At 70.4% G+C, this 48,298-nt stretch carries 45 protein-coding genes, 1 tRNA gene and 3 pseudogenes; 23 read left to right on the top strand and 26 right to left on the bottom strand.

The genetic code is table 11. The features are described 5' to 3' along the window. Positions 1-100: 100 nt before the first annotated feature. Positions 101-382 carry a helix-turn-helix domain-containing protein gene (locus tag ACN6LD_RS18930; RefSeq protein ID WP_319188853.1) on the bottom strand — a complete coding sequence of 94 codons (282 nt, stop codon included), beginning with the start codon at positions 380-382 and terminating at the stop codon, positions 101-103. A gap of 464 nt (positions 383-846) precedes the next feature. Between ACN6LD_RS18930 and ACN6LD_RS18925 the strand changes: the two genes are divergently transcribed. The 4 genes from ACN6LD_RS18925 to ACN6LD_RS18910 all read left to right on the top strand — a co-directional run bounded on the left by ACN6LD_RS18925 (position 847) and on the right by ACN6LD_RS18910 (position 5,398). Continuing rightward, the gene (locus tag ACN6LD_RS18925) at positions 847-1,080 is read left to right on the top strand and encodes a helix-turn-helix transcriptional regulator (RefSeq protein WP_319188855.1); all 234 of its coding nucleotides are present in this window, start codon (positions 847-849) and stop codon (positions 1,078-1,080) included. A 673-nt stretch (positions 1,081-1,753) separates the two neighbouring features. Next, positions 1,754-2,920 (top strand): DUF3631 domain-containing protein, encoded by a 1,167-nt coding sequence (locus tag ACN6LD_RS18920; protein ID WP_415924846.1) that lies wholly within the window; start codon positions 1,754-1,756, stop codon positions 2,918-2,920. Between the two features lie 389 nt (positions 2,921-3,309). Further along, positions 3,310-3,717, top strand: coding sequence for a plasmid mobilization protein (locus ACN6LD_RS18915; protein ID WP_319188857.1), 408 nt, complete (start codon positions 3,310-3,312; stop codon positions 3,715-3,717). Positions 3,718-3,721: 4 nt separating this feature from the next. Next, positions 3,722-5,398 carry a relaxase/mobilization nuclease domain-containing protein gene (locus ACN6LD_RS18910; protein WP_319188859.1) on the top strand — a complete coding sequence of 559 codons (1,677 nt, stop codon included), beginning with the start codon at positions 3,722-3,724 and terminating at the stop codon, positions 5,396-5,398. Here ACN6LD_RS18910 and ACN6LD_RS18905 read toward each other — a convergent pair whose 3' ends face one another. The 6 genes and pseudogenes from ACN6LD_RS18905 to ACN6LD_RS18880 all read right to left on the bottom strand — a co-directional run bounded on the left by ACN6LD_RS18905 (position 5,399) and on the right by ACN6LD_RS18880 (position 9,110). Beyond that, positions 5,399-5,725, bottom strand: a complete 327-nt coding sequence (locus tag ACN6LD_RS18905) for a DUF6087 family protein (protein ID WP_319188860.1) — start codon at positions 5,723-5,725, stop codon at positions 5,399-5,401. It lies immediately after the preceding gene. A gap of 31 nt (positions 5,726-5,756) precedes the next feature. Beyond that, positions 5,757-6,944: an ATP-grasp peptide maturase system methyltransferase gene (tgmC, locus tag ACN6LD_RS18900; RefSeq protein ID WP_319188861.1), complete on the bottom strand. Its 1,188-nt coding sequence runs from the start codon at positions 6,942-6,944 to the stop codon at positions 5,757-5,759. Continuing rightward, positions 6,934-7,915: pseudogene (tgmB, locus tag ACN6LD_RS18895) on the bottom strand (ATP-grasp ribosomal peptide maturase). The gene tgmC and the pseudogene tgmB overlap by 11 nt, the downstream one beginning before the upstream one ends. Continuing rightward, positions 7,912-8,214 (bottom strand): putative ATP-grasp-modified RiPP, encoded by a 303-nt coding sequence (gene tgmA / locus ACN6LD_RS18890; RefSeq protein ID WP_319188864.1) that lies wholly within the window; start codon positions 8,212-8,214, stop codon positions 7,912-7,914. Before tgmA ends, tgmB begins: the two are co-directional and overlap by 4 nt. A 123-nt stretch (positions 8,215-8,337) precedes the next feature. Continuing rightward, positions 8,338-8,580 (bottom strand): hypothetical protein, encoded by a 243-nt coding sequence (locus ACN6LD_RS18885; protein ID WP_445043790.1) that lies wholly within the window; start codon positions 8,578-8,580, stop codon positions 8,338-8,340. Between the two features lie 113 nt (positions 8,581-8,693). Continuing rightward, positions 8,694-9,110, bottom strand: coding sequence for an ATP-binding protein (locus tag ACN6LD_RS18880; RefSeq protein ID WP_319188902.1), 417 nt, complete (start codon positions 9,108-9,110; stop codon positions 8,694-8,696). 253 nt (positions 9,111-9,363) lie between these two features. On the opposite strand from ACN6LD_RS18880, the gene ACN6LD_RS18875 reads away from it, so the two are divergent. Beyond that, a complete protein-coding gene (locus ACN6LD_RS18875) occupies positions 9,364-10,617 on the top strand; it encodes a helix-turn-helix domain-containing protein (protein WP_319188868.1) in 1,254 nt (417 codons plus the stop codon). Beyond that, the gene (locus tag ACN6LD_RS18870) at positions 10,602-11,132 is read left to right on the top strand and encodes a GNAT family N-acetyltransferase (RefSeq protein WP_319188870.1); all 531 of its coding nucleotides are present in this window, start codon (positions 10,602-10,604) and stop codon (positions 11,130-11,132) included. Before ACN6LD_RS18875 ends, ACN6LD_RS18870 begins: the two co-directional genes overlap by 16 nt. A 7-nt stretch (positions 11,133-11,139) precedes the next feature. On the opposite strand, the pseudogene ACN6LD_RS18865 reads toward ACN6LD_RS18870, so the two are convergent. After that, a pseudogene (locus tag ACN6LD_RS18865) lies at positions 11,140-11,346 on the bottom strand (hypothetical protein); the annotation flags it as partial. 115 nt (positions 11,347-11,461) lie between these two features. Here ACN6LD_RS18865 and ACN6LD_RS18860 point away from each other — a divergent pair. Then, on the top strand, positions 11,462-11,602 hold the full coding sequence (locus tag ACN6LD_RS18860) for a hypothetical protein (protein WP_319188872.1): 141 nt from the start codon (positions 11,462-11,464) through the stop codon (positions 11,600-11,602). A gap of 221 nt (positions 11,603-11,823) precedes the next feature. Here the strand turns inward: ACN6LD_RS18860 and ACN6LD_RS18855 are convergent, their stop codons facing one another. Beyond that, entirely contained in the window at positions 11,824-12,489 is a 666-nt protein-coding gene (locus ACN6LD_RS18855) for a DNA-binding response regulator (RefSeq protein WP_445043789.1), read from the bottom strand. 73 nt (positions 12,490-12,562) lie between these two features. On the opposite strand from ACN6LD_RS18855, the gene ACN6LD_RS18850 reads away from it, so the two are divergent. The 3 genes from ACN6LD_RS18850 (at position 12,563) to ACN6LD_RS18840 (ending at position 14,625) form a co-directional block, all read left to right on the top strand. Further along, positions 12,563-13,405: an aldo/keto reductase gene (locus ACN6LD_RS18850; RefSeq protein WP_319188875.1), complete on the top strand. Its 843-nt coding sequence runs from the start codon at positions 12,563-12,565 to the stop codon at positions 13,403-13,405. Positions 13,406-13,438: 33 nt separating this feature from the next. Continuing rightward, positions 13,439-14,065 carry an NAD(P)-dependent oxidoreductase gene (locus ACN6LD_RS18845; RefSeq protein ID WP_319188876.1) on the top strand — a complete coding sequence of 209 codons (627 nt, stop codon included), beginning with the start codon at positions 13,439-13,441 and terminating at the stop codon, positions 14,063-14,065. Between the two features lie 83 nt (positions 14,066-14,148). Beyond that, entirely contained in the window at positions 14,149-14,625 is a 477-nt protein-coding gene (locus ACN6LD_RS18840) for a tautomerase family protein (RefSeq protein WP_319188878.1), read from the top strand. Positions 14,626-14,652: 27 nt separating this feature from the next. Here the strand turns inward: ACN6LD_RS18840 and ACN6LD_RS18835 are convergent, their stop codons facing one another. Continuing rightward, positions 14,653-15,237, bottom strand: coding sequence for a TetR/AcrR family transcriptional regulator (locus tag ACN6LD_RS18835; RefSeq protein WP_319188880.1), 585 nt, complete (start codon positions 15,235-15,237; stop codon positions 14,653-14,655). 128 nt (positions 15,238-15,365) lie between these two features. Between ACN6LD_RS18835 and ACN6LD_RS18830 the strand changes: the two genes are divergently transcribed. The 3 genes from ACN6LD_RS18830 to ACN6LD_RS18820 are packed head-to-tail and all read left to right on the top strand — an operon-like array spanning position 15,366 to position 17,551. Then, positions 15,366-15,797 carry a tautomerase family protein gene (locus ACN6LD_RS18830; protein ID WP_319188882.1) on the top strand — a complete coding sequence of 144 codons (432 nt, stop codon included), beginning with the start codon at positions 15,366-15,368 and terminating at the stop codon, positions 15,795-15,797. After that, positions 15,790-16,800 carry a zinc-dependent alcohol dehydrogenase gene (locus ACN6LD_RS18825; protein ID WP_319188883.1) on the top strand — a complete coding sequence of 337 codons (1,011 nt, stop codon included), beginning with the start codon at positions 15,790-15,792 and terminating at the stop codon, positions 16,798-16,800. Before ACN6LD_RS18830 ends, ACN6LD_RS18825 begins: the two co-directional genes overlap by 8 nt. 46 nt (positions 16,801-16,846) lie before the next feature. Next, positions 16,847-17,551 carry a PaaI family thioesterase gene (locus tag ACN6LD_RS18820; protein ID WP_319188885.1) on the top strand — a complete coding sequence of 235 codons (705 nt, stop codon included), beginning with the start codon at positions 16,847-16,849 and terminating at the stop codon, positions 17,549-17,551. Positions 17,552-18,144: 593 nt separating this feature from the next. Here the strand turns inward: ACN6LD_RS18820 and ACN6LD_RS18815 are convergent. Then, positions 18,145-18,230 (bottom strand) — tRNA-OTHER (locus ACN6LD_RS18815). A 647-nt stretch (positions 18,231-18,877) separates the two neighbouring features. On the opposite strand from ACN6LD_RS18815, the gene ACN6LD_RS18810 reads away from it, so the two are divergent. Further along, entirely contained in the window at positions 18,878-19,300 is a 423-nt protein-coding gene (locus ACN6LD_RS18810; RefSeq protein ID WP_445043788.1) for a hypothetical protein, read from the top strand. Positions 19,301-19,476: 176 nt separating this feature from the next. Here the strand turns inward: ACN6LD_RS18810 and ACN6LD_RS18805 are convergent, their stop codons facing one another. From ACN6LD_RS18805 to ACN6LD_RS18795, 3 genes are all read right to left on the bottom strand, one after another. After that, positions 19,477-19,743, bottom strand: a complete 267-nt coding sequence (locus ACN6LD_RS18805) for a DUF6959 family protein (RefSeq protein ID WP_319188888.1) — start codon at positions 19,741-19,743, stop codon at positions 19,477-19,479. A 332-nt stretch (positions 19,744-20,075) separates the two neighbouring features. Then, positions 20,076-20,411 carry a transcriptional regulator gene (locus ACN6LD_RS18800; RefSeq protein WP_319188890.1) on the bottom strand — a complete coding sequence of 112 codons (336 nt, stop codon included), beginning with the start codon at positions 20,409-20,411 and terminating at the stop codon, positions 20,076-20,078. Then, positions 20,408-20,611: a hypothetical protein gene (locus ACN6LD_RS18795; RefSeq protein WP_319188891.1), complete on the bottom strand. Its 204-nt coding sequence runs from the start codon at positions 20,609-20,611 to the stop codon at positions 20,408-20,410. Before ACN6LD_RS18795 ends, ACN6LD_RS18800 begins: the two co-directional genes overlap by 4 nt. A 1,223-nt stretch (positions 20,612-21,834) precedes the next feature. On the opposite strand from ACN6LD_RS18795, the gene ACN6LD_RS18790 reads away from it, so the two are divergent. Further along, complete coding sequence (locus tag ACN6LD_RS18790; RefSeq protein WP_319188892.1) at positions 21,835-22,320, top strand: SHOCT domain-containing protein; 486 nt, start codon at positions 21,835-21,837, stop codon at positions 22,318-22,320. 108 nt (positions 22,321-22,428) lie between these two features. Further along, positions 22,429-23,844: a diacylglycerol/lipid kinase family protein gene (locus tag ACN6LD_RS18785; RefSeq protein ID WP_445043787.1), complete on the top strand. Its 1,416-nt coding sequence runs from the start codon at positions 22,429-22,431 to the stop codon at positions 23,842-23,844. Positions 23,845-24,026: 182 nt separating this feature from the next. On the opposite strand, the gene chvE is transcribed toward ACN6LD_RS18785, so the two are convergent. Together chvE and ACN6LD_RS18775 are read right to left on the bottom strand one after the other, a co-directional pair. Next, positions 24,027-25,118 carry a multiple monosaccharide ABC transporter substrate-binding protein gene (gene chvE, locus ACN6LD_RS18780; protein WP_319188894.1) on the bottom strand — a complete coding sequence of 364 codons (1,092 nt, stop codon included), beginning with the start codon at positions 25,116-25,118 and terminating at the stop codon, positions 24,027-24,029. A 956-nt stretch (positions 25,119-26,074) separates the two neighbouring features. Next, the gene (locus ACN6LD_RS18775) at positions 26,075-27,148 is read right to left on the bottom strand and encodes an acyltransferase family protein (RefSeq protein WP_445043786.1); all 1,074 of its coding nucleotides are present in this window, start codon (positions 27,146-27,148) and stop codon (positions 26,075-26,077) included. A gap of 602 nt (positions 27,149-27,750) precedes the next feature. On the opposite strand from ACN6LD_RS18775, the gene ACN6LD_RS18770 reads away from it, so the two are divergent. Continuing rightward, entirely contained in the window at positions 27,751-28,269 is a 519-nt protein-coding gene (locus tag ACN6LD_RS18770) for a DUF4396 domain-containing protein (protein ID WP_319188895.1), read from the top strand. Positions 28,270-28,276: 7 nt separating this feature from the next. Here the strand turns inward: ACN6LD_RS18770 and ACN6LD_RS18765 are convergent, their stop codons facing one another. Further along, the gene (locus ACN6LD_RS18765; protein WP_445043785.1) at positions 28,277-29,470 is read right to left on the bottom strand and encodes an MFS transporter; all 1,194 of its coding nucleotides are present in this window, start codon (positions 29,468-29,470) and stop codon (positions 28,277-28,279) included. Between the two features lie 81 nt (positions 29,471-29,551). Here ACN6LD_RS18765 and ACN6LD_RS18760 point away from each other — a divergent pair, with 81 nt between their 5' ends. Together ACN6LD_RS18760 and ACN6LD_RS18755 are read left to right on the top strand one after the other, a co-directional pair. Next, the gene (locus tag ACN6LD_RS18760) at positions 29,552-30,541 is read left to right on the top strand and encodes an ArsR/SmtB family transcription factor (RefSeq protein WP_319188897.1); all 990 of its coding nucleotides are present in this window, start codon (positions 29,552-29,554) and stop codon (positions 30,539-30,541) included. Between the two features lie 10 nt (positions 30,542-30,551). After that, a complete protein-coding gene (locus ACN6LD_RS18755) occupies positions 30,552-31,055 on the top strand; it encodes a glutathione peroxidase (protein ID WP_319188898.1) in 504 nt (167 codons plus the stop codon). Positions 31,056-31,258: 203 nt separating this feature from the next. Here the strand turns inward: ACN6LD_RS18755 and ACN6LD_RS18750 are convergent, their stop codons facing one another. From ACN6LD_RS18750 to ACN6LD_RS18740, 3 genes are all read right to left on the bottom strand, one after another. Then, the gene (locus ACN6LD_RS18750; RefSeq protein WP_319188899.1) at positions 31,259-31,450 is read right to left on the bottom strand and encodes a DUF397 domain-containing protein; all 192 of its coding nucleotides are present in this window, start codon (positions 31,448-31,450) and stop codon (positions 31,259-31,261) included. Between the two features lie 187 nt (positions 31,451-31,637). Beyond that, entirely contained in the window at positions 31,638-32,495 is an 858-nt protein-coding gene (locus ACN6LD_RS18745) for a helix-turn-helix domain-containing protein (protein WP_107443468.1), read from the bottom strand. A gap of 251 nt (positions 32,496-32,746) precedes the next feature. Continuing rightward, positions 32,747-33,502: a GOLPH3/VPS74 family protein gene (locus ACN6LD_RS18740; protein WP_057578912.1), complete on the bottom strand. Its 756-nt coding sequence runs from the start codon at positions 33,500-33,502 to the stop codon at positions 32,747-32,749. Between the two features lie 237 nt (positions 33,503-33,739). On the opposite strand from ACN6LD_RS18740, the gene ACN6LD_RS18735 reads away from it, so the two are divergent. Continuing rightward, positions 33,740-36,559: a D-alanyl-D-alanine carboxypeptidase gene (locus ACN6LD_RS18735; RefSeq protein ID WP_445043784.1), complete on the top strand. Its 2,820-nt coding sequence runs from the start codon at positions 33,740-33,742 to the stop codon at positions 36,557-36,559. A 171-nt stretch (positions 36,560-36,730) separates the two neighbouring features. Continuing rightward, on the top strand, positions 36,731-38,677 hold the full coding sequence (locus ACN6LD_RS18730; protein ID WP_319190989.1) for an MFS transporter: 1,947 nt from the start codon (positions 36,731-36,733) through the stop codon (positions 38,675-38,677). On the opposite strand, the gene ACN6LD_RS18725 is transcribed toward ACN6LD_RS18730, so the two are convergent. After that, complete coding sequence (locus tag ACN6LD_RS18725; RefSeq protein WP_319190987.1) at positions 38,678-39,529, bottom strand: hypothetical protein; 852 nt, start codon at positions 39,527-39,529, stop codon at positions 38,678-38,680. Positions 39,530-39,604: 75 nt separating this feature from the next. Between ACN6LD_RS18725 and ACN6LD_RS18720 the strand changes: the two genes are divergently transcribed. Both ACN6LD_RS18720 and ACN6LD_RS18715 read left to right on the top strand, forming a co-directional pair. Beyond that, on the top strand, positions 39,605-40,390 hold the full coding sequence (locus ACN6LD_RS18720) for an SDR family oxidoreductase (RefSeq protein ID WP_319190985.1): 786 nt from the start codon (positions 39,605-39,607) through the stop codon (positions 40,388-40,390). 126 nt (positions 40,391-40,516) lie between these two features. After that, entirely contained in the window at positions 40,517-42,115 is a 1,599-nt protein-coding gene (locus ACN6LD_RS18715) for a sodium:solute symporter family protein (RefSeq protein ID WP_319190983.1), read from the top strand. A gap of 40 nt (positions 42,116-42,155) precedes the next feature. On the opposite strand, the gene ACN6LD_RS18710 is transcribed toward ACN6LD_RS18715, so the two are convergent. The 5 genes and pseudogenes from ACN6LD_RS18710 to ACN6LD_RS18690 form a co-directional block, all read right to left on the bottom strand. Continuing rightward, positions 42,156-43,280: an ADP-ribosylglycohydrolase family protein gene (locus ACN6LD_RS18710; RefSeq protein WP_319190981.1), complete on the bottom strand. Its 1,125-nt coding sequence runs from the start codon at positions 43,278-43,280 to the stop codon at positions 42,156-42,158. 220 nt (positions 43,281-43,500) lie between these two features. Continuing rightward, positions 43,501-44,088 carry a hypothetical protein gene (locus ACN6LD_RS18705; protein ID WP_319190979.1) on the bottom strand — a complete coding sequence of 196 codons (588 nt, stop codon included), beginning with the start codon at positions 44,086-44,088 and terminating at the stop codon, positions 43,501-43,503. A gap of 76 nt (positions 44,089-44,164) precedes the next feature. Then, positions 44,165-46,780 carry a bifunctional FO biosynthesis protein CofGH gene (locus tag ACN6LD_RS18700; protein ID WP_445043783.1) on the bottom strand — a complete coding sequence of 872 codons (2,616 nt, stop codon included), beginning with the start codon at positions 46,778-46,780 and terminating at the stop codon, positions 44,165-44,167. A gap of 64 nt (positions 46,781-46,844) precedes the next feature. Beyond that, a complete protein-coding gene (locus ACN6LD_RS18695; protein WP_445043782.1) occupies positions 46,845-47,714 on the bottom strand; it encodes an LLM class F420-dependent oxidoreductase in 870 nt (289 codons plus the stop codon). A gap of 223 nt (positions 47,715-47,937) precedes the next feature. Next, positions 47,938-48,298: pseudogene (locus ACN6LD_RS18690) on the bottom strand (ALF repeat-containing protein); the annotation flags it as partial.

Raw genomic sequence — 48,298 nt, 5'->3', positions numbered from 1 at the left:
GTCGGTGAGATCGCCTCGCGCCATGACTGACGGCCTATCAAGAACAGACCTCGGCGCGCAGGCGATCTCCCGAACTCGTGATCCGAACGCCAGACAGGATCTAGCACCCCCTCCGGTCATCACCAGACGCCGACGGGAGCGGCAGGAGCAGGGCCGCGGGTGAAACGCCGAGCACTGTGGCGAGGGCGACGAGGTCGTCTACGTCGCAGCGGCGACGGGCGCGTTCGGTGCGGCTGAGGGTGGTGTTGGCCATCGGGCGGCCCAGTGCGGTGCAGCGGGCGGCGAGTTGGTGCTGGGTCAGTTCGCGCACGAGGCGTAGGTGCTCGATGGCGCGGGCGGTATGGAGGCCGGCGGGGCCTATTTCGACAGGTCGGTTGGGCATGACAGATAGCTTTAACTTGCAGCCGGCCGCCATGGCAAGAGTTAGTTCTTAAACTCTCCAAAAGGCGTCCGGGGGCGAAGTGGTGTTCGTCTCGTCGAATTCCGGCACATCGCGAGCCGTTTCAGCGGGGAGGTTGTGCTACCTTCCCTCCGCATCAAAAATGTGGGCGATTTGAGCGGCTATCGACTGCGGTGTCCAGAGGGCTGACGGTGTAACTGCTGACTACTGGACGCCGCCTCTGAGCTGCTGATGTATCGGATTCCGGCACCTCATCCGGTCGCTTCTCCACAGAAAATTCCTGCTTCCGCGAGAGCGATTTCGGCAACCGGTGATCCGCCCTTACTGTTTTGGTCTTCCCGGCCACGCCGAGAGAAGTAGCCGGGGGTTCAGAATCCACTCTGGACGCTTCCGCTGGTGGTGTGGCTGTGTTGCCCACGCCTGCCATCCAAAACCTTGATTCCGATATGGAGACCTCATTGCCGAACCACTCCCCGCGCCTTGTCGGCGCCGAGCGTGACCAGCTCGCCACTCCCACCGACGTGGCCGCCTACCTCGGGGTGCCGGTGAAGACGCTCTACCAGTGGAAGTACCGGGGCATCGGCCCCAGCGTCCACAAGGTCGGCCGTCACCTGCGCTACCGCTGGCGGGAGGTGGACGCGTGGCTGGACGCCCAGACGTCGTACGACCTCACGGCCTGACCCCGCGCCTGACGGGGACAACGAAGCGGCCCCCGGCGCGCCAACGCCGAGGGCCGAAGACTCCCCTGCCGAATACCCATCCCTGAATGAACGAGCTGGTGAGGGGCGGGACCTTGCCCGTCCTGCCCGTCACCGGAAAGGAACGCCTATGGCGGACTCTACGTCCCCCACCACCCCGAACACATCTCCCATGGGCTGGCCCACTCCCGCGGTCCCCGGCGAAGGCATCCCCTGGCACCGCGGGGACCAGGCGGACACACAGTCCCCCGCATCGGGGACCGTCGAGCCATCGGCTGATGCAGAAACACACGGTCCCCAGCCTCCTGCCGACGCGGCTGCTGTTGGGGACGGTCCCCGCGACGCACCTGGTTCTCGGCCCACGCAGGTCACGGTCCCCATATCCACATCCGGTGGGAAACCGCAGGCCAACGCCGTGGAAACGGGGGCCGGTCCCCAAGAGGGGCCCGTTACACCAGGGGACCGCAATGGGGACCGTGATCACGGTCCCCGCCGATCGCTGGGGACCGACAATCCCGTGACGGGGACCGCCCAGCGGGACGGGACCGGTCCCGTCGACACACGGGGACCGGATCACGGGACCAACTCCCAGCCTCCAAGGGGACCGGCAGACCGCACGGAGCATTCCGGTGAGGGTGCGGAATTGCTGGATGAGTTGCGGGCGGCGATCGGCAAGTACGTGGTGCTGCCCAGTGAGGAGGCACTGATCGCAGTCACGCTGTGGGTGGCGGCCACGCACATCCAGACCGCTCTGCAGCACGCGCCCCGCCTGGCGGTAATGAGCCCGACGAAGGGCTGCGGCAAGTCCCGCGTCCTGGACGTGCTGCACGAGACCGTGCACAAGCCGATGATGACGGTGAACACCTCCCCGGCGGTCATCTTCCGCGTCATCGGCAAGAACCCGCCCACCCTGCTGGTGGATGAGGCCGACACCATCTTCGGCCCCAAGGCCGGCGACAAGGAGGACCTGCGCGGCCTGCTGAACGCGGGCCATCAGCGCAACCGGCCCGCCTGGCGGATCTCCGGCCCCGAGCACAAGCCCACCCCGTATCCCACCTTCGCCATGGCGGCGCTCGCGGGCATCGGCGACCTGCCGGACACGATCACGGACCGGGCGGTCGTACTGCGGATGCAGAAGCGCAAGCCCGGCGAGAAGGTCGCCCCGTTCCGCTCGCGGTACTCGGCGCCCGAACTCAACGCGCTACGTGACCGGCTGGCCGCCTGGCTGGGACCACTGCGCGGCACTGCTGCCGGTATGGTGCCGGCGATGCCGGTGCAGGACCGGGCGGCGGACACCTGGGAACCGCTGGTCATCATCGCCGACCTGGCCGGCGGCCACTGGCCCGCAAGGTCCCGTGCGGCCTGTGTGGCGATGACCCGGCACGAGGCGGTCCAGGACGAGCAGAGCAGCCTGAAGACCCGGCTGCTACGCGACATCCACCGCGTCTTCGAGGCGCACGGCAACCCCGAGACCCTGTCCACCCAGGACCTGGTCGCCGCCCTGCTCCAGGACGCAGACGCCCCCTGGGCGGAGCATGGCACCAAGGGGCTGAACGCCTACCACCTGAGCAACCTGCTGCGGGACTTCGACATTCGCCCCGCCAACTACCGCTTCGACGAGGGCAGGCAGGCCAAGGCGTACGCCCGTAACCGGTTCCTCGACGCCTGGGCCCGCCACTGCCCCGGTCTCACCAAGGCGACACCCGAGCCCGCGCACGACGCCACGCCCGCGCGCCCGACCCAGGGCAAGCCGCCCACCACCCCGGCGGGTTCGCTGCCCATCGGCCCGCCCGGTGCCGCCGGACCCAAGCGGGCCCGCTGACCCGCCTCCCCCTGGGATCCGTATCAGTGCGTCGCGTCCGTCCCCGCGCAGGTCAGCGCGGGGACGGATGCCCGTGCCGGGACGCACTTCTCCGTACCTGCCCAACTGTCCGTACCTGTGCTGACCAGGCATGCAACGGACGCAACGGATGTGATACAGCGCCCGCCCATACCCAACCGCCGGAGAAACACCCCATGCACGAACAGCACCACGAACTCCCCACAGCTCAGCAGCAGACGCACACCACCTCAGCCTCAGACAGCGCAGCAAGTTGTCGGGTAAGGAGTCCTTACCCGGCCCTCGCCCCGGGGGAGGCGGAGGCATCCGGCGCAGGGGCGCCGAGGTCGTTCGGCCCGGGGGTGCCGAACGAGACAGGGGGCGAACCGTCGTTGAACGAGCGCCACCACCACGCGCCGCGTCGCCGTCTGCGTGACAAGCAGCTGCGCGAGCGCCGCGTCCATCCCCGTTACAACGACGACGAGTTCGCCCTCGTGCAGAAGGCCGCAGTCCTGAGCCGCATGAAGCCCGGCGGCTATGTCGCCGAGTGCGCGCTCGCCGCCGCCCGCGCCGAGGACCCCACCGCAGCCGTCGCCGACTACCGCGCCCTGGTGAGGACGCTGATGGCCGCCAACGGGCAACTCGGCAAGGTCGGCAGCAACCTCAACCAGCTCACCTGGCATCTCAACCAGGACGGCGCCTGGCCCCACCCCGACACCGTCCAACGGCTCCTGGACCGCATCGAGGCGTCCATCGCCAAGTTGGACGCCGCGGTCGCCCAGATCACAGAGGGGCGGTGAGTCCTTGATCCCGAAGATCATCCTCGGCAAGGGGCCAGGGGCGACGCGCCGCACGATCGGCTACCTCTTCGGCAAGGGCCGGGCCAACGAGCACATCGACCCGCACCTGGTGGCGTCCTGGAACGACTTCGCCCCCGACCCCGGCCGCAGCCCCCACCGCGACCCCAAGGAAATCGAGGCTCAGCTCGCCGCACAGCTCGACCAGCCCGTGCAGATGCTGGGCGACAAGGCACCCAAGCACACCGTGTGGCACTGCCCCGTCCGAGCCGCACCCGAAGACCCGATCCTCACCGACGCCCAGTGGGCCGACATCGCCCGCCGGATCGTCGCCGCCGCCGGCATCGCCCCCGAAGGCGACGAGGAAGCCTGCCGCTGGGTGGCCGTCCGTCACGCCGACGACCACATCCACATCGCCGCCACCCTCGTACGGCAGGACGGCCGCCGCCCCCAGCGCGACTACGACCAGCGCGCCGTCCAACGCGAAGCCCGCCAGATCGAAGTCGAATACGGGCTCAGGCGGTTGAAGGCGGGCGACGGCACCGCCGCCAAACGCCCCACCAGCAAGGAGCACTTCAAGGCCAAGCGCCTGGGCCAGGAGGCGGCCACCCGCGACGTCCTGCGCTTGCGGGTCCGACGTGCCGTCGCCGCCGCGGCCGACGAGGCCGAGTTCTTCGCCCTGCTGGAGGCCACTGGCGTAACCGTGCGCCTCAAGCGCGGCCCGTCCGGCGACGCGCTCGGCTGCAACTTCGCCCTGCCCGGCGACACCAACGACAAGGGCGAGCCCGTGTTCTACGCGGGCTCCACCCTCGCCGGCGACCTCTCCCTGCCGAAGATCCGCCAACGCCTCGCCACCACCAGCCCCGAACCGGCGGCTGTCCGGCCTGGCAACCCCTGGCACCAGGCCACCGCCGCCACCGAACGCATCCCCCACCACCTCATCGGCAGCGGCGACGAAGTGGCCCAGGGCCAGCTGGCCGCGCTCGGCGCAGCTTTCGACCTGCTCCCGCTCACGGCCCCGGCCGCAGCGCGCGCCGAACTCGAACGTGCCGCCATCGCCTTCGAGCGCGCCACCCGTTCCCGCATCGCCGCCGACCACGCCAGCGCCCGCGTCCTGCGCCGTAGTGTCCAGGCGATCTGGAAGAACCCGGCACGGCATGGCGACGGGGCCGGGCTGGCGATGCTGCTGGACGTCGCGCTCACCGCGGTCGCCTACGCGATGCACTGGCACCGCACCCGCCAGAACGCCCAGCAGCAGGCGGCAGCCGAGCAGACCCTCATCCACCTGCAGGCCGCGTACGTTCGGATCACCGGACCGGTCCTGGCCGGCCTCGCCAGCCGGGCACCCAGCCCGAAGACCCAACACCGCTACGCCCGCCACCTCCAACAGGTGGCCCCCGAGCACGCCGAACGCATCCTGGACGACCCCGCCTGGGACGCCCTTGCCACCGTGCTCGCCGAGGCGGAAGCAGCCGGACACAACCCGACCGCGATCCTCGACTGGGCCCTCAACCAGCGCACGCTAGACGACGCCCACAGCCCCGCACGCGCACTGACCTGGCGCATCCGCCGCCTCGGCGAAAGACACGCACCCGGCCCACGAGCCCAAGCAGCCAACGCGCACTACGTCGAGGGGCACCCCACCCCTCCGCGCCCGCCGCAGCCCCAGGCGCGGCGGCGTTGATCACCTCTCTGCCCGGCCGCCACCGTCCGGCCCGGGCGCCTGGGGTTTGCGGTGCTTGCCGGTGCCGGAACCGAGCGGCTTCGGAACCGGCCCTGAGGGTGAGGGCTCGTTGGCCTCCGGGTACAGGATGGCCTGAGCCTCGGCCAGGCTGGCGGCGAACCCGTACGGCTCCCACATGTGCCCGTTCCAGCGCTCGATGGCGCGGGGCGCATCCGGATTCAGATGCGATGCCCTGGGCCCGTCGCCGGGCATGACACGCACAGCTCGCAGTCGGCCGATCTTCGCGTCACGGCGTTCCGCCCAGCCCGTCAGCGGTTCGTCGTCCATCCTGGCGTTCCTCGGCTCGGTGGCGGCTGTCTCAGGAGGGTAGCGGCCACTGTGGGCCGTTCGGGTTCCCGAGCCAGACGGCCTGCTGGTCGCGGGAGACGGTCACGCCGAAGGCCGCGGTGTTCGGTGAGCCGTACTCCTCCCAGGTGGCCACCGCAGACTCAATCGCGTCCCACAGGCGGCGGGGGCCGCCCTGACGGACCTGCCAGCCGCGGTCCGTGGGAGCGAGGACGGCGAAGGAATCGGTAACGCTGTCCAGCAGAAAAGTGCCGACCGGGCCGCCGTCGACCGCCATCGAGAAGAAACGGGCCTCCGGCGCCGCGAGCTGCGCCATGAACGCCGGCCCGGAGCTGGTGAGAACCTCTGGCCCGCGTGCGGCTTTCCGTACCGTCCCGTCGTCGGGGCCCGGGACCATGCCGAGGCTCTCCGGAGCATCCTGCTGGCGGGCGATCATGAAGCTTGGGTCGTCCTCGCTGAACCAGCCGCTCGCGCTGTCACCGGTGACGATGAGCTTGACCAGGCCGAGGGAGCGCATCCAGCCGCGAAGGGTGGTGAGGATGACGCCGCCCGGCCGGACCTGCTCCAGCCAAGACGGCGGGACGCTGCGGAAGCCGCACGTGGCGATCAGCCGGTCGTATGGGGCTCCGTCGGGGTGGCCGGCGCGGCCGTCCCCCACCAGCAGATGGGGGGTGTGACCGGATCCGGTGAGGGCGTGGCCGGCTCGGCGGGCCACGCCTTCGTCCGTCTCGATCGAGGTCACGCTGCCGCTGCCGAGCCGGTGGCACATCAGTGCTGTCGAGTAACCGGTTCCGGTGCCGATCTCCAGCACATTCATGCCGTCCTGCACGTCCAGGTCTTCGAGCATCCGGACCACGAGGCTCGGCAACGTCGAGGACGAGGTCGGGGTCGCGTTGCTGATCGGTTTCGGATCGGCCCAGTCGATGTCCCGGCCGTCGAACTGGGTCATCCATGTCTCGTCGGTGTAGACGAGCCGGAGCCACTCCTCCTTGCCGACCGTCTCCTGAGTGACCGGCTCCCAGGTGGTGACGCCCGGGGCATGGCTCTCCCGGTAGAAGCGCGGGATGAACCTGTGGCGGGGCACGGCCTCCACGGCGGCCCGCCACTCAGGTGAGCGCAGCCAGCCGTCTTTCTCCAGTTGTCGGGCGAGCCGGCGCCGGAGATCGACCGCGGCCGTCTCGATATCGGTCTCACTGGCCACGGAGTCCTCCTTCCAGGAGATCGGCGAGTGCCGCAGTCATCGGTAAACCGGTCGGCGGCTCCATCCATGCCCACTGCCCACTGCCCAGAAGGATTGCACTCGATGAAGATCCACTCACCGCGGTCGGTCAGCGCGAAGTCGAACGCCCCGAAGACGAGTCCGAAGTGCTTCAGATAGGCACGCATCGACCGCTCCACCGCGGGTGGCGTGGCAAGCGGCGTGTATGTGTGAGTGCCGTAGTCGGTACGCCAGTCGAGGAGACCGGAGTCGATCCGCACGGCGAAGATCTGCTCGCCGATCACCGTCACCCGGATATCCGCAACCTTGTCCACCCGCTTCTGGAAGAGGTGCATGGTGCCGGACACGGAATCGTCGATCTCGTCGGCGGTCACCTCGGTCACGGGGACAGTCTGGGCCTTGCCGTCGACCAGGTAGAGCGGAACCGAGATCGGCTTGAAGATGACGGGACCTTGCGCCTTGATGAAGGCCCGCGCGTCGTCGGGAACGTTGGTGATCAACGTCGGCGGAAGCGTGAAGCCAGCCGCCGCCGCTGCCGCGAGCCCGGCCGGCTTGTACTCGGCGTCGCCGATGCGATTGGGGTGGTTGACGTAAAGGCAGCCGGGCAGCGAGGTCAGGATGCCTCCGAGCCCGTAGCGCGCCTGGGCGACGGCGAACCGTTCGTCCTGCTTGTCGAGGTGGGGGAAGGCAAACCCGGAGGGGCGGCGGTAGTACACGGAACGCACGGCGCCCAGGTCGGCACGTCGGCTCGGGGTATGCACGCTTCCGCGCCACCTGCCGGTGCCGCCGCCGATGGCGGCCGAGCACGACAGGGCGGCGGGGAAGTCACCGGAGTCGAACCGCACGACCGGGATGCCCCGGTCGTGCAGCTCGGCGATCACGAAGTCCGCGGTCGGGTCGTCGAGGTTGGTGACGACCAGGACCGGACGATCGTCGTTCGTCACCAGAGTCACTGGTCGGTGTCGTTCCCCGTGTCGCTGTCCGGGGAGTCGCTGTTGCGGTCGCCCTGGCCCGTGGTGCCGGTCGCGGGATTCGTGCCGGAGGATGTGCCGTGGCCCGGGGACATGGTGGGCGCCCCGGAAGTGTCGAAGTACCGGGCGGTCTGCGTCTCAGGATCCAGCGTCACCGTCGCGTAGACGGGGCCTTCGACGGGCGGGTACGGGGCGATGCGACGCAGAGCCCACGGGGCCGCGGTCAGATGCCCCTGCGGCAGCGGGCTGCCCGTGGGAAAGCGATCCATGTGATTGAACACGGTCTTTCCTTCCTGTCGGAGGTTCTTGTCCTTCGTGTGGCTTGCTCACCCGCACGGCATCGAGGAACACGATCCTGCTTGTGCGGGAGTCTCAGGGGCGCCGGGAAGAAGAGGCGCCGGGGCCTACGTCGAAACCGGACCGGGATTCCGCAACCCGTCCAGGACCCGTTGAAGGAGGCTGACGTCCGGTGCGCGGGCCTCGACTGCCAGTCGGCCGTCGTCGTACCAGCGGCTGAGCTGCTGCCGCAACGCGGTCTCGGCACACTGCACCTCGGCGCGGATCTCGCCGAGAGCCAGTCCCGACTCGACGCGAAGCCGCACAAGGTCGGTGGGAGTTATCCGGACCGGCTTTGGGACAACCACCATGTCGGCCTCGTCAGACGGACGAGCCGGGCTGAAGGCCAGCTGCACGCACGCGTCCGGGAACGGGTCGCCGACCAGTTCCTCCGAGGGCAGGAGTCGTAAGGAGATACGCGAGATCAGCATGCGGCCGGCGCCCGCAGCTCTGCCCAGACGAGCTTGCCCCAACGATGCAGGTCGTAGCCCCACCGCCAGCTCAGCGACTCCACCAGGAGCAGACCACGGCCGCCCTCGGAGTCCCCTTCAGGACAGCCCGGTTCAGGGGTGCCTCGGCACTTGTCGGCAACGCCGATCCGAATCACTTCGGCCGTCTCGCGCCGAATCACCACACGGACCAGGCGACAGGGCGTGTGGCTGGCGGCATTGCTGATCAGCTCCGAAACGATCAGAGTGCCCACCTCGGCCAACTCGCCTATGCCCCAGGTGTCTAGAGCCGCAGACACAAGCAGACGTGCGCGGCGCGCGGACTCCGGCTCGCACGGCATCGTCTCGGTGTAGCCCGGAACACCAGTCGCGGTTGGCTTGGCGGCGGTCATGGTCACGGGGTCATCCCTCCGAGGCTGGGACGCCCGCCCCGCGAAGGGTGCGCAGGAGCGGGCTTTCCTCCACGCCATCGAGAGGCAGGAAGGGGAATCTCGCCTGCTCAACGGCTGGTACCGAGTCAACGGCCCATGGCCGACGGCGAACAGGAAAAGTCGCGCCCCGCAGTACCTACGCGAACCGGAAGACTTTACGCTCCGGTGACCTCGGGTCTGGTTCGGCCGGTGACCACAGGGCTACGGTCGGTCCATGGGAGCGAACGCCATCCTCAAGAGCCGTATGGAGGAACTCGGGCTCACCCAGGAAGAATTGGCTGGTCGGATGAACGCTGCGCTGGCAGAGATCACCGGCAGGCCCGGTGACGTCTCCGACCGCACAATCCGCAACCTCCTCAATGGGACCTCCCGCCGCCCCATCGGACGCACGTGTGCAGCCCTGGAGCGGGTGTTCGGTTGTCCCGTCGAGGACTTAGGGTTCAGCGCACCACGCACCATGCAACACCCGCAGGAGGACCCCGTGCGGCGTCGCACTTTCCTCACCTCAGCGACCGGAAGCGCAGCTGCCGCCGTTCCCTTGGTGGCCCAACGCCGGACCGTCGGCATGTCGGACGTGGCCCGGGTCGCTGCCGGGATGAACGCCCTTGTCGAAGCCGACGACCGCCAGGGCGGACACACGGAACTGGAGAAGGCCGCCGCCCAGGGCCGCACCAAGGTGCTGGAACTACAGCAGCGCAACGCCGGCGAACGCGTCCGCCGAGCCCTGTACGCACTGGCCGCCGAGTACACCACCATCGCCGCCTGGTCCTGCATCGACGCCCGCAACCTCGACCAGGCCCAGAGCTACCTGAACGAATCAGCGACGTACGCCGGCCTCTCCCAGGACGGCCCCACCGAAATGCGGGTCTGGGTCAACCTCTCGATGCTCGCCTACCAGCGGCAGAACTGGCCCGAAGCCCTCGCAGCGGCCCAGGCCGCGCAAGCCTCCTCAGCGGCCCGCCGAGACCCGTTCTTCGACTCGCTGGGCCGAGTCCGCGTCGCCCTCGCATACGCGGCTCTCGGCGACGGCCGTGCGGGCCTGCGTTCGCTGGGATCAGCCCAGGACACTTTCACCAGGGTGGCCGACCGAGAGCGTCCGCGCTGGACCGCCTTCTACGGGCGGGCCGAACTTGACCACCTCGCCGCAATCGTCCAGTTCAACAGCGGACGCCACCCTCATGCCGAAGCCATGGCTCACCGCGCGCTGGCCAGGATCCCGACCGTCTTCCGGCGCAACAAGGCCCTCGCGACCGCCCAGCTCGCCCTCGCACAGCTCCACCAGGGAGAGGCCGAACAGGCCACGGCCTCAGCCACCGACGTCTTCACCATCATGGATGGCGACCCATTGCCCGGCCGTATGCGCACGCTCATGGGCGACTTCCACCGGGGCCTGTTCGTCATGGCTCCCTCCGCCTCCTACGCACGAGACTGGGCAGACCGCATGCGAACCGAATGGAGCCGAGCGTGACCGACCTGCGTCACTTCCAGCACGGAAACCTCCCCGAGGTCTTCCGGCAGATGCTCATCGACGTACACGCCGACGCCTACGCCGACCAGATGGACGACCCCTTCCACCAGCGCTTCGCCTGGTTCGTCGACCACTGGACCGGCATGGACGGCTTCTCCTGCGTGGTGGCGTACGACGAAGACGAACCGGTCGGCTTCGCCTACGGCGCCCCGCTCGCCCCCGGCCGCGAATGGTGGCGCTCGACCCCGTACGAGCCGAACAACGGTTACTCCTCCACCTACGCCGTGTCCGAGGTGATGGTGCGCCCGGGCTGGCGGAAGCAGGGAATCGCCGACCGCTTGCACGAGGCGCTACTCAAGGAACGCACGGAAGACCTCGCCGTGCTGCTGGTCGACGTCACACACCCCAAGGTCCAAGCGCTCTACGAGACATGGGGATACGACAGAGTCGGCGAGCAGCAACCGTTCGCCGACTCACCGGTGTACGCGGTCATGGTCAAAGACCTTCGGGACTGAGTCGCCGTCAGCCAGTGACGAGGCGGCTGTCGAACCCGGCCCGCACAAGTCGCTCGTAGGCGTCATACACATCCGCCGACACCTCCTGCTCGACGGCGAAACCGAGCTTCGGGTACTCGATCACCCGCTGGAGATCGCCCACCAGCATGTCCACGACGAGCTTCTCGTCGCCGATCGACTTGATGTATTCGTCCAGCGGCTCCGAAGCGCACACAGTTGGTCATCAATGTCGGCTTCTCCGATCTGCGCTCGGTCCTCGGACCGCCGACATGGCAGCGCCTCCTCGAGACCTGGGCGGCCAGGCACCTTTCACACACAACGACGGCATCGTGGACGAGAAGTACCTGATCCGAGCACCCGGTTCATCTGCACGGATCGGCCAGCGTCCGGTGGTCACCGAGGACATATGTCGCCAAGCCCTGGATGACGCCAAGGCTTTGCGCGAGACACTCATCAACGTGCTGCGTTAGACGCCCGTGAGGGCACATCCAGGGCACATGAGCCTGGGAAACGACGTCGCCCAGTGAGAACTAGAGAACGTGCCAGGTGGTGCTGACCCGCACGGACAACACCACGGGCGCGAACAAACGCCAGCGGTCACTGCTGTACAGCAGTTACAACGCCTGTAGGCGATGGTGGTCGATTACAGCTGCCCACGGCTGTGGCTGAGCATGTCGGTTGATGGCGGCGATCACCCGCGGATCAGGCCCAACTCGCCTGCGCGTACTCCGGCCTGGAAGCGGGAGCCCGCGTTGAGGGTGACGAGCAGTTCGGCGACTCGGCGGCGGTAGGTGCGCAGCGACATGCCGAGTTCTCTCGCGGCTGCCTCGTCGGTGACGCCGGAGGTCAGGGCGCGCAGGACCCTGCCGGTCTGGGCGTCGATCAGGGGCCGTTGCATGCTGAGGAAGGCAGCGAGGTCGGTCGCGCTCTCCCAAGCGGCTTCGAACAGTGCGTACGCCCCGTCGACCAGGGCCGGCGCGGCGCTCATGGTGTACGTGCGGTGTCCGTGAGCGGCCGGGGCGGACGTCATGGGGCTGGTGAAGATCATGGTTCGCCGGTCGATGAAGAAGGTTCCCCGGGACATCGGGGTGGCGGTGATCCGGATCTGCATGCCGTGGGCGGCCATCTCGTGCAGGGCCTCCCGGTCGCGCTCGTCGGCGAGCACGGCGGGGCTGTACAGCTTGCGGGCGTGGACCGCCCCGTCACGACGCATCGTCAGGCGGGCGGCCTCACGAGCGCCGGGCCAGGTGTCGAGGTCGGGGGCGACGTTGACCCATTCCGCGGCGTTGGACTCCGCCAGGGGCTTGAGCCTCGCCCAGAGGTCGACATCACCTTGAAGCGTCATGACCTGTGGCATACGTCCATTGTGCCGGTGGCAGCAACATGCCACGGGCTCGTCGGCCGATGCCGGGCCTTGCAGGCTGGAGCGCATGAGCAATGACTTCCGCCTCGGCGGCGACCTCCCCGTCAACCGGCTCGGCTTCGGCGCCATGCGCCTGCCGTCCAAGGACGGCATGGGCGGTCCCGCCCGCGACCCCGAGGCCGGCCGTGCCGTACTGCGGCGCGCTGTCGAACTCGGGGTCGACCACATCGACACCGCCGACTTCTACTTCAGCGCCGGCGGTGCGGTGCGCGCGAACACCCTGATCCGTGAGGCCCTGCACCCCTACCCGTCCGGCCTGGTCATCGCCACCAAGGTGGGCCCGGTCATCGGTCCCGACGGCCTCTCCCACGGCACCCCGGCCGACATGCGTGGCTTTGTCGAAGCCAACCTGGACGGCCTGGGCGTGGACCGCCTCGACCTTGTCTACCTACGCATCGGCGCCATGGAACCCCCGCACGGTGAGTCCCTCGCCGAGCGTTTCGAGGCGCTCGCGGCGCTGCGTGAGGAGGGCCTGATCCGGCACCTCGGCCTCAGCAACGTCGACACCGGTCATCTCGCGGAGGCTCGCGCCATCGCACCTGTCACTGCCGTGCAGAACCACGCCGCCCAGGACGACGAAGCGGACCTCCTGGCCGCGTGCCAGGAGTCCGGTATCGCCTTCGTGCCCTTCTTCCCGGTGGGTGGCGGTCGGGAACTCGACGACGAGCGTCTGGCCAAGGTGGCGGCCCGGCACCGCGCCACCGTCCCCCAGATCGGCCTGGCCCGGCTGCTGGCCTCATCGCCGGTGGCCCTGGCCATCCCGGGCACGGGATCCCTCTCCCACCTGGAGGAGAACATGGCTGCCGCCGCAATCGCCCTCACCGACGAAGACCTCGCCGACCTCTCCTGACATCTGACATCGCACACGGAAGAAGCCCCTGTCATGAAGCTGCTGATCCTCGGTGCGACCGGTCCCACCGGTCGTCATGTCGTCGACCTTGCCGTGCGATCCGGCGACTCCGTCACGGCCTTCGTCCGCAATCCGGCGGCCCTGGGCGACCTGGCCGAGCAGGTCACCACGGTCACCGGCGACGCCACCTCGCACCGCGACCTCGCCGCCGCGGCGGCCGGGCACGACGCGATCGTCTCCGCGCTCGGCAGGGGCAGTTCGGTGCGCGCCGACGGCCTCTTCACGCGTGCTTCTGAGGCCGTGATCGGCGCGGCCACAGAAGCGGGTGTCGCCCGCCTGGTGTGGCTGTCCTCGTTCGGTGTCGGCCACACCTTCGGCTGGTCGAGCGGCGCGCAGAAGCTGATCTACGGCACGCTGCTGCGGTCGATCTACGCCGACAAGGCGATCGCGGACGAGAGCATCCGCTCCAGCGGGCTGGACTGGACCGTGGTGTACCCGACCAGGCTGACCCACGGCCCCGCCAGGGGCATCTACCGGGCGGACGACCGGCTGCCGATGAAGGGCAACCCGACGATCAGCCGTGCGGACGTGGCCGCCTTCATGCACACAGCGGCACAGGGCGGCGAGTGGATTCACCGCACCGCCGTGATCTCCGACTGAGCGCCCGCCCCCGCCGACTATGACAGTCGTTATAGACACGTGTACTCTGCCAGCATCTATAACGACTGTCATAGGAGGATGTCGTGACGATCATCACCGTGAACGCCCCCAAGGGACGCCTGGACCTGGAGCAGCGCCGCGAGCTGGCCGAGACACTGACGGACGCGGTGCTGGTACCCGAGGTGGGACAGCCCGCTCCGGCCGCCCGCGTCGGGTTCCAGGTGCACTTCGTCGAGCGCGAGCGGGACATGATGGCGATCGGCGGACGGCTGCTGTCGGACGCCGGCCAGGAACTCGACGTGATGGTGGTCGACATCGCGGTCATGGACGCCGCCTGGCAGCCGGACGTACGAGCCCAGGTCATCGAGCGCGTCCTGGCCGCACTGGCGGCGGCCTGTGGACTGGAGAAGCCGTCACCGACGTGGTGGGTCAACTTCCGCGTGATCGACGAGGGCAGCTGGGGCTCGTCCGGGGGCGTGCTGTCCGTCCTCCCGCTCCTGGAGAGCGGGGTGTTCACGCAGGAAAGGGTCAAGGCCGTCCGCGCCGCGCTGGGCACCTGAATCCCGAGGCGTCGAGCTCGGGCCGGCTCACTCCTTGATCGTGGCGACGATCAGCGCCTGCAGTTGCTCCGCGGTGCGGTCGAGGGGCTCGATGCTGCGTTTGGCGCGGCACATGGCCACGGTCCCCTCCACGGCCGCGACGACGAGGGTGGCCAGCTGGGCCGCCTGCTCGCGCTCGGCGCCGTACTCCCGCAGCGAGGCGGACAGCAAGCCCTCCCATGCGGTGAAGACGTCGGCGGCGGCCACCACGGCGGGAGGCGTCTCGTCCGTGTGCGGCTCCTCGATGGAGACGGCGAGGACCGGGCAGCCCGCCCTGAAGTCACTGTCGACGACGATCTTGCGCCACAGGGCGAGGAACGCCCGCAGCCCGGCGACCGGTCCCGCCTCCAACTCCTTGCGCAGCCGGCGCGCGACCCACTCGCCGGTGTAGCGGACGGCCTCGGTGGCCAACTGCTGCTTGCCTTCAGGGAAGTAGTGGTACGTCGAGCCGAGCGGCGCCCTGGCGTGCTTGGCCATCTCACGGATACTCGTCGCGTTCAGACCGCGCCGACTGATCATGTCGGCCGCACCGGCCACGATCCGCTCACGCGCCACCGGACTGGACTTGGTCACGTACACGATCCCTTCTGACCCCACTGGATATAACGACCGTCATAGTCTAGCGTGACCGTCGGTTATAACGACTGTCATAGACCTGTGTGGTCGAGCGAAGAGTCGAACGGAACGAAGAGAGGTATGCCATGCCGATGATCCGGCTCACGGCCCCGGCAGGTGCCCTGACCGAACGAGGCCGCCAGAGCGTCCAGCGCAACCTCGCCGCCGTACTGCTGCGCTGGGAGGGCGCACCCGACACGGCGTTCTTCCGCGCCCAGGCGTGGAGCTACCTCACCGAGCTGCCGGAAGGAGCCCAGACCACCGCCGAGGACGACGCGCCGCGCTTCCTGGTAGAGGTCACCGTCCCGCAAGGAGCCCTGTCCGAGCGCCGCAAGGCGGGACTGGTCGAAGAGGCGACGAAGGCCGTCCTGGCCGCCGCGGGCCTCGGCCCGGACGACGCCCTGCGGGTGTGGGTCCTTGTGCACGAACAGCCCGAGGGCACCTGGGGCGCGGGCGGCTCCGTCATCCGCTACGCCGACCTGGTGGCACTGGCGAAGGGACAGCGCACCGATGCGTGAACTGACCTACGTCGCCAAGCGCACCGTCGAGTGGCGCGAGGCACCCGACCCGAAACTCCAGGCCGACGGAGAGGCGATCGTCGCCCCGGTGGCCGCCACCTCCTGCGACGTGGACTCCGCCATCCTGGCCGGACACGGCTTCATCGACCCGCCCTTCGCCCTCGGCCACGAGTGCGTCGCCCGGGTCGTCGAGACCGGCGACGCCGTCACCGCCGTAGCCCCCGGTGACCTGGTCGTCGTCCCCTGGTCCATCAACTGCGGCACCTGCGACCGCTGCCGGGCCGGGCTGACCGCGCACTGCACCGCTGTCCCCTACATGGCGATGTACGGCGCACCGATCGGCGGCAGCTGGGGCGGGCTCTTCTCCGACCTGGTCCGCGTGCCCTACGCCGACGCCATGCTCGTCCCGCTGCCGGCCGGCGTCGACCCGGTCGCCATGGCCTCCGCCAGCGACAACTGGTCCCTGGCCTGGCGCCTGGTCGCCCCCCACCTCAAGGCCCGGCCCGGAGCACGCGTCCTGGTCGTCGCCCGCGGCAGCATCGGCCTGTACGTGTGCGACATCGCCCGCGCGCTCGGTGCCTCAGAAGTGCTCTACGTCGACCCCGACCCCGAACACCGCACCCTGGCCCGCGCGTTCGGGGCCGCCACCGCCGAGACCCTGGACCCGATCCCCCAGGGCTACGACATCGCCGTCGAGGCCACCGGACGCGTCGACCAGCTCGCCCTGGCCGTCAGATCCCTCACTCCGGAAGGGATCTGTGAGTCGGCGGGCAACCACTTCCGCCCCGGCGAACTGCCGCTGCTCGACATGTACCTCAACGGCGTCACCCTGCGCATCGCCCGCGACAACGTCCGCGCCCACATCCCCGACGCCCTCCAACTCGCCGCCTCCGGCAAGGTCGCCCCCGAGAAAGTCGTCTCCCACGTCATCGACTGGGAAGACCTGCCGACCGCGCTGCCGCAGAAGCACCTGAAGCCGGTCTTCGTCCGGGCCGATGACTGACCGCACCCGGCCCGCACCCCACCAGCCCACCCCACCGAGAAACCCGATGCACACATCCCTCACCGACCCTCCGCCCACTGACACTGGCTCCGACCCCACGCGAGCGACAGCCGGGGAAGAGGAACTGGAAGACCAGAGGGCGGCCATCACCCACCTCGGCCACGAACTGCGCGCCCTGGTGGAAGCCACCGTCCGCACCGCCGCCTCCCCGGACACCCTCCACCGTGTGGCGGACGGGGTCCGCGCCATCAGCAGCCAGCTGACGGGCCGACGGCGGTCGCGGGCGGAGATCCCGGCGGTGGACGAGTTCCCCACGGGGACACGTATCTACAGCCCTGTGACCGGGGCCGGGAACCCGCTGGCCCCGCCCGTACAGGTGACGCCCACCGCCGACGGCCTGGTGGGTCACTGCGCCCTCGGCATCGCCCACGAAGGGCCGCCCGGCTACGGCCACGGCGGCATCAGCGCCATGCTCCTGGACGAACTCATGGGCCGCGCCTGCGCAGCGGTCGGGATGCCCGGCCTGACCGTCTCCCTTCAGATGCGCTACCTCCGCCCGGTCCCACTGGAAACACCTCTGAAGATCCTCGCCCGCGTCACCGGCACGAACGACCGCAAGATCTTCGTGAGCGGGTCCATCGTCACCCAGGCAGACCCTGCCGCGAACCTCGTCACGGCCGACGGGGTCTTCATTGCTCCCGACCCTCATCGCGCCCGCGCCCTGTTCCCAGGGTTGCCAGCCGAATCATGACCACCCGCGGCGTACAGGCGCCTCCCCCGACGAGAAGTGCCGAGAGAACGCATTCAGCACACATGAGGCCGGGAAACCCAGCGAACACGTGAGAACTACAGAGGGCTGTTTTCCCAGGCCAGACGCACCGCAATCGACGTTTCAGCAGGTCACAGCCCCGCCCAGGGAAAACTCCTAAAGCGGGTGTCGCAGGTTCGAATCCTGCCGGGGGCACAGAGAAAGGGCCAGCTCAGGAGGGTTTCCTCCCAGGCTGGCCCTTCGTCCTGTTCGGGGTCGTGCCACACGCGTGCCACTAGAGTCCACGGGGAGTCCACATCCCCTAGTCAGGAGCTGCCTCTACCCCGCCCTCGCGGATCATGGCTCCGAGCCGCTCCGCGATGGCCCGGTCACGGTCATCAGTCCGAGGCCCCCATGACGGCCGGGAAGGCGGCCGGGGTGACAGCGGCGACCCGGAAGGCCATGCCGTGACGCTGCTGGCCGTTGAACACGGACTCCCACGGCCGGGCAACGAGCCCCGGCAGCGACCGACTGCCTTGCCCATAGTTCGCATCGAGAGGGCAGTCAGGCGTAGGAAAGGGCGGACGTGTCGAGGGTGGCCACGGCCCGGATTCGAACCGGGGTTTCCGCATCGGGGCGAACCCGAGTGCGACGTCTTGGGCCGCTAAAACGACTCATGGCCAGGGGGAGCGTACCGACTCAGAGACTGGCAAGCCCACCTCTTTTAGGGATGACGCCGCAGGTCGAGCCCGTCTTCGCGCTTGGATGGCCGCGCCTCTGATCGCCGAATGAGGCCAAATCGCGACCTACCGGGATCCAGTCAGGTTCGCCCACACTCAAACACATGGGGGGCGATTCAGGATCGTGACCAGTCGGCATGCCATCGCTGCGGGGAGACCAACGACACCGTGCGTGAGCACAAACGGTTCGGCCTCATGGCGAGCTACTGCGAGAGGTGCTGGAACACCTCCGCCAACGAGATGGCCGAAGCCGACGGAGCAACAGCCGCACCCAGGCCGAAGCCGATCGCCTCATCGCACCCGGGGAGGAGTGAAGGTCCGACCAACTGCGTGACAACGCCGACGAACGACAGTGGACGCGCACGGACGTCAGCGGGCCATCGGTTCAGGTGAGAGAGACACACCGGCCCTAGGCGCCGCCGCGCCCAAGTTGCTTCGGGACGAAGAGGTCGCTCCGCAAGGAAGCCGAGGCCAAAACGGCAATCAGCTCGCCAGGAAGTCTCGTTGCTCTCACGATGAGTGCATGGACCGATTGCAGGACAGCGCTTGGCGGTATGTGGCGGAGATACTCCCACCCGAGGAGCTCCCGATGCTTGCTGCTCATGCACTCGTCGACGGGCGCGATTCCCCCGCCCTGCGTTCACTGGCCGGCCTGCCACGCAGGAGCGACGAGACCGAGATCCGTGAACTGTACGTCCAAACCCTGCACGAACTCGGCGTACCCCTTCCCGACGATGAGACAGCCGGCCGCTGGCTCCTCGTGAGCCTCGCGGTCCGTCTCGCGAATGCCGAGTTGAGCCCCAAGGACGTGGTCGACCGGCTGTCGATGACAGTCGCAGCCCGCACCCCGGAGGAGACACAGTTCCTCTCCGTCGCAGCGGGCTACAGCGAATGGATGGACGCGGACGAACTCCCGGGATGGAAGAACGGTCTCAGGGCCGCGGCCCACTCGTTGACCGCCACCACCGATCTCGGATCCGATATCGGCGTGCCAGGGCCGCGGCGCGACTGACTAACCCGCCTGAACGCGCCCCGTGCCAGACTCGTGCCAGATACTGCGGAGAGCCACGGAGAACAGCGATCACCCACTCAGAGACGCCCCCAGGCCATGACACGGATGGACAGCAGGTCAGCGGGATTATCGAGCCCGTAGAACCCAAGCTTCCCAAGCTGATAGCGCCCGTCGGCTCAGTACGGCCGCGGAATCTCGTGCTCGCCCAACGCTGCCTCGTACCGTGCCAGCAGCGCATCCAGGCTCGCCAGAAGAAGGCCGGCAGACTCCCGAGCATCATCCAGGTCGCCTCGCTCGCATGCCTCCGCCACCTCGGCCACGTCACCGCGGAGGATGTAAAGGGAGTCTCCTTGCACCACGACCCCTGGGAACCGCCTACCCGGCATGCGAACCACGGCGTCGTTGCCGCCATCTGTGAACAGCTCAGCCTCAACGCGCTCCATCGGCCCATCCAACCTGACATCACCCGTTGACATCAACGGCGTTGGACACAGGCGGCCTTGAGCGAACGACCGCGCTCCGCCGACAGCACGACGAGGGCGATCTGAGGGCTGCAGGATCGAACTCCTAAAGCCCGGTGTCGCCGGTTCGAATCCTGCCGGGGGCACCAACACAAAGGCCCCGGAGCGGTCATGGTCCGGGGCCTTTGACATCTACGGGCCATAATCACTCACGTCAACGTGACATCAGCCCAAGGCAGCTCCGCCGACCTTGAAGAGCCGGCCGCTGCCGCGCTTCCCCTATGGCTGTCGCCGAAACTGCACTGAGTCGCCCCTCAACTATCGTGATCGCTTGCTTCCGCGCCTGCTGCTTGCGCCGCGTCGACGATGGCTTGCAGCGCAGCAAGGTGACGCTTGAGCGCCGTACGGCCGGCCGATGTCAGCGACAACCAAGTGCGTGGGCGGCGTCCGACCGCTCCTTTACGGACCTGGACGTACCCGGCCTCCTCCAGGGCGGTCGCGATGCGGCTGACACTCGCGTCGGAGACATGACAGTACTCACGGACTGCGGCGAATTCGGCTTCGGCGCAACCAGCGAGGAATGCCATCATGGTCAGCCGTGTCGGATGATGAATCGCCTGGTCCAGCGCCGGCGACACGGCATGGTTCATTCCGTGTGCCCCGGCGCCTTCAGCATCGCGACCGACTTGGAGCGGAGGGAGTTCTTCTGGGTTTCTCGCCACCACAGGGAGCCTCCTCCGAGGATTCCTAGAGCGATCGCACCCACGCTCCAGCCGAACGCAAGGAAAGCAAGGGCGGCCAACCCATAGGCGACCACCGGGAGGCCCTCGACGAGCGCGCGTTGTCTCATGGTTCCACGTGGTGGCCAGGCACGGACCCGCATGCGGGTCACCCTCACCGCACACATGACCGGGAAGACAGACAGCGTCACGGTCGTAGCGAGCAGTAACGCAAGCTTCCAAGCCGCACCATCCGCCTCGTAGAGAAGCGGCCCGGCGGCCCGAGCCATTCCGAATCCGTGAGTAACGCCTGCCACAGGGGCCCACCACGTTGGACAGGGGGGCGATGTGTTCGCGGCCAGTTGGGCCCGTTGCGCGGCCTGCAGGTCGCTCCTGGCCGTGGCCGAGCTGAGGTGCTCGCTGCTAGGCATGGGTTCTCCCGTCCCTCCATAGCGCTTCCTCAGTTGTCCTCATCATGGCATCTACTTTCGTAGGGCAAAAGTACTTCCGTATGCCTGATGTGACCTGGCCGTCTGGGCATCCGGTTCGCGACGAGGGCCCAGCGGAGTACAACATCCACCAACGCCCGGAGAGCGACTCCCGCGACACTCACCGCGCCCCGCACCCCCGGCTGGCCGAGCCCCGTAGAGCTACGGATCGGAAGGCTTCTGACATCCACGGCTGACATCAACGACGCCGGACGGGGCATACACCAGCGTCTCCGTCCGACCGTCGCACCAGTCGACGGCAGCAGCCGGAGCGGGGTCTGATCGAACTCCTAAAACGGTGGTCAGTGGCAGACCTGTGAGGTTCGGCGTACTGACCGGTGTGCGCCCCGATCGCCTTATGCCATCGGCCATGCGCCCTGCCCTACGTAGGCAAGGTGCCCCAAGCTGAATGCCCGAACTCAAGACGGACCAGTGGGAGGGGAAGGGCCGTGGGTGAGTGGAAGCAGGGCAAGTGTGGTTGGCCGACGGATCGAGGCAGTTGCCGCGACAAGACGATGAAGGGCACGTCGCGTTGCTACCTCCACCAAGGTGACTGGACGAAGCGTGGCCACGCCGAGCTAAACAAGCGGGCGAGCAAGCGCCTCAAGAAACGAGCCGGAGTCGTGGGATGAGTGTCTAACTGCGTGACAACGCCGACGAACAACAGCGGACGAGCGCGAACGTCAGCGGACCATGAGCGCAGGTGAGAGCCACACGACCAAAGGAAGAGAAATACTTTCCTGCTTGCGCGGGGCAGGATCACCCGCGCCGGGTGAGGCCGTGGCGCCTTCGGGGTGGGCACGCTGAGGGCGGGCACCGGAGCGGATGCCCCGGCCGCCGGGCGGGCGCCCGGAACGGAGGGCGACATGAGCGACATCGGTCAGCACAGCGCGCAGACCTATCTCGCGTACGACTTTCCCCTGCTGAGCGTCTTCTGGAGTGTGCTCTGGCTCTTCCTGTGGATCATGTGGTTCGTTCTGCTCTTCCGGATCATCGGCGACATCTTCCGCGACGACGACCTGGGCGGCTGGGCGAAAGCCGGCTGGCTGGCGCTCTGCATCGTCCTGCCCTTCCTGGGCGTGTTCGTCTACGTGATGGCCCGCGGCAGGAACATGGGCCGTCGGGAGATCGCGCAGGCGCGTGCGCAGCAGGAGGAGTTCAACGCCTACGTCAGGCAGGCCGCGGCCGGCGGCACGCCGGGCAGCGTCGACGAGCTCGCCCGGCTGTCCGAGATCCGCGCCCGCGGCGACATCACGGACGAGGAGTTCCGCAGGGCCAAGGAACTGGTCCTGAGCGGTCACGGACCGGCGGAGCACCCGGGCTCCGCCACTCTCCCCTCCTCCGGTCGCTGAGCGTCGGGGCGACGCCCGGGGACGGACGCGGACGCGTCCCCCCGGACCCCGAGAGAGAGAAGGGCCGACAGGGGCCGGCCGGCGAGCTGAACGACGAAAGGGCGACAGGTGGGACGACACGTCGGGCACACCGACAGGCCCGGAGCGCCTGGGTCCGGGACTGTACGCGCGGGCGGTCCCGGGAGCGGCGCCGGATGGGCCCGCCTCGCCCTGCTGGCCCTGCTGGGCAGCATCCTGGTGCCGCTCGTCGCCGCCGGTCTGCGCAGCGCGCTCTGGGTCCTGGTCGGCGTCGCCGGGCTGGCGCTCGCCGCCGTCGGCGTGTGGTGGGCGCTGGCGCACACCGGAGTGGTCCGAGGCGTCGGGGCGGCTCTCTCGGTGGCAGCTCCGGTCGCCGTGCTCGCCCTGTACGCCACGTTCGGCCTGCTCGGGCCGGCGTTGCTCTCGCTGGCCCTGTGGGTGCTGGCCCTCGCTGCGGCGCGTACGTCCTCGGCACGTGGTCGCACCGCCCGCGAACGGGAGGTCGCGGAAGCGCCTCGCGCCCCCTGGATCCTCATGAATCCGCGCTCGGGCGGCGGCAAGGTGGGCCGGTTCCACCTCGTGGCGAAGGCCCGGGACGCGGGCTGCCGGGTGGTCCTGCTCGAGGGGCGTCAGGACGTCGCCGAGCTGGCCCGGCGGGCCGTCGCCGAGGGAGCCGACCTCCTGGCGGTGGCGGGCGGGGACGGCACCCAGGCCCTGGTGGCCGAGGTCGCGGCCCAGCACGATCTGCCCTTCATGGTGATTCCCGTCGGCACCCGCAACCATTTCGCGCTCGATCTCGGCCTCGACCGCGACGACCCGGCGGCGGCTCTCGAGGCTCTGTCCGACGCCGTCGAGCTCCGCGTCGACCTCGGGTACGCCGCGCACCGGGTCTTCGTCAACAACGCCTCGTTCGGAACGTACGCGGCCGTGGTCGCCGACCCCGCCTACCGGGACGCGAAGGCGCACACCGTTCTCCAGGCCCTCCCCGGCCTCCTCACCGCCGAGGACGCGCCCAGGCTGCGCATGCGGGCCCGGGCCCGGGGGGACGGTCCGGCCGGCGCCGAGGGTCCGCCCCGGGCCGAAGGACTTCAGGCGCTGCTGGTCAGCAACAACCCCTACGGACGTGCCGTGGACGCGGCCCATCCAGGACGCAGACAGCGGCTGGACTCGGGCGAGCTGGGCGTGGTGGGCGTGCGGGTCGACAACGCCGCCGACGCGGCGCGCCTGGTGCGCGGTCCCCGTGCGCCGGGATTCTTGCGGTTGAGTGCGGAGGAAGTCGTCGTCGAAGGCGACTCGGCGACCCTGCCGGTCGGCATCGACGGGGAGCACACGGTGCTGGCGTCACCCGTCGTATGCCGCAGCGCGCCGGGTTCGCTGCGGGTCCGCGTGCCACGCCGTCGCCCCGGCGCGGCCGGGACGGCCGCCGCGTCGGTGAACTGGCCGCGCGTGGCCCGCCTGGCGCTCGGGCGTCCGCCGCCGCGCGCAGAGAGCGGGACGCCGGTCTGAGTCACCGCCGGAGCGCCGCGACCCGGGCGCGGGCCGTCCTTCCCCCTCCTTGCGAAGCGGCGGCCGGGCGCGCCGGAACAGCGACGCCCGCACCACACGGCCCGCGACGGCCGAGCCGATCGATCGAGCCGGGGGGCTGCCGGTTCGCGTCCGGGCCGGTCGGACGTCCGCTCTCCGGACCGCTACTTGAGTTCGGCGGCGGTGTAGTAGCCGCCCGCGACCAGCACGTAGTTGTAGTTGCTCTTGTCGACGCTGGTCGGCTGCAGCAGGTAGGCGGACACGGCCTTGACGCCGTTCTTGTAGCCCAGGCGGTTGTTCACCTTCGGCGTCTTGCCGGTGAGGATGTCGTTGGCCATGTCGGCTGCCGCGGCGGCGAGTTGGCGGACGTCCTTGTACACGGTCTGCGACTGCTCGTCCGCGATGATCGACTTGATCGACGCCAGCTCGGCGTCCTGACCGGTGATGATCGGCAGGGGCTTGCTGTTGGAGCCGTAGCCGTCGGCCTTCAGCGCGTTCAGGACGCCGATGGAGATGCCGTCGTACGGCGACAGGACCGCGTCGACCTTCTTGCCCCCGTACGTCTCGGAGAGGATGTCGTTCATGCGCTTCTGCGCGGTGGGGCCGTCCCAGCGCAGGGTGGTGACCTCCTTGAGCGCGGTCTGGCCGGACCGGACGACCAACTGCTTGCTGTCCAGGTACGGCTGCAGAAGGTGCATCGCGCCCTCGAAGAAGTACTGGGTGTTGTTGTCGTCGGGAGAACCGGCGAAAAGCTCGATGTTGAACGGTCCCTTTCCGTCCTCCAGGCCGAGCTTGTCGATGATGTAGAGCGCCTGCAGCCGGCCGACCTGCTCGTTGTCGAAGGAGACGTAGTAGTCGACGTTGGCGGTGCCGAGGATGAGCCGGTCGTAGGAGATCACCGGTATTTTCGCGGCGGCGGCCTGCTCGAGCACGCCGTTCAGCGACTTGTTGTCGATGGCCGCGATGATCAGCGCGTCCACGCCCTGCTTGATCAGGGCCTGGATCTGGGAGACCTGCGTCTTGGGGTTGTCCTGCCCGTAGACCAGCTGGGTCTGGTACCCGTAGCCCTTCAGATCCTTGACGACGCTCTTGCCGTCGGTCAGCCAGCGCTCGGAGGCCTGGGTCGGCATCGCGATGCCGATGGTGCCGCCCTTGGACTTCTCCCCGCTGCTGCTGGTCTCGCCGCAGGCGGACAGGGTGAGGGACAGGGAGGCGACTCCCGTGAGGGCGGCGAGGAAGGCTCTTCGGTTGCGCATGGATCGTTCCTAGTTTCTCGTCGTTGAGGGGGGTGGGTGACGGAGTGTCAGCCGTCGGTGGTGAAGAAGCGGTGGGGCGGCGGGCCGGAAGAAGGTCGGCGAGCGGGTCGCGCGCGGGTCGGACGCGCCGCACCCGACCCCACACCCGCACCCGTTCCCGCACCCGCACGCGGTCCACCCGTTCCCGCACCCGCACCCGTTCCCGGTCCACGCGGCCCCGGTCCCGCATCCGGTCCCGGAGGGTGTGCGGGAACGGGTTGCGCGGCGAGGGCGCCGCCGCACGCGCGGGCGCCGGGCGCGCGCCCGGGCCGGCCTCGACGGCGTGCGGAAGGACTTCCGGGGGCGCGGTGCGACGCGGGCGAGGTGGTCGCCGCCCTGGCGGACGCACGCTGCCGCCGAGGTCGTCGGGGTTCGTGGTGCGCCGGATCCCGCAGCCGAGAACGGTCGGCGGATTCCGCAGAAGTCGACCGAAGGGCATGCGGGGCATGGGGAGCGTGAGGTGCGTCAGAGGCGTGAGGTGCGTGCGGTTCGCGAGGGGCACGAACGGAGAGAGGAGCGCGAGGCGCGGGCCGCGGGGGTCGAATTTCGGACGCCCAGGTGGCCCGCAGATCGCCGAAAAGGGTGCCTACGCTGCCCCGCACGCGGATTTCGCCCACTCCACTCACCGGTTTGCCGGTACGCACCTGTAAATACATCAGGCTGGTCCACCGGTTTCCGGTCACGGGTGTGCTGACTCCGGTGATGCGCAGGGCACTTGCCTCTCAGCTGTTCGAAATTTCGTCACCTGGTCAGAATGCTGGCGCGACACTAAAAGGGGGTGCGCAAGGTGTCAACGGGGCGAACAAAAACGTTTTCTGAAGGTGTTTAAAATCGCTTTCGACCGCCCGCGGAACTGCTGGAATACGGCATTCCGCGGGCGACGGGCGGTGCCCCCGCCCTGACCAGGAGCGGGCCCGTCAGGCCGCCACGCGGTCCTGGACGACGCCGTCGCGACGGAAGGCCCAGCGCGCCCTCGGCTCCATCGCCCAGCGCAGGGCCCACCGCACGGGCCGGGTGCACAGCAGTGTCACCGTCACGGCCGCAACGAGAGTGACGACGAGGAGGCCGAGCGGCCGGTGGACCGCGTCGTGGTCGTACCAGCCGGCCGGGCCGGCGGCCTGCTTGACGAAACCGTGCAGCAGGTAGCCGTAGAGCGTGGCCCCGCCCAGCGCGGTGAACCAGGTGCGGCGGCCCGGCGTCCAGGCCAGGAAGCAGGCCACGAGGGTGAGGGAGCAGCCGAACGTGGCCAGGGTCATGACCGGGCCCAACCAGGGGGGCGCCCCGAGCTGTTCGGCGCTGTCGTCGTGGAAGAACCAGGCGTAGTCCGTCCGCGGCACCGCCCAGTACGCCACGGCCAGTGCCGCCGCGAAAACCGGCAGGGCCAGGGCACGCATCGCGCGGCGGCGTACCAGCCGGAAGTGCTCCGGCTCGAGCAGCAGGCCCAGGACGAAGTAGGGCAGGAACTGCAGGATCCGCTGCAGGGCGAGGTCCGTGCCGATGGACGACGAGAGGGTCGCGAGCATCGCGATCGCCAGCGCGAACGGCAGCGGCCACCGGACGAGCCGCCAGACCGGCGCGGTCAGCCGCCACACGAACAGGGCGGCCAGGAACCAGGTCAGGTAGAGCGGGTCCAGCAGGCTGATGTCGCGGCCGGGGGCGCCGTCGGTCCACCGGATGAAGAACGTGTACGCCACCTCGAAGACCACGTACGGCACGGCGACGCCGGTGACGAGGCGTCCGATCTGCTTCGGACGGCCGTCGAAGCCGCGCGAGAAGTACCCGGAGAGGACGATGAACGCCGGCATGTGGAAGGCGTAGACGACCGTGTACAGGGCGGTGACCGTGCGGCTGCCCTCACGGAGGGGCTCCCAGGCGTGGCCGACGGCCACCAGGACGATCGCCAGGTACTTCGCGTTGTCGAAGAACGCCTCTCTGTGCGGCTCGCTGCGCCCTGGCGCCGGCCGGACCTCGCCACCGGCCCGCACCGCCATCGGCACCGGCTCCGGCTCCGGCTCCGGCTCCGGCTCCGGCTCCGGCTCCGGCTCCGGCTCCGGCTCCGGCTCCGGCGGGACGGTGACGGTTCGCGCCGGCGGCGCGGTGCCGGCGGCCTGTTCGATGCCTTCCTGGCGCGACCCGGACAGACCAGAACACCTCGCACATGACGCAGGGGAAGCCACGGCTCCGCCCAGCCTCGGGCGGCGCCTTCTTTCGCAGGCGCTGCTAACCGATGCGCGGCCGCCGAAACCTCCCCGGCCGGCGCCCCGCGCCTCCGGCGGCGGCGAGTTCCGCCTCGTCCGACGCGGGCAGCCGGCCGAAGCGACAGCGGGTGACAGCGCCCTCGGCCGGGAACCCGGTCAGCGGGTCAACGGCATCAACGGGTCACCCGGTCACCCGGTCAGCTGCCGCACGGACGCCGAGCAGATTGTCGCGCCGACACCGCGCACCGGACATCGGACCCCGGGCACCGGGCACCAGGCACCAGGCACCAGGCACCAGGCACCAGGCATGGGACAACGGGCATGGGACAACGCGCACCGCGACACGAGTGCGCGCACAGCTTGCTCTGTATACCCCCCAGGGGTATACAGGAGTCATGTCTCACGACCAGCACGCCGAGCACGACCGGCCCCACCGACCCGACCGCTCCGCCCGGCACGAGCAGCACCGCGGCCACGCCTCCTGGGCCATGGCCGTGACGGCGACGCTGCACTGCCTGACCGGGTGCGCCGTCGGCGAGATCCTCGGCATGGTCATCGGCACCGCCCTCGGCTGGGGCAACGTGCCGACCATGGTCGTCGCGATCCTGCTCGCGTTCCTGTTCGGCTACTCCCTCACCCTGCTCTCGGTGCGCAGGGCGGGCCTGGACCTCCGGGCCGCCGTCAAGGTGGCACTGGCCGCCGACACCGTCTCGATCGCCGTGATGGAACTGGTCGACAACGCCATCGTCGCCTTCACACCGGGAGCGATGGACGCCCAGCTGTCGGACGGGCTGTTCTGGGCGGCCCTCCTCGGCGGCTTCGCGGTGGCCTTCCTGATCACGACGCCGGTGAACAAGTGGATGATCGCCCGCGGCAAGGGCCACGCCGTCGCTCACACCCACTCCCACGGCTGAGGCGCGATCACCGCTCGGCGGGACCCGTGCGCGCCGTGAGCCGTTCGCCGACCCGTCCCGCGGAGTGCAGCGTCAGGGTCACCGCGATCGACGTCAGGGCCATCGCCGTCATCGCCGTGGCCGGCGAGGTGAGTTGGGCGGCCGTGCCCGCCAGGGCCGCGCCCACGCCCTGCATGGTGAGCATCCCGGACGAGTGCAACCCCAGCGCGTGGCCGCTGAGTTCGGGTGGGGTGAGCTTCATCAGCCGTTCCTGCTGGACCAGGCTCGCACCGAAGCCGACGGAGGCGAGGGCGGCGCAGGCCCCGGCGAGCGGGAGCGCGGGTTGCAGGGCGAACAGGGCGTAGGGCGCGGCCAGCAGGAGCAGCAGCGGGGTCGCCAGCCCGGTGCGCACCGCCGGCGGGACGAGCCTGCCGATCGTCACGTCGCCCACCAGCATCCCCAGCGCCGCGCAGGCGAACAGCGTGCCCGCCGCGCCCGGGGCGTACGGCACGAACAGGGCCTCGCAGCCGACGACCAGACCGTTGGGCAGCCACAGCCCCAGGTAGGTGAGGCGGCGGGGGCGGGAGGACCACAGGACGGCGTTGGTGCGCCGGGTCGCGGCGGCGGAGGGGCGGCCGGCGGCGCGCGGCGGGCGGGCGGTCAGCCCCAGCCGGGCGACCGCGGCGGCGACGGCGTACAGCAGGGCGGCGAGCAGCAGGGTCCGGCGCGCGGAGAGCGCGGCCACCAGGACGCCGCCGGCCGCGTATCCGGCGATCTGCATCAGCCCGTGCAGGATGTTGAACAGCGAACGCCCGGGCAGATAGCCGTCCTTGGTGAGGATCTCGTTCAGCAGTCCCCAGCGGACCCCGCCGCCGAGCGAGGCGATCAGCCCCTGCAGCAGGACGACCGCGAGGACGCCGTAGACCGGCAGGCCCGGGGCGGCAAGGACGCCGGTGGTGACGGCGAAGCCGAGCGAGATCCCCGCCAGCGTCGCCCTCGGGGGCAGCCGGTCGGAACCGGAGAGGAGCAGGGTCGCGCCCAGCACCTGGACGAGCGAGGGACCGAACATGCTCATCGCCGACAGCAGCGGCGAGTCGGTGGCCCGGTAGACCAGCGTGCCGAGCGCCAGGCCGCCCACCGTCGAGGCGGCGGTGTGCGCGGCGGAGGAGAGGAAGAGAGGCGTGAACTCCGGGGTGCGGAACAGCGGTCGGTATCGAGGCATGCGCGGAGTCTCGGACGGCGTCGAGCCGGCCGGTTATTGTTTCGCGGTCGTGCGAAAGGTTGTCCGGGACGGAGGGGTCGCGTGGGCTGGTGGCAGGTGAACGCGGACACCCTGGCGGGCAGCCGGTTCGTGATCTCGCCGCTCACGGAGACCTTCGCGAGTCTGAAGCTGCTGCACGCGGGGGTGGGGAACCATCCCGGTGAGCGGGAGTGGCTGCGCGCCCACCTCCCCGGCTACCGGGCCTTGCTGGCGGCGGACCCGGTGACGGGGCTGCTGGTGCGGGCGGGGCTGGGGAGGAGCTGGATCGCCGACTTCCTGACGCCGACGCCGAGGGACGGCGAGAGCTTCGAGGAGGGCGTGGCCCGGGTGCGGTCGGCCGGTCCGGCGGACGCCCGGGCCCATCTGCGGACGTCGCTGGGCGGGCCGCTGCCGGCCGCCCTGGACCGGGACGACCTGCCCGAGCGGGCGGCCGCGCTGCTGGAACACGTGTGGCAGACGGATGTGCGGCCGGACTGGGAGCGCCGCCGACGCGTCCTGGAGGCGGACGTCGTCGCTCGGACGGCGCAGGTCAGCCGGGGCGGCTGGGCGGCCGTGCTGGATTCGTTGCGGCCGGGGACGCGCTGGCTCGGCGAGAGCCGCTTCCAGGTGAACCTGCACGAGTATCCGCCGCGCGAGATCTCCGGGGCCGAGCTGCTGTTCGTGCCGGTCACGCCGAAGGCCGGCTGGGTGTCGTGGGAGGGACGGGAGCGGTACGCCGTCGTCTACCCGTGCACCGGCGTGCTCGCCGAGGACCGCCGCGGCCGCGCGCGTGCGGCGCCGGCCGCGCTCGGCGCGCTGCTGGGTCCGGGCCGCGCCGCGGTGCTGGTGCTGCTCGGCGGCCCGCTGAGCACCACCCAGCTGGTCGCCCTGACCGGCCAGGGCCTCGGCTCCGTGGGCCGCCATCTGCGGGTGCTGCTGGACGCGGGCCTGGTGCGGAGGCGGCGCGCGGGGCGGTCGGTGCTGTACTCGCGGACGGCGGCCGGAGACGCCCTCGCGGAGGCGGCCGGAGCCGACGGCGGTCCCCGGAGTTAGCATCCGGAGCATGACTACTGATGCCGGTACCTCTCCCCTCGACGTCCAGATCGACGCCCTCAAGGGCGGCTCCGCGGAGCTCTCGCAGTACACGGGCCAGGTCGTGCTGGTGGTGAACGTGGCCTCCAAGTGCGGTCTCACCCCGCAGTACACCGGCCTGGAGCGGCTGCAGGAGCGGTACGCCGGGAAGGGCTTCACCGTCCTCGGCGTGCCCTGCAACCAGTTCCTCGGGCAGGAGCCCGGCAGCGCCGAGGAGATCGCGGAGTTCTGCTCGGCCACCTACGGCGTGAGCTTCCCGCTGACCGAGAAGGTCGAGGTCAACGGGGACGGCCGGCACCCGCTGTACGAGCGGCTCGTCGGGTTCGCGGACGGCGAGGGCCACACCGGCGACGTCCGCTGGAACTTCGAGAAGTTCCTGATCGGCCGGGACGGCTCCGTCGTCGCCCGTTTCTCCCCGCAGACCGAGCCGGAGGCTCCCGAGGTGGTCGCGGCGATCGAGAGCCGCCTGGGCTGAACGGCCGCCTGGGCTGAACGGCCGCCTGGGCTGAGCGGGCGGCCGGACCGAGCGGGCGGCCGGACTGAGCGGTCGGCCGGGCGGCCCGCCCGGGCATGCGACGGGCCCCCTCGGCTAGGACGGCGATCTGGACGAGAGGGCCCGTGGGTGGTTCTTCTGCAGTTGTGTTCGGTATCCGGCTGAGGGTCAGGAAGTCCTCCGCCCTACGCCTTGACCGACGCCACGAAGTCGCTCCACGCGTCGGCGGGGAAGACCAGGGTCGGACCGTCCTGGACCTTGGAGTCACGGACGAACAGGGCCTGTACGGCCGGCGACTTGACCTCGACGCATGCACCGTTGCCCGTGGAGTAGGAGGACTTGGTCCACATGTGCGCGCTGCCCTGACGAATTGCCATTTTTGCTCCGGAGTGCAGTTGTTGAGTTGCTGTCTTCACGCCAACCTTGTTACTTGATGGCGTGATCGACGCTACTCGCCAACATCGACTGACGAAGCGACTATTCACTCGACCGGATGACATATTCCAGTGGAAACTTCCATACCGGTGGGGTCAACGCGTATCATGCGCAACTTCCCGCCGGACCTCACCTCACATAGCCCTTGGCGATGTCGGCGATGAACTGGCGGGACTGCTCCACGTTCAGGGCCTGGGCGCGCAGATGCTCGTACATCACGCTGTACTTCTGCACGTCGTTCGGCTTCTCCAGATAGAGGTCGCTGGTGACGCCCTCGATGTAGACGACGCTGGAGTCGGCCGTGTCGGGGAACTCGAGGATCGCGTACTGGCCGTTGAGGCCCGGATGCGCGCCCATCTCGAACGGGATCACCTGGACCGTCACATGCGGCAACTGGGACTGCTCGACGAGGTGTTCCAGCTGGTCCCGCATCAACTCGCGGCCGCCGACGACGCGCCGCAGCGCCGACTCGTCCATGACGCTCCACAGCCGCAGCGGGTTCTCGCCCGACGAGACCCGCTCCTGCCGGCGCATGCGCACCTGCACCCGCTTGTCGATCTCCGTCTGCGCGGTCTCCGGCAGCGCGCCCGAGATCAGCGCTTCCGCGTACTGACGGGTCTGCAGCAGGCCGGGCACCACCTGCGGGTCGTACACGCGCAGGCTCGCCGCGTCCGTCTCCAGACCGATGTAGACGCTGTACGGGACATCGCCGAAGGCGTGCCACCAGCCCTGCTGCCGGGAGTCCTTGGCCATCTCCATCAACGAGTCGACCATCCGCTGGTCCTCGACCTCGTACACCCCGCACAGGTCTCGGACGTCGCGCTGGCTGATGCTGCGCCGGCCGTTCTCCAGCCGGCTGATCTTCGACTGGGACACCAGCAGGCGCTCGGCCACCTCTTCGGCCGTCATGCCCTTGAGCTCACGGAGCCGGCGCAGCTCCTGGCCCAACCGGCGTCGTCTGACGGTGGGATTGACATTGGACGCCACGGGACGTGCACCTCCGGCTGCGTGTCTGTCTCAAACACTTTGCGTATCTGCTGTTCAGCAGACTGCCACCAAGGCGCTTTCCACCGCTGGAAAACGGTGGATATGCGGCCGCTGCGCGCCAGTTCGGGCGGGACCCCGAAGGGGTTCCCGGACGGCTCCCGACGGCTCCCGACACACGTCCGCGCGGGGCGGCAGATGCACCGCCCCGCGCGGGCCGCGTCGGCTCCCGAACAGGTCTCAGGTCTGACGGCTCAGAGGGCCACCACACGCGCCATGGGGTTGCGGTGCGGCTGCGCCGGAACGCCACGGGCGGGTTCCGGAGCGGGCCTGGCTCCCGGTCCGGCCTGCCGGCCGGGGGGCGCCTGGTTGCGGCGCGGCTGTGCCGCCGCGCCGTTCTGGACGTCCATCACGGCGTGCGCCACGAGGCCGCCCATGGGGTCGTGCCTGATCAGGTCCCGCAACCGGGAGCGGGACGAGCGTCCCTCGTTGCCCGGGTACAGGTGCTTGCCGAGGCCGACCGCGTGCGCCAGAGCGGCGAGCGCCGCGGTCCGCGGGTCCGGCGGCACGCCGGTGCGGATCGCGGAGTCCAGCCGGGCCTTGATCTCCCGGCTGATGTCGGTGTCCGTCGCCTGGTAGCGAGTCGTCGGCAGCACTCCGCACATCTGGCCCGCCACGGCATGCACCATGCCGCACCGCTCCAGATGCGAAAGGTAGATCTGGCGCAGCCCGAGACGCGGCCCGCCGATCCAGTGGACAGCCCGTACGGGAGCGCCACGCCTTCGCAGCAACTCCAACGCGCAGTCCAGCGTTGGGTCTCCAGTCGGCCGTGGGGACACCACGGCGATACGATCCCCGTCAGGGGCTATCCGCCCGGCCAGCGCCAGCTCCACTAGCTGTGCTCCGGCCAGACCAAGGTCGAGCGACTGCGGCTGTGCGGTGGTACCCGTGGTCGGGTCCAACGCCAGCAGAAGAAGCTCTTCCGGAATCGTTCTGCGGCTCCTGCCCATCCATGCCTCCCCGCGTGGATGAATGACAGGGTGACCCCTCTCACATTCATCTGTCGAGGGTGCGTGACCTGTTTGTAGTGGAACCAGTAGGTATGTCGTTCTCGTCTACCGCAGGAGCCAAGCCCTCTACACAGGACACTGGTACATGGTTCGGACACCGCCGCGAGGCGGGTCCGGGGCGGGCTGTTCACGGTTCGGCAGGCGCGCTGACGGCGTGCGGCACACGAGGAGGCATCGGTGGCGGGCGAGTCCCCCGACAGGTCGAAGCAGCGCGAGTCGTCGGCAGAACCGACGTCGGGGAGCGCGGGCACGGTTCCCGAGGCACGGGAATCCCGCGAGATCCGCGATCCGCGGGTCGCCGTGGCGCGGGACAGCGAGCCCTCGTCGGCCCGCGGCGGCGTGGACACGGCGACGCGGGTGTTCTCGGTACGGGATCTGAAGACCGAGGACGCCGAGGAGTCCGGGGCCGAGGCATCCCGGGCCGAGGAGTCCCGGGCCGAGGAGTCCCGGGCCGAGGAGTCCCGGGCCGAGGAGTCCGGGGCCGAGGAGTCCGGGACAGCGAAGACCGAAGCGGCGGAGACCGAACCCTCGAAGGCCGAACCCGCGGAGACCGAACCCGCGGAGACCGACGCCGACGCCTCCAGGAGCGACGCCGAGGCCGCCGGGACCGGGTCAGCGCGGACCGAGCCGGCCGCCGGGGAGCGGGAAGCGGAGAAGGGGCCGGAGGCCGCCGAGGAGACCCCGGCAGAGGCGTCGGGCGGGTCGGGCGGCTCCGAGGACGCGAAGGACGCCGAGGCGGCCCCAGCGGCCGGGGAGAGCGCCGACGACGGGGCCGGGGACGGCCCTGAGGGCGGCGACGAGACCGAAGACGTCGCCGGGACCGCCGACGAGGCTCCCGAGGGCGGCGAGGACCGTCTGCGGGCGGCCGTGGCCCAGTGGGTCGCCACGGCGGACGACAGGAGCCCCGAGGACGGCCCCGCGACCGGCCCGGCCGGCGGTGAGACGCAAGAGCCCGCGGACGAACCCGCGGACGCGGTCCCGGACACCGTCTTGGACGACGCCCCGGACGACGCCCCAGGCACCGGCGCGGACGCCGGCGCGGAGGACGACGCGCGTTCGGAGAGCGCCGCCGCGAAGGCCGGTGCGCGCCCCGGCGCTGACGCCGTCGACGTCACCGACGAGCCGCAGGACACGCGGCCCGAGAGCGCAGAAGAGTCCGCCGATTCCGCCGAGGCCGCCGGGTCGCAGGCCAAGGCCGGTGCTGGTGCTGGTGCTGGTGCCAAGGCCGGTGCCGAGGATGGTGCCGGCGCCGAGGCCGGACAGACCGCCAAGCGCGCGCCGAAGTGGGCGTCGGACGCCGGCAAGGGCGAGAAGGCCGACGCCGGGCCCGACGCCGAGCCAGAGGACGCCGAGGCCGGCCGCTCCCCCGTCGACCAGCCGACCGCCGTCTTCAAGACCCCCCGGCCCAAGCCCGCCGTCGACCAGCCGACCACCATGCTGAAGCTCGGCGACGTCAAGCCCCGGCCGAGCGAGGAGAAGGCCGACGCGACCGACGCATCCGGCACGGCCGACGCGACGGACGAGGCCGGCGCCGCAGGGAAGACCGACCGGGCCGACGAGAAGCCCGCGGCGCCGGCCGAGCGGACGAGCAAGTTCGTCGCGCTCAAGCCGCTCGACGAGCCCCGCCCGCCGAAGCCCGCCGCCCAGCCGCCCGCCGACGTCACCGCGTTCGTCCCGCAGGTCGGCCCCGAGCGGACCACGCAGCAGCCGCTGCCGCCGAAGCCGCCGCTGGACCTGCTGGCCGAGCTGACGAACACCCCGCCGCCCCCGCCGACCCCGCTGCGCACCCTCGGACGGCGACTCAAGATCTGGACGCCGCTGGTCCTCCTGCTGGTCGTCGTGTTTGCGATCGCGCAGGCCGTGCGGCCGCTGCCGGCGACCGCGCTCACTCTGACCGCGAAGAGCTCGTACACCTTCGAGGGCGGCAGGACGCAGCTGCCCTGGCCGAACGAGGGGCAGGGCTGGATGGACGCCGACGGCGTCGGCACGATGGGCAGCTTCGGCAAGCAGACGCCCGTGGCCATCGGCTCGGTCGCCAAGACCATGACCGCGTACATCATCCTCAAGGACCACCCGATGAAGGCCGGGGAGGAAGGCCCGGAGATCGAGGTCGACGCGACGGCGGAGAAGGAGGGCGGCTACGACGTCACCCTCGACGAGTCGACGCTCAACACCGTCAAGGCCGGCGACAAGCTCACCGAGAAGCAGGCCCTGTCGGCCGTCATCATCCCCTCCGCCAACAACATCGCGCGGCTGCTCGCGCGCTGGGACGCGGGCTCGGTGGAGGCGTTCGTGAAGAAGATGAACGCCACCGCCAAGGAGCTGGGCATGACGAACACGACGTACACCGACCCCTCGGGCCTGAAGGAGACCACCGTCTCCACGGCGGAGGACCAGGTCAAGCTCGGCCGGGCGTTCGTGAAGGAACCCGCCCTGGTCGCCATCTCCAGCGCGGCGAGCTGGACCGACCCGAGCGGCAAGTACTGGAACAACTACAACGAGCTGCCGCTCAGGATCGGCGCCATCGGCATCAAGACCGGCAGCACCAGCGCGGCCGGCGGCAACCTGCTGTTCGCCTCCCGCAAGAAGGTCGACGGGAAGTCGGTGACCCTCGTCGGCGCGATCCTCGGTCAGCACAAGCGCGAGATCCTCAAGACGGCCAACGTGGTCAGCGAGGCGGCGCTGCTCGCCGCCGAGGACGCGCTCACCTCGGCGAAGATCCTGAAGAAGGGCGACGTCGTCGGGTACGTGGACGACAAGCTCGGCGGCCACACGCCCGTCGTCATCACCAAGGACGTCTCGGCGGCCGGCTGGGCCGGTCTGACGGTGAAGCTGTCGTTCACCGCCGGTGAGGTGCCGCACACGGCCAAGGCCGGCACCCAGGTGGGCACGCTCACCGTCGGCGACGGCTCCAGCAGCGCGGTGAAGGTGCCGGTCGCCCTGCAGACGGACCTGGCCGAGCCGGGCTTCTCGGACAAGCTGACCCGCGTCGGCTGACCCGCGACGCCCGTCCGCACGCCTTCCGCACCCCGTCGGGCAGCCGCCCGGCGGGGTGCGTGCTAGCGTCGCGAAACGGGACAGGCCGCCTGTCGCAAGGGCGTAGCCGTGAAGCGGACGCGAACGGTACGCGGCCGAGAACAGAAGACGGGACACGGGGAGTGCCTTCAGGTGGCCACTGCGGAACCGACACGTGCCGACGACGCCGGTCCGGACCGGGACGCCGGCTCGCGCACCAGGGTGCCCGCACCCCAGTCGGGCGAGCACGACCGTGACCCGGCGGGCGGCGCGGTGGTAGACCTCGGGCAGGACCGGGTCCCGGACGGCGCGCGGGAGGACCTGACGCAGTCCGCGCGCGGGACGTCCCGGGTGCGCGGCGCCCTCGACCGGGTCGGCGCGCGCCTCGGCGGACCTCTCGGCCGCCATCTCGTGCTCTCCATGACGGCGCTGTCCGGCGTGCTGCACCTCGTCTGGTTCTTCACGTTCGCGAACAGCGGCGGCGACCTCGCGGCGCAGGACGCCTGGGCCGAGTTCGTGGGCCGGCACCCCGACTCCGCGTACAACCTCGCCTGGTACGGCGGCATGCACCCGGTGTCGTACAGCATGGTGTCGCCGTACCTGATGTCCCTGCTCGGCGTCCGGACGACGATGATGATCGCCGGGACGATCTCGGCGGGGCTGCTCACCCTGATCCTGCTGCGCTGCAGGCCGGTGAAGAACCCGGTGTGGCCCGCGCTCGCGGGGATCTTCGCGCTGCTCTGCAACGCCGCCTCGGGCCGGGTGACGTTCGGCCTCGGCAACATGTTCGCGCTGGGCGCGGTCGCCGTCGTGTTCTGCTGGCCGCACCGCTGGCGCTACAAACGGTGGGCGAAGGCGCTGTGCGCGGCGCCGCTCGCCGCGCTCGCCACCATGGGCTCGCCGGTGGCCGGGCTCTTCGTGGGCATAGTCGCCGTCGCGATGTTCCTGCAGAAGCGGCGGCCGGGCGCGTGGGCGCTCGGGCTCGCCCCCACGGTGGTGGTCGCCCTCTCCGCCTGGCTGTTCCCGTTCTCCGGCACCCAGCCGATGTCCTTCGGCTCGGCGTCCCTGCCGCTGCTGTCGGCGCTCGTCGTCTTCGCCGTCGTCCCGCGCGACTGGAAGACCGTGCGGATCACGGCGGCGGTGTACGGGCTCGGGGTGCTGATGGTGTGGCTGATCAGCTCGCAGATCGGGTCCAACATCACCCGGCTCGCGATGATGTTCACGGGTGTGGTGCTGATGGCCGCGCTGCCGTTCGCCGTGCCGCGCAGCCGCAAGTGGTACGTGATCGTCCTGTCGTCGCTGACGTTCGTGGGCTGGATCGGCTTCAAGTCGGTCGACGACGTGGTGCGGACGACCCCGGCGGCCTCCTGGGCGCGCGAGCTGGCGCCGCTCGTCAACGAGCTGCAGGGGGTCGGCGCGGAGAAGGGCCGGGTGGAGGTCGTCCCGGCCCGTTCGCACCGCGAGGCGTCCGCGCTCGCGCCGTACGTCAACCTCGCCCGCGGCTGGAACCGCCAGGCCGACATGGAGCGCAACCCGCTCTTCTACGACGACACCCTCAACTCCGCGAACTACCACGACTGGCTGCAGCGGTGGGCGGTGCACTTCGTCGTCGTCCCCAAGGAGGCGCTGGACGGGGACGGCGGCGAGCGCGAGCGGGAGCTGGTGCAGCGGGGGCTGCCGTATCTGGAGCAGATCTGGGGCGACGCCAACTGGCAGCTGTTCAAGGTCCTCGATCCGGCCCCGCTCGCCGAGCCGAACGCGGTGGTGCAGCGGGCCGAGCAGGGCGAGATGACGATCGACGTGAAGAAGGCGGGTCGGATCCTGATCCGGATCCCGTACTCGCCGTGGCTGAGCGTGGTGGACGCGCAGGGCAAGAGCCTGAAGCCGCCGCAGGAGACGCAGGAGTCCAAGGACCGCTCCGACGGCGAGCCGAAGACGTTCGACAACGTCAACGGATGCCTGTTCGAGACGGCGGAGGACGCGGACGGCGACAAGTGGACGGTGCTGCTCGCGCCGAAGGCGGGCACGTACCGGCTGGCGGCGCCCTACCAGCTGCCCCGGGGGACGCCGTGCCCGGACGAGCTGAAGGACCGGCGGTGATCAGCGCAGCCGGTCCACGTACCGGTCGGTGCCCGGCACCGTGGGGATGAACGGCGCGACCAGTTCCACGCGGCCCAGGCCCGACTCCGCGACCGCCTCCTCCAGCCCGGTGAAGTACGGGTCCCAGCAGTCGCCGGGGGCCGCCTCCAGGAACCACAGGAGGGTCAGCCGGGTGTCGACGCCCTCGACCTGCTTGACGTAGGTCATGCGGTCGCCGGGGAGCGGGGTGGGGCAGAAGACGGTGACCATGGCCGCCGGGGAGCCGGCCAGCCGCCGCGGGAGGTGGCGGGCGCGCAGCCAGTGCAGGAGTTCGGCGCGCTGCTGCGCCGAGTCGGCGTCGATCACCTCGACGACGAGGCCCGCGTAGGGGTGGTCGAGGGCGTGGAAGTCCCTCGGGCCCGCCGCGCCGTCCCGGTAGACCGTCGTCGCGTGGTCCTGGAACGCGGTGAACACGTGGGTGCGGTCGTGGTAGACGCGGGCGTCCCGGTTGAGGCGCTTGTTGATTGCGACCGTCCACTTCATGTGGTCGCCGTGCCGTCCGTCGGTGATCCAGTAGGTGGAGAGGTAGCAGCCGGCGGTGACGGGCTGGGCGACCGCCGACTTCTCGGGGTAGCGGAGCAGTTGCAGGTCGCGGGTGGCCACCCATCTGCGGCCGGCGTACATCCACGGCATGGCCATCGCGCCGGCGTAGTAGTGGTCGTCCTCGTACCAGCGGTTGTAGGCGTACTCGTGGCCGGGGTGCGGTTCGACCATGGTGATCAGGGCGTGCCCGGGGTGGACCCCGTAGGGGCCGACGGCGGCCAGTTCGGCGTACGTCTCGCTGTGCGTGTCGCTGTGCGTCTCCTCGCTCATGCTCTTCCCCATCCTCGGTGACTGGCCCATACTCTGACGCTCCGTCAGATAGAGCGGAAGAGGCAGGGAGGCCCTATGTCATCGCTCGAGGGCAGGACCGTGGTCGTGTCGGGGGTCGGCGCCGGGCTCGGTCACCAGGTCGCCGCGGCGGTCGTGCGGGAGGGCGGGAACGCCGTGCTCGGGGCGCGGACCGAGGCGAACCTCGCGAAGAGCGCCGCCGAGATCGACCCGGCGGGGGCGCGCACCGCGTACCGGGCCGCCGACATCACCGACGAGCAGAGCTGCGAGGCGCTGGCCGGACTGGCGCGGGAGCGGTTCGGGGGGATCGACGCGGTGGTGCACGTGGCGGCCTGGGACTCCTACTTCGGCGGGGTCGAGGACGCCGACTTCACGACGTGGCAGTCGGTTCTGGACGTCAACCTGCTGGGCACGCTGCGGATGACGCGGGCCTGTCTGCCCGCGCTGAAGGAGCGGGGCGGGTCGGTCGTGTTCATCGGGACGCAGTCGGCCGTGGCGGCGCCCTCGCAGGTGCGGCAGGCGGCGTACGCGGCCTCCAAGGGGGCGCTGACGAGCGCGATGTACTCGCTCGCGCGGGAGCTCGGGCCGCACCGCGTGCGGGTCAACACGGTGCTGCCGGGATGGATGTGGGGGCCGCCGGTGCAGGCCTATGTGCAGTTCACCGCACAGACCGAGGGGGTGCCCGAGGAGGAGGTGCTGGGGAGGCTCACGGAACGGATGGCGTTGCCGGAGCTCGCCACGGACGGGGACGTCGCGGATGCGGCGGTGTTCCTGGCGTCGGACCGGGCGAGGGCGATCACCGGACAGTCGTTGCTGGTCAACGCCGGGGAGCTGATGCGTTGAGTTCATATGGATGAACGCAAGACATCATACCGAATTTTTTTACCTCCCTTTGACCTCACGGTTACTTGTCGTGTCCACGCGTAAGCGCCCACGATGAGCGCCGGGCTGATCCCTGGGAGGGCGCACATGAACGGTCTCGACTGGGCCGTGCTCATCGGCTATTTCGGCGTGATGGTCGCGATCGGCGTCTGGTCGCACAAACGCGTCGACGACGTGAGCGACTTCTTCACCGCCGGCGGCAAGATGCCCTGGTGGCTGTCCGGCATCTCGCACCACATGTCGGGCTACAGCGCGGTGATGTTCACCGGGTACGCGGGCATCGCCTACACCTACGGCGTCACCTCCTTCGTCACCTGGTCCTTCCCCATCGCACTGGGCATCGCGATCGGCTCGAAGCTGTTCGCGCCGCGCATCAACCGGCTGCGGTCGCGGCTCCATGTGGCTTCCCCGCTGGAGTACCTGAAGAACCGGTACGACCTGAAGACCCAGCAGGCGCTCGCCTGGTCCGGGATGATGCTGAAGATCGTGGACGTGGGCGCCAAGTGGGCCGCCATCGCCACCCTGTTGTCCGTCTTCACCGGCATCTCCCTCAACCAGGGCATCCTCATCACGGGCGCGATCACCGCCGTCTACTGCACCATCGGCGGCCTGTGGGCGGACGCACTGACCGAACTCGGCCAGTTCGTCATCCAGTTGCTGGCCGGCATCGCGATGTTCGTGGCCGTCGTGCTGAAGCTGAACGACAAGGGAATCGGGTTCCTGGACGCCTGGGACCAGCCGGCGCTCCAGGGCCACGACAAGCCGCTCGTCGCCCAGTACGGCACGGTGTTCCTGCTCGCGTTCCTCTTCATCAAGCTCTTCGAGTACAACGGCGGCATGCTGAACCAGGCCCAGCGGTACATGGCCACGTCCGGTCCGAAGGAGGCCGAGCGCTCCGCGCGGCTGTCGGCCGCGCTGTGGCTGGTGTGGCCGCTGGTGCTGTTCTTCCCGATGTGGATGTCCCCGCTGCTGGTGACCTCCAACAAGCCGGACGGCTCCGACTCCTACGCCCTGATGACCGAACAGCTGCTGCCGCACGGCCTGCTGGGACTCGTCATCGTCGGCTTCTTCTCCCACACGATGGCGATGTGCTCCTCCGACGCCAACGCCATCGCCGCGGTCTTCACCCGGGACTGCGCGCCCGTCATCTGGGCCAGGGCCCGGGAGTGGAACCAGCGGTCGGGACTGATCGCGGCGCGCGTGACGACCGTCGTGTTCCTCGGCCTCTCCATGGCGGCGGCCACCCAGGTCAACTCCCCGGCCTTCAAGGACATCATCACGGTGGTCATCAAGTGGGTCGCCGGCCTGATGGGCCCGATGGCGATCCCGATGATGCTGGGTCTGCTGCGCCCGTTCCGCCGCTCCGGTCCGACGGCGGCGCTCGGCAGCTGGTCGATGGGCCTGCTGGCCTTCTGGCTGGTCAACTACCCGATCAACTGGAACGTCGACGGCGGCGTGCCGCTCCAGTACCAGGTGTCGATCCCGCTGGCCGTGTCGCTGGTCCTCTACATCGTCATCGGGTTCGTCAAGCCCGAGGACACCCCGGAACGCCTCGCGATCATCGAGACCATCAACACGGACGGGGACGGGGACTCCGCGGGAGCGGCGGCGGTGCCGGAGCCCCGGGACACGGTGGAAGGGAAACTCATCAGCCCGTCCGGGGGCGCCCCCTCCGGGGGAGTGTGAGGGACCCTCGACGCGGCCCCGCCCCGGCCCGGCCCCGCCCTCAGCTCGGCCCGCCCCTCGGATACCTCGCCAGCCATCCCGGCGAAGCCCCCGCAGGACCGTGCAGGGCGGGCCCCTGGGTCATCTCCATGGCAAAGTCGTCGGCGAGTTCCAGGATCGTGGGACGGCCCTCCAGCTCGGCCAGCCAGGCCGGCGGGAGGGCCGTCTCGCCGTGCAGGGCGCCGAGCAGACCGCCGGCGAGGGCCGCGGTCGGGCCCGAGGGGGCTCCGTGGTTCACGGCGAGCCGCAGCCCGTGCCGGACGTCCTCGGCGACCAGTGCGCAGTAGACCGCGCCGGACAGCACCGCCTCCGCGGTCCCCGCCCCCGCCAGCTCCTCCACCCGCGCCGGACCCGGGAGCCCCTGCCGCACGGCGCCCAGCGCGCGTTGCAGCGCCTGCGACACCTCCTCGTGCCCCGGCCGCGCCGCCAGCAGCGCGAGCGCCTGCCGCACCGCGCCGTCCAGGCTCTCGCCGCGCGCCAGCGCGTGCACGGTGACGGCGTACGCGCCCGCCGCGAGGCAGGCCGCGGGGTGGCCGTGGGTCTGGGCCGCGCACTCCACCGCGAGCTGCGCGACGAGCTGCGGCTCCCAGCCGACGAGCAGCCCGAACGGCACCGAGCGGGGCACGACCTCCGGACCGGCCGCGCCGGGGCTCTTGGGAACTTCCAGGGTGCCCATCACGTCGTCGCCCAGCCCGAGCAGCAGGGTGCGGGTCGGATCACGGCGGGCGTACAGCCACTCCTCGTGGGCGAGCCAGCCGTCGTCCTTGCGCCGCAGGTCGGGCCCCCAGTCGCGCTGGGTCGCCGCCCATCGCAGATACGCCCGGTGCAGATCGGTCGGCGGATGCCAGGCGCCGGTGTCCCGCCGCACCTGGGCACGGATCAGACCGTCCACCGTGAAGAGGGTCAGCTGGGTGAGGTGGGTGACCGCGCCGCGCCGCCCGTAGGCGGACACCAGGTCCACCACGCCCTCGGGCCCGTGCCCCTGTCGGATCTCCTCGAGACCCAGCCCGTCGACGGGCGCGCCGAGCGCGTCGCCGACGGCCGCGCCCAGCAGTGTGCCGCGCACCCTGCTGCGGAAGTCCTGTTGTTCGGCGCGGCCCCAGACGGGCCCGGCAGTCGCACCCACCAAGTCCTCCCGGCCACCGTCCGTACGTACGACGTCCGTCACTGTAATCGAACGACGCCCGGTTCCCGGCCGGTGTGACGGCCGACGGGTGGAGGGGTTGTGAACTGCCGGCGGTCGACCGCGCACGAGCGGTCCGCGCGTGAGCGAGCGCGTGAGTGAGTGAGGGTGCGGGCTGGGGCATGTGCGGCGCGGCGGGTGACCGTGGGCTTCGGGACCCGTCCTACTCGACGACCCTGACCTTCGTCCCCGTCTCGCCGAACGCCCACAGCGCCGTCCCGTCCGCCTTGGCCATCCGGATGCCGCCGGTCTGCGCGCCGGCGGCGGCCGGGGGCGGGGAGGAGCCGTCGACGGCGTTGGAGAAGGCGATGTTGACGCCCGACGCGACGGAGAAGTACATGACGTGCTCGATCTGCACGCCGTCGGACCCCTTGAGGGCGTCCTTGCGGAGCGACACCGTGTAGCCGCCGACGGCCGGGTTCACCGTGCCGGGCCAGACCGTGAAACTGCGCCGGGCCGTGTCGTCCGCGTCGACCAGCCAGACGCGGTGCTGCCCCAGGGAGTAGACGACCCTGCGGCCCGTGCCCGACTTCGCGGGCACCCCCGCCGCCTGCGGCGAGGCGGAGGGCTTCGGCGAGGCCGGCGGTTTCGCGGACGCGGACGCCGAGGCGTTCGGCCGCTTCGCCGCCGACGCCGTCGGGTGCGGACCGTTCTCGGCCTGTGCCGTCAGCACGACGACCGCGGCGATCGCACCGGCGGTCAGGCCGGTGACCCAGGCCCAGGAGGGAAGCCGTCGGGCAGGCACGGGCACGCATCTCCTCAGCTACGGGACCCCTCGGCCACGAGGGGTCCGATCATCGTACTGTGGGGATCCCGTAGAACTGTCCTCAGTCCAGCACCGGCAGCAGTTCCGGCAGATGCCCGTCCGACGCCGCCGCGGCCCGCTGCCGCTCCTCGGACACCTCGCCGTACAGCGTCGTGCGCGGCTTCGCCGGACGGTCCGCCGCCTCGGCGACGGCGATCAGGTCCTTGACGGACTTGTACGAGCCGTAGGACGAGCCCGCCATCCGCGAGATCGTCTCCTCCATCAGCGTGCCGCCCAGGTCGTTCGCCCCCGACCGCAGCATCTCCGCCGCGCCCTCCGTGCCCAGCTTCACCCAGCTGGTCTGGATGTTGGGGATGTGCGGGTGCAGCAGCAGCCGGGCCATCGCCGTGACCGCCCGGTTGTCCCGCATGGTCGGGCCGGGACGGGAGATGCCCGCCAGGTAGACCGGCGCGTTGGTGTGGATGAACGGCAGCGTGACGAACTCCGTGAACCCGCCGGTGCGTTGCTGGATGCCGGCGAGGGTCCGCAGGTGCCCGAGCCAGTGCCGGGGCTGGTCGACATGGCCGTACATCATCGTGGACGAGGACCGGATGCCGAGCTCGTGTGCCGTCGTGACGACGTCGATCCAGGTCGCCGCCGGCAGCTTGCCCTTGGTCAGGACCCAGCGGACCTCGTCGTCGAGGATCTCCGCCGCCGTGCCGGGGATCGAGTCGAGGCCCGCCTCCTTCGCCGCCGTCAGCCACTCGCGGACCGACAGACCGGTGCGGGTCGCGCCGTTGACCACCTCCATCGGCGAGAAGGCGTGCACATGCATGCCCGGCACGCGGGACTTGACCGCCTTCGCGATGTCGAAGTACGCCGTGCCGGGCAGGTCCGGGTGGATGCCGCCCTGCATGCAGACCTCCACCGCGCCCAGCTCCCAGGCCTGCTGGGCGCGGTCGGCGACCTGGTCGAGGGAGAGCGTGTACGCGTCGGCGTCGGTGCGGCGCTGTGCGAACGCGCAGAAACGGCAGCCGGTGTAGCAGACGTTGGTGAAGTTGATGTTCCGCGTGACGATGTAGGTGACGTCCTCGCCGACCGCCGAGCGGCGGACGTCGTCCGCGATGCGGCAGACGGCGTCCAGGGCCGGGCCGTCCGCGTGCAGCAGGGCGAGCGCCTCGTCGTCGGTGAGCTTCGTCGGGTCGTCGGCGGCGGTGCGCAGGGCCTGGCGCACATCGGTGTCGATGCGCTCGGGCGCCATGCCCGGGGCGGCGGCCTCGCGCAGCGCGCCCCAGTCGCCGTACACCTCGTCGAAGTCGTCGCGGCGGTCGGAGGTGCGGCCCTCGGTGTCGATCGAGGCGTGCAGATCCGTACGCCCCGACGACACGAACACCTCCTCCGGCTCCTGCCACGGGCGCCCTTCGACGACGGCGTCCGGCAGGGCGAGCCCGGTCTGCGGGTCGGCCAGCGCACGTACGTGCGGAAGCAGCCGCGGGTCCAGCCAGGGTTCGCCGCGCCGCACGAACTCCGGGTAGGCGCAGAGGCGTTCGCGCAGGGTGAAGCCGGCCGCCGCGGACTGCGCGGCCAGCTCCTCGATCTGCGGCCAGGGCCGCTCGGGGTTGACGTGGTCGATGGTGAGCGGGGAGACCCCGCCCCAGTCGTCGACGCCCGCGCCGATCAGCCGCCCGTACTCGCTGTCGACGAGGTTGGGCGGGGCCTGGAGGCAGGCGGACGGGCCCATGATGTGCCGGGCCACGGCCACGGTGGCGACCAGCTCGTCGAGTTCCGCGTCCGGCATGCCGCGCATCGCGGTGTCCGGCTTGGCCCGGAAGTTCTGGATGATCAGTTCCTGGATGCCGTGGTAGGCGCGGGAGACCTTGCGCAGCGCGAACAGCGACTCGGCCCGCTCCTCGTACGTCTCGCCGATGCCGATCAGGATGCCGGACGTGAAGGGGACGGACGAACGGCCCGCGTCCTCCAGCACGCGCAGGCGGACGGCCGGTTCCTTGTCCGGGCTGCCGTGGTGCGGGCCGCCGGGCTCGGACCACAGCCGGGTGGCGGTGGTCTCCAGCATCATGCCCATGGAGGGCGCGACGGGCTTGAGCCGCTGGAAGTCGGTCCAGGACAGCACGCCCGGGTTGAGGTGCGGGAGCAGTCCCGTCTCCTCGAGGATGCGGATGGAGACGGCGCGCACGTAGGCGATGGTGTCGTCGTAGCCGTGCGCGTCGAGCCATTCCCGGGCCTCGGGCCACCGCTCCTCCGGCTTGTCGCCGAGCGTGATGAGGGCTTCCTTGCAGCCGAGGGCCGCGCCCTTGCGGGCGATGTCGAGCACCTCGTCCGGGGACATGAACATGCCGTGCCCGGCGCGGCGGAGCTTGCCCGGGACGGTGACGAACGTGCAGTAGTGGCACTTGTCCCGGCACAGCCGGGTCAGGGGGATGAAGACGCTCTTCGAGTACGTGATGACGCCGGGCCGGCCGGCCGCCTCCAGGCCGGCGTCCCGCACCCGGGCGGCCGACGCGGCGAGGTCGTCGAGGGCCTCGCCGCGCGCCTGCAGCAGGACGGCCGCCTCACCGACGTCGAGGGCGACGCCGTCCCGGGCGCGTTTGAGGGCGCGACGCAGGGAGTTCTCGGTGGGGCCGGTGTTCGTGCCCGGGACGGGGCCGGGGCCGGTACCGGAGCTCTCGGGGGTCGTCATCCTTTGAGCATACGTTCGGGCTGATCACAGCCGACGGGACGCCCGGTCCGTCCCTCTCGGGAAGTCATCGCACGGTGTCACTGGCGCCGGAGAGGAACGCGCTGTACCCGTCGAGGAGGCCGAGCACTTCCGCCTCGCCGGCGGGCGGGAGCTGGACCACGACCTCGTCGATGCCGAGCTCCGCGTAGTGGGCGAGCTTGCCCGGGGAGGGGTGGACGGCGTACGGCACGACCTGGAGCGCGGCCGGCTCGCGGCCGGCGTCCGCCCAGGCGGCCCGCAGGACGGGCAGGGACTCGGAGAGGCCGCGGCCGCCGATCGGCAGCCAGCCGTCGGCGTACTCGCAGATGTGGGAGAACAGCTTCGGCCCGGCGGCCCCGCCGACGAGCGTGCGCGGACCGACGACCGGTCCGCGCGGCTTCTGCACCGGCTTGGGGTGAGCCGAGCTGGCCCGCACACTCCCGTACTCGCCCTCGTACGCCGTCGGCTCGTCCGCCCACAGCGCCTGCATCAGCCGCATCCGGTCCCGGACCAGCTCGCGCCGCGTCCGCCACTCCACCCCGTGGTCGGCGGCCTCCTCGACGTTCCAGCCGTAGCCGAGACCCAGGGTGAACCGGCCGCCCGAGAGGTGGTCGACGGTGGCGATCTGCTTGGCCAGGTCGATCGGGTCGTGCTGGGCGACGAGCGTGATGCCGGTGCCGAGGCCCAGCGTCTGCGTCACCGCCGCCGCCTGCCCGAGCGCGACGAACGGATCGAGGGTGCGGCCGTACTCGCGGGGCAGGTCGCCGCCGGCGGGATAGGGGCTGGTGCGCTCGACGGGGATGTGCGTGTGCTCGGGCAGATAGAGCCCGGCGAACCCGCGCTGCTCCAGCTCACGGGCGAGGCGGACGGGCGTGATCGTCTCGTCGGTGAGGAAGATCGTGACGGCGATGCGCATGGGCGGGCCTTTCGCTGCGTGCGGCTCTGTCGACGGCGTCGTCGCGGTGGCGGCCCCCAGGTGCACGGGGGCGACCCCCAGGTGTGCGGGTGCGATCCCCATCTGTACCGGGCGACACGACACCTGTCCATACCGACTGGTCGGCATTACGGCTCCGGACGCACACCGACGGAGCACGCCCGAGGCCCAGGGAGCCTCGGGCCTGCGGGCCCGGCCCCGAGCGTCAGCGCTTGACCTCGTACTGGCCCACCTCCAGGAAGTACCGCAGTTCCTCCGGGGTGCCCCCGACGGCCTTCTCGGCCGCGGCGCGCAGGGCCTTGCTGATGGTCGGGTCGGCCAGGATGCGGAACACGGCGACCCGGTCGTCCTCGGCCCGCGCCAGCCGGTACCCGGTCTCCAGGAACGCGCGCAGGGCCTCCGGCGTACCCGCGTCCAGAGCCCTCCCGGCCTCCCGGACCACCGCCTTGCCGGAGGTCTTGTCCCCGAGGATGCGGAACACGGCGACCCGGTCGTCCTCGGCCCGCGCCAGCCGGTACCCGGTCTCCAGGAACGCGCGCAGGGCCTCCGGCGTACCCGCGTCCAGA

The sequence above is a fragment of the Streptomyces sp. SAS_272 genome (assembly GCF_052543235.1).
Note: the sequence above shows the minus strand (reverse complement) of the source record. Positions and strands in the feature narration are given on the sequence as shown.

What these genes read in the sequence shown, in the direction of transcription:
- ACN6LD_RS18845 (WP_319188876.1), top strand. Translation starts at nt 13,439, where the DNA reads ATGAAGCTGCTGATCCTCGGTGCGACCGGTCCCACCGGTCGTCATGTC.
- ACN6LD_RS18755 (WP_319188898.1), top strand. Translation starts at nt 30,552, where the DNA reads ATGACTACTGATGCCGGTACCTCTCCCCTCGACGTCCAGATCGACGCC.
- ACN6LD_RS18820 (WP_319188885.1), top strand. Translation starts at nt 16,847, where the DNA reads ATGCACACATCCCTCACCGACCCTCCGCCCACTGACACTGGCTCCGAC.
- ACN6LD_RS18925 (WP_319188855.1), top strand. Translation starts at nt 847, where the DNA reads ATGGAGACCTCATTGCCGAACCACTCCCCGCGCCTTGTCGGCGCCGAG.
- ACN6LD_RS18880 (WP_319188902.1), bottom strand. Translation starts at nt 9,110, where the DNA reads ATGACCGCCGCCAAGCCAACCGCGACTGGTGTTCCGGGCTACACCGAG.
- ACN6LD_RS18805 (WP_319188888.1), bottom strand. Translation starts at nt 19,743, where the DNA reads ATGGAGCGCGTTGAGGCTGAGCTGTTCACAGATGGCGGCAACGACGCC.
- ACN6LD_RS18790 (WP_319188892.1), top strand. Translation starts at nt 21,835, where the DNA reads ATGAGCGACATCGGTCAGCACAGCGCGCAGACCTATCTCGCGTACGAC.
- ACN6LD_RS18875 (WP_319188868.1), top strand. Translation starts at nt 9,364, where the DNA reads ATGGGAGCGAACGCCATCCTCAAGAGCCGTATGGAGGAACTCGGGCTC.
- ACN6LD_RS18750 (WP_319188899.1), bottom strand. Translation starts at nt 31,450, where the DNA reads ATGGCAATTCGTCAGGGCAGCGCGCACATGTGGACCAAGTCCTCCTAC.
- ACN6LD_RS18830 (WP_319188882.1), top strand. Translation starts at nt 15,366, where the DNA reads ATGCCGATGATCCGGCTCACGGCCCCGGCAGGTGCCCTGACCGAACGA.
- ACN6LD_RS18775 (WP_445043786.1), bottom strand. Translation starts at nt 27,148, where the DNA reads ATGGCGGTGCGGGCCGGTGGCGAGGTCCGGCCGGCGCCAGGGCGCAGC.
- ACN6LD_RS18870 (WP_319188870.1), top strand. Translation starts at nt 10,602, where the DNA reads ATGGAGCCGAGCGTGACCGACCTGCGTCACTTCCAGCACGGAAACCTC.
- chvE (WP_319188894.1), bottom strand. Translation starts at nt 25,118, where the DNA reads ATGCGCAACCGAAGAGCCTTCCTCGCCGCCCTCACGGGAGTCGCCTCC.
- ACN6LD_RS18850 (WP_319188875.1), top strand. Translation starts at nt 12,563, where the DNA reads ATGAGCAATGACTTCCGCCTCGGCGGCGACCTCCCCGTCAACCGGCTC.
- ACN6LD_RS18795 (WP_319188891.1), bottom strand. Translation starts at nt 20,611, where the DNA reads ATGAGACAACGCGCGCTCGTCGAGGGCCTCCCGGTGGTCGCCTATGGG.
- ACN6LD_RS18765 (WP_445043785.1), bottom strand. Translation starts at nt 29,470, where the DNA reads ATGCCTCGATACCGACCGCTGTTCCGCACCCCGGAGTTCACGCCTCTC.
- ACN6LD_RS18740 (WP_057578912.1), bottom strand. Translation starts at nt 33,502, where the DNA reads ATGGGCAGGAGCCGCAGAACGATTCCGGAAGAGCTTCTTCTGCTGGCG.
- ACN6LD_RS18825 (WP_319188883.1), top strand. Translation starts at nt 15,790, where the DNA reads ATGCGTGAACTGACCTACGTCGCCAAGCGCACCGTCGAGTGGCGCGAG.
- ACN6LD_RS18720 (WP_319190985.1), top strand. Translation starts at nt 39,605, where the DNA reads ATGTCATCGCTCGAGGGCAGGACCGTGGTCGTGTCGGGGGTCGGCGCC.
- ACN6LD_RS18885 (WP_445043790.1), bottom strand. Translation starts at nt 8,580, where the DNA reads ATGGTGGTTGTCCCAAAGCCGGTCCGGATAACTCCCACCGACCTTGTG.
- ACN6LD_RS18905 (WP_319188860.1), bottom strand. Translation starts at nt 5,725, where the DNA reads ATGGACGACGAACCGCTGACGGGCTGGGCGGAACGCCGTGACGCGAAG.
- ACN6LD_RS18725 (WP_319190987.1), bottom strand. Translation starts at nt 39,529, where the DNA reads ATGAGCGAGGAGACGCACAGCGACACGCACAGCGAGACGTACGCCGAA.
- ACN6LD_RS18800 (WP_319188890.1), bottom strand. Translation starts at nt 20,411, where the DNA reads ATGAACCATGCCGTGTCGCCGGCGCTGGACCAGGCGATTCATCATCCG.
- ACN6LD_RS18930 (WP_319188853.1), bottom strand. Translation starts at nt 382, where the DNA reads ATGCCCAACCGACCTGTCGAAATAGGCCCCGCCGGCCTCCATACCGCC.
- ACN6LD_RS18770 (WP_319188895.1), top strand. Translation starts at nt 27,751, where the DNA reads ATGTCTCACGACCAGCACGCCGAGCACGACCGGCCCCACCGACCCGAC.
- ACN6LD_RS18855 (WP_445043789.1), bottom strand. Translation starts at nt 12,489, where the DNA reads ATGCCACAGGTCATGACGCTTCAAGGTGATGTCGACCTCTGGGCGAGG.
- ACN6LD_RS18695 (WP_445043782.1), bottom strand. Translation starts at nt 47,714, where the DNA reads ATGCGCATCGCCGTCACGATCTTCCTCACCGACGAGACGATCACGCCC.
- ACN6LD_RS18700 (WP_445043783.1), bottom strand. Translation starts at nt 46,780, where the DNA reads ATGACGACCCCCGAGAGCTCCGGTACCGGCCCCGGCCCCGTCCCGGGC.
- ACN6LD_RS18715 (WP_319190983.1), top strand. Translation starts at nt 40,517, where the DNA reads ATGAACGGTCTCGACTGGGCCGTGCTCATCGGCTATTTCGGCGTGATG.
- ACN6LD_RS18810 (WP_445043788.1), top strand. Translation starts at nt 18,878, where the DNA reads ATGCTTGCTGCTCATGCACTCGTCGACGGGCGCGATTCCCCCGCCCTG.